At 71.5% G+C, this 56,549-nt stretch carries 55 protein-coding genes and 1 riboswitch (2 of these 56 running past the window's edge); of the genes, 39 read left to right on the top strand and 16 right to left on the bottom strand.

Translation table 11 applies throughout. The features are described 5' to 3' along the window. The 10 genes from ACFY2B_RS19490 to ACFY2B_RS19445 all read left to right on the top strand — a co-directional run. Positions 1-803, top strand: the 3' portion of a protein-coding gene (locus ACFY2B_RS19490) for a hypothetical protein (RefSeq protein WP_390764327.1). It extends 40 nt beyond the left edge of the window; 803 of the gene's 843 nt are visible here — the last part of the coding sequence; the start codon falls outside the window, past its left edge; its stop codon occupies positions 801-803. Then, complete coding sequence (locus ACFY2B_RS19485; protein ID WP_390764326.1) at positions 800-1,240, top strand: holo-ACP synthase; 441 nt, start codon at positions 800-802, stop codon at positions 1,238-1,240. Before ACFY2B_RS19490 ends, ACFY2B_RS19485 begins: the two co-directional genes overlap by 4 nt. Positions 1,241-1,250: 10 nt before the next feature. After that, complete coding sequence (locus ACFY2B_RS19480; RefSeq protein WP_389025383.1) at positions 1,251-1,484, top strand: acyl carrier protein; 234 nt, start codon at positions 1,251-1,253, stop codon at positions 1,482-1,484. Positions 1,485-1,504: 20 nt separating this feature from the next. After that, positions 1,505-2,326, top strand: a complete 822-nt coding sequence (locus tag ACFY2B_RS19475) for a class I SAM-dependent methyltransferase (RefSeq protein ID WP_390764325.1) — start codon at positions 1,505-1,507, stop codon at positions 2,324-2,326. Beyond that, positions 2,326-3,285 carry a 3-oxoacyl-[acyl-carrier-protein] synthase III C-terminal domain-containing protein gene (locus ACFY2B_RS19470; RefSeq protein ID WP_390764324.1) on the top strand — a complete coding sequence of 320 codons (960 nt, stop codon included), beginning with the start codon at positions 2,326-2,328 and terminating at the stop codon, positions 3,283-3,285. Before ACFY2B_RS19475 ends, ACFY2B_RS19470 begins: the two co-directional genes overlap by 1 nt. Beyond that, positions 3,282-3,551: a phosphopantetheine-binding protein gene (locus tag ACFY2B_RS19465; RefSeq protein ID WP_390764323.1), complete on the top strand. Its 270-nt coding sequence runs from the start codon at positions 3,282-3,284 to the stop codon at positions 3,549-3,551. Before ACFY2B_RS19470 ends, ACFY2B_RS19465 begins: the two co-directional genes overlap by 4 nt. Continuing rightward, a complete protein-coding gene (locus ACFY2B_RS19460) occupies positions 3,548-4,402 on the top strand; it encodes a hypothetical protein (RefSeq protein ID WP_390764322.1) in 855 nt (284 codons plus the stop codon). The genes ACFY2B_RS19465 and ACFY2B_RS19460 overlap by 4 nt, the downstream gene beginning before the upstream one ends. Before the next feature lie 3 nt (positions 4,403-4,405). Then, complete coding sequence (locus ACFY2B_RS19455; protein WP_390764321.1) at positions 4,406-4,837, top strand: holo-ACP synthase; 432 nt, start codon at positions 4,406-4,408, stop codon at positions 4,835-4,837. A gap of 137 nt (positions 4,838-4,974) precedes the next feature. Beyond that, complete coding sequence (locus ACFY2B_RS19450) at positions 4,975-5,736, top strand: COG4280 domain-containing protein (RefSeq protein WP_390764320.1); 762 nt, start codon at positions 4,975-4,977, stop codon at positions 5,734-5,736. Next, positions 5,733-5,933, top strand: a complete 201-nt coding sequence (locus ACFY2B_RS19445; RefSeq protein WP_390764319.1) for a hypothetical protein — start codon at positions 5,733-5,735, stop codon at positions 5,931-5,933. Before ACFY2B_RS19450 ends, ACFY2B_RS19445 begins: the two co-directional genes overlap by 4 nt. 24 nt (positions 5,934-5,957) lie before the next feature. Here ACFY2B_RS19445 and ACFY2B_RS19440 read toward each other — a convergent pair whose 3' ends face one another. The 8 genes from ACFY2B_RS19440 to gcvT form a co-directional block, all read right to left on the bottom strand. After that, entirely contained in the window at positions 5,958-6,548 is a 591-nt protein-coding gene (locus ACFY2B_RS19440; RefSeq protein ID WP_390764318.1) for a Chromate resistance protein ChrB, read from the bottom strand. Positions 6,549-7,094: 546 nt separating this feature from the next. Then, a complete protein-coding gene (locus ACFY2B_RS19435) occupies positions 7,095-7,349 on the bottom strand; it encodes a hypothetical protein (RefSeq protein WP_390764317.1) in 255 nt (84 codons plus the stop codon). Between the two features lie 363 nt (positions 7,350-7,712). Further along, entirely contained in the window at positions 7,713-9,659 is a 1,947-nt protein-coding gene (locus ACFY2B_RS19430) for an ATP-binding cassette domain-containing protein (protein WP_390764316.1), read from the bottom strand. A gap of 65 nt (positions 9,660-9,724) precedes the next feature. Next, on the bottom strand, positions 9,725-10,660 hold the full coding sequence (locus ACFY2B_RS19425; protein ID WP_390764315.1) for an extracellular solute-binding protein: 936 nt from the start codon (positions 10,658-10,660) through the stop codon (positions 9,725-9,727). 428 nt (positions 10,661-11,088) lie between these two features. Next, positions 11,089-12,456: an L-serine ammonia-lyase gene (locus ACFY2B_RS19420; RefSeq protein ID WP_390764314.1), complete on the bottom strand. Its 1,368-nt coding sequence runs from the start codon at positions 12,454-12,456 to the stop codon at positions 11,089-11,091. 80 nt (positions 12,457-12,536) lie between these two features. Continuing rightward, complete coding sequence (gene glyA, locus ACFY2B_RS19415; RefSeq protein ID WP_390764313.1) at positions 12,537-13,799, bottom strand: serine hydroxymethyltransferase; 1,263 nt, start codon at positions 13,797-13,799, stop codon at positions 12,537-12,539. 14 nt (positions 13,800-13,813) lie between these two features. After that, positions 13,814-14,191, bottom strand: a complete 378-nt coding sequence (gene gcvH, locus ACFY2B_RS19410; protein WP_390764312.1) for a glycine cleavage system protein GcvH — start codon at positions 14,189-14,191, stop codon at positions 13,814-13,816. Between the two features lie 107 nt (positions 14,192-14,298). Beyond that, the gene (gene gcvT / locus ACFY2B_RS19405) at positions 14,299-15,426 is read right to left on the bottom strand and encodes a glycine cleavage system aminomethyltransferase GcvT (RefSeq protein WP_390764311.1); all 1,128 of its coding nucleotides are present in this window, start codon (positions 15,424-15,426) and stop codon (positions 14,299-14,301) included. A 198-nt stretch (positions 15,427-15,624) separates the two neighbouring features. Beyond that, positions 15,625-15,730, bottom strand: a riboswitch (glycine riboswitch). A gap of 177 nt (positions 15,731-15,907) precedes the next feature. On the opposite strand from gcvT, the gene ACFY2B_RS19400 reads away from it, so the two are divergent. The 9 genes from ACFY2B_RS19400 (at position 15,908) to ACFY2B_RS19360 (ending at position 26,275) form a co-directional block, all read left to right on the top strand. After that, positions 15,908-16,585: an AAA family ATPase gene (locus tag ACFY2B_RS19400; RefSeq protein WP_390764310.1), complete on the top strand. Its 678-nt coding sequence runs from the start codon at positions 15,908-15,910 to the stop codon at positions 16,583-16,585. 66 nt (positions 16,586-16,651) lie between these two features. Further along, complete coding sequence (locus ACFY2B_RS19395; RefSeq protein ID WP_390764309.1) at positions 16,652-17,443, top strand: enhanced serine sensitivity protein SseB; 792 nt, start codon at positions 16,652-16,654, stop codon at positions 17,441-17,443. 400 nt (positions 17,444-17,843) lie between these two features. Beyond that, positions 17,844-18,632: an enhanced serine sensitivity protein SseB C-terminal domain-containing protein gene (locus ACFY2B_RS19390; protein WP_390764308.1), complete on the top strand. Its 789-nt coding sequence runs from the start codon at positions 17,844-17,846 to the stop codon at positions 18,630-18,632. A gap of 372 nt (positions 18,633-19,004) precedes the next feature. Then, positions 19,005-20,012, top strand: a complete 1,008-nt coding sequence (locus ACFY2B_RS19385; protein ID WP_376532829.1) for an ABC transporter permease — start codon at positions 19,005-19,007, stop codon at positions 20,010-20,012. Positions 20,013-20,081: 69 nt separating this feature from the next. Further along, positions 20,082-21,872: an ABC transporter substrate-binding protein gene (locus ACFY2B_RS19380; protein WP_390764307.1), complete on the top strand. Its 1,791-nt coding sequence runs from the start codon at positions 20,082-20,084 to the stop codon at positions 21,870-21,872. A 136-nt stretch (positions 21,873-22,008) separates the two neighbouring features. Further along, the gene (locus tag ACFY2B_RS19375; RefSeq protein WP_390764306.1) at positions 22,009-23,007 is read left to right on the top strand and encodes an ABC transporter permease; all 999 of its coding nucleotides are present in this window, start codon (positions 22,009-22,011) and stop codon (positions 23,005-23,007) included. After that, entirely contained in the window at positions 23,004-24,101 is a 1,098-nt protein-coding gene (locus ACFY2B_RS19370) for an ABC transporter ATP-binding protein (RefSeq protein WP_390764305.1), read from the top strand. The genes ACFY2B_RS19375 and ACFY2B_RS19370 overlap by 4 nt, the downstream gene beginning before the upstream one ends. Positions 24,102-24,124: 23 nt before the next feature. Beyond that, positions 24,125-25,480, top strand: a complete 1,356-nt coding sequence (locus ACFY2B_RS19365) for an ABC transporter ATP-binding protein (RefSeq protein WP_390764304.1) — start codon at positions 24,125-24,127, stop codon at positions 25,478-25,480. 138 nt (positions 25,481-25,618) lie between these two features. After that, positions 25,619-26,275, top strand: a complete 657-nt coding sequence (locus ACFY2B_RS19360) for a trimeric intracellular cation channel family protein (protein WP_390764303.1) — start codon at positions 25,619-25,621, stop codon at positions 26,273-26,275. On the opposite strand, the gene ACFY2B_RS19355 is transcribed toward ACFY2B_RS19360, so the two are convergent. After that, positions 26,184-27,413 (bottom strand): alpha/beta hydrolase, encoded by a 1,230-nt coding sequence (locus ACFY2B_RS19355; protein ID WP_390764302.1) that lies wholly within the window; start codon positions 27,411-27,413, stop codon positions 26,184-26,186. The two genes, ACFY2B_RS19360 and ACFY2B_RS19355, sit on opposite strands and share 92 nt — an antisense overlap. Positions 27,414-27,623: 210 nt before the next feature. Here ACFY2B_RS19355 and ACFY2B_RS19350 point away from each other — a divergent pair, with 210 nt between their 5' ends. After that, complete coding sequence (locus tag ACFY2B_RS19350; RefSeq protein ID WP_390764301.1) at positions 27,624-28,487, top strand: thioesterase family protein; 864 nt, start codon at positions 27,624-27,626, stop codon at positions 28,485-28,487. Between the two features lie 262 nt (positions 28,488-28,749). On the opposite strand, the gene ACFY2B_RS19345 is transcribed toward ACFY2B_RS19350, so the two are convergent. After that, positions 28,750-29,385, bottom strand: a complete 636-nt coding sequence (locus tag ACFY2B_RS19345; protein ID WP_390764300.1) for a TetR family transcriptional regulator — start codon at positions 29,383-29,385, stop codon at positions 28,750-28,752. Between the two features lie 136 nt (positions 29,386-29,521). Here ACFY2B_RS19345 and ACFY2B_RS19340 point away from each other — a divergent pair, with 136 nt between their 5' ends. The 3 genes from ACFY2B_RS19340 (at position 29,522) to ACFY2B_RS19330 (ending at position 31,338) form a co-directional block, all read left to right on the top strand. Then, positions 29,522-29,689, top strand: a complete 168-nt coding sequence (locus ACFY2B_RS19340) for a hypothetical protein (protein ID WP_390764299.1) — start codon at positions 29,522-29,524, stop codon at positions 29,687-29,689. 110 nt (positions 29,690-29,799) lie between these two features. Next, positions 29,800-30,066 carry a DUF4190 domain-containing protein gene (locus tag ACFY2B_RS19335; protein WP_390764298.1) on the top strand — a complete coding sequence of 89 codons (267 nt, stop codon included), beginning with the start codon at positions 29,800-29,802 and terminating at the stop codon, positions 30,064-30,066. A gap of 108 nt (positions 30,067-30,174) precedes the next feature. After that, a complete protein-coding gene (locus tag ACFY2B_RS19330; protein WP_390764297.1) occupies positions 30,175-31,338 on the top strand; it encodes a cysteine desulfurase family protein in 1,164 nt (387 codons plus the stop codon). Between the two features lie 110 nt (positions 31,339-31,448). Here the strand turns inward: ACFY2B_RS19330 and ACFY2B_RS19325 are convergent, their stop codons facing one another. Then, entirely contained in the window at positions 31,449-32,408 is a 960-nt protein-coding gene (locus tag ACFY2B_RS19325) for an asparaginase (protein WP_390764296.1), read from the bottom strand. A gap of 232 nt (positions 32,409-32,640) precedes the next feature. Next, positions 32,641-33,327 (bottom strand): N-acetylmuramoyl-L-alanine amidase, encoded by a 687-nt coding sequence (locus ACFY2B_RS19320; RefSeq protein ID WP_390764295.1) that lies wholly within the window; start codon positions 33,325-33,327, stop codon positions 32,641-32,643. Between the two features lie 60 nt (positions 33,328-33,387). Here ACFY2B_RS19320 and mnmA point away from each other — a divergent pair, with 60 nt between their 5' ends. Continuing rightward, on the top strand, positions 33,388-34,518 hold the full coding sequence (gene mnmA, locus ACFY2B_RS19315) for a tRNA 2-thiouridine(34) synthase MnmA (RefSeq protein ID WP_390764294.1): 1,131 nt from the start codon (positions 33,388-33,390) through the stop codon (positions 34,516-34,518). A 153-nt stretch (positions 34,519-34,671) separates the two neighbouring features. On the opposite strand, the gene ACFY2B_RS19310 is transcribed toward mnmA, so the two are convergent. Together ACFY2B_RS19310 and ACFY2B_RS19305 are read right to left on the bottom strand one after the other, a co-directional pair. Further along, a complete protein-coding gene (locus ACFY2B_RS19310; RefSeq protein ID WP_390764293.1) occupies positions 34,672-35,448 on the bottom strand; it encodes an alpha/beta fold hydrolase in 777 nt (258 codons plus the stop codon). Between the two features lie 53 nt (positions 35,449-35,501). Continuing rightward, positions 35,502-35,840, bottom strand: a complete 339-nt coding sequence (locus tag ACFY2B_RS19305; RefSeq protein WP_376532799.1) for a DUF427 domain-containing protein — start codon at positions 35,838-35,840, stop codon at positions 35,502-35,504. Positions 35,841-35,891: 51 nt separating this feature from the next. Here ACFY2B_RS19305 and ACFY2B_RS19300 point away from each other — a divergent pair, with 51 nt between their 5' ends. From ACFY2B_RS19300 to gatB, 10 genes are all read left to right on the top strand, one after another. Further along, positions 35,892-36,431 (top strand): TIGR00730 family Rossman fold protein, encoded by a 540-nt coding sequence (locus ACFY2B_RS19300; protein ID WP_390764292.1) that lies wholly within the window; start codon positions 35,892-35,894, stop codon positions 36,429-36,431. Between the two features lie 27 nt (positions 36,432-36,458). Then, a complete protein-coding gene (locus tag ACFY2B_RS19295; protein ID WP_390764291.1) occupies positions 36,459-37,148 on the top strand; it encodes an SDR family oxidoreductase in 690 nt (229 codons plus the stop codon). A 162-nt stretch (positions 37,149-37,310) separates the two neighbouring features. Next, positions 37,311-38,318, top strand: a complete 1,008-nt coding sequence (locus ACFY2B_RS19290) for a methionine synthase (protein ID WP_390764290.1) — start codon at positions 37,311-37,313, stop codon at positions 38,316-38,318. Between the two features lie 15 nt (positions 38,319-38,333). After that, positions 38,334-40,526, top strand: a complete 2,193-nt coding sequence (gene ligA, locus ACFY2B_RS19285; protein ID WP_390764289.1) for an NAD-dependent DNA ligase LigA — start codon at positions 38,334-38,336, stop codon at positions 40,524-40,526. Between the two features lie 260 nt (positions 40,527-40,786). Continuing rightward, positions 40,787-43,036: a putative bifunctional diguanylate cyclase/phosphodiesterase gene (locus ACFY2B_RS19280; protein WP_390764288.1), complete on the top strand. Its 2,250-nt coding sequence runs from the start codon at positions 40,787-40,789 to the stop codon at positions 43,034-43,036. A 362-nt stretch (positions 43,037-43,398) separates the two neighbouring features. Continuing rightward, positions 43,399-43,890, top strand: a complete 492-nt coding sequence (locus ACFY2B_RS19275; protein ID WP_390764287.1) for a cupin domain-containing protein — start codon at positions 43,399-43,401, stop codon at positions 43,888-43,890. A gap of 133 nt (positions 43,891-44,023) precedes the next feature. Then, entirely contained in the window at positions 44,024-44,320 is a 297-nt protein-coding gene (gene gatC, locus ACFY2B_RS19270) for an Asp-tRNA(Asn)/Glu-tRNA(Gln) amidotransferase subunit GatC (RefSeq protein ID WP_360958720.1), read from the top strand. 2 nt (positions 44,321-44,322) lie between these two features. Beyond that, positions 44,323-45,816, top strand: coding sequence for an Asp-tRNA(Asn)/Glu-tRNA(Gln) amidotransferase subunit GatA (gatA, locus tag ACFY2B_RS19265; RefSeq protein WP_390764286.1), 1,494 nt, complete (start codon positions 44,323-44,325; stop codon positions 45,814-45,816). After that, a complete protein-coding gene (locus ACFY2B_RS19260; RefSeq protein ID WP_376532782.1) occupies positions 45,813-46,055 on the top strand; it encodes a hypothetical protein in 243 nt (80 codons plus the stop codon). Before gatA ends, ACFY2B_RS19260 begins: the two co-directional genes overlap by 4 nt. A 15-nt stretch (positions 46,056-46,070) precedes the next feature. Then, positions 46,071-47,585 (top strand): Asp-tRNA(Asn)/Glu-tRNA(Gln) amidotransferase subunit GatB, encoded by a 1,515-nt coding sequence (gene gatB / locus ACFY2B_RS19255; protein ID WP_390764285.1) that lies wholly within the window; start codon positions 46,071-46,073, stop codon positions 47,583-47,585. Positions 47,586-47,921: 336 nt separating this feature from the next. Here gatB and ACFY2B_RS19250 read toward each other — a convergent pair whose 3' ends face one another. Continuing rightward, positions 47,922-48,146, bottom strand: coding sequence for a hypothetical protein (locus tag ACFY2B_RS19250; protein WP_390764284.1), 225 nt, complete (start codon positions 48,144-48,146; stop codon positions 47,922-47,924). Between the two features lie 384 nt (positions 48,147-48,530). On the opposite strand from ACFY2B_RS19250, the gene ACFY2B_RS19245 reads away from it, so the two are divergent. The 5 genes from ACFY2B_RS19245 to ACFY2B_RS19225 all read left to right on the top strand — a co-directional run bounded on the left by ACFY2B_RS19245 (position 48,531) and on the right by ACFY2B_RS19225 (position 55,454). Then, complete coding sequence (locus tag ACFY2B_RS19245) at positions 48,531-50,753, top strand: MMPL family transporter (protein WP_390764283.1); 2,223 nt, start codon at positions 48,531-48,533, stop codon at positions 50,751-50,753. A gap of 121 nt (positions 50,754-50,874) precedes the next feature. Continuing rightward, positions 50,875-51,534: a hypothetical protein gene (locus ACFY2B_RS19240; protein WP_390764282.1), complete on the top strand. Its 660-nt coding sequence runs from the start codon at positions 50,875-50,877 to the stop codon at positions 51,532-51,534. Between the two features lie 193 nt (positions 51,535-51,727). Continuing rightward, a complete protein-coding gene (locus ACFY2B_RS19235; protein WP_390764281.1) occupies positions 51,728-51,949 on the top strand; it encodes a hypothetical protein in 222 nt (73 codons plus the stop codon). A 171-nt stretch (positions 51,950-52,120) separates the two neighbouring features. Further along, positions 52,121-55,192: an AAA family ATPase gene (locus tag ACFY2B_RS19230; RefSeq protein WP_390764280.1), complete on the top strand. Its 3,072-nt coding sequence runs from the start codon at positions 52,121-52,123 to the stop codon at positions 55,190-55,192. Between the two features lie 49 nt (positions 55,193-55,241). Continuing rightward, positions 55,242-55,454, top strand: a complete 213-nt coding sequence (locus tag ACFY2B_RS19225) for a DUF6191 domain-containing protein (protein ID WP_390764279.1) — start codon at positions 55,242-55,244, stop codon at positions 55,452-55,454. A gap of 36 nt (positions 55,455-55,490) precedes the next feature. Here the strand turns inward: ACFY2B_RS19225 and ACFY2B_RS19220 are convergent, their stop codons facing one another. Continuing rightward, on the bottom strand, positions 55,491-56,549 hold the 3' portion of the coding sequence (locus ACFY2B_RS19220) for a PQQ-dependent sugar dehydrogenase (protein ID WP_390764278.1). It continues 147 nt past the right edge of the window; only the last 1,059 of its 1,206 coding nucleotides appear in the window; the start codon falls outside the window, past its right edge; the stop codon is at positions 55,491-55,493.

Genomic DNA, 56,549 nt, shown 5'->3' with positions numbered 1-56,549 from the left:
CCATCCTCGGCCCGGACGAGACCCGGCTGATCAGGGAACTCGACGCCGTCTTCGCCGGCTGGGGACAGGCGGCGGGCGCCGACGAGATCAGCCCGCCGCCGCTGTTCCCGGTGAGCGACCTGGAGAAGTTCGACGTCTACACGAACTTCCCGCACCTCGCCTGGGTCGCCGGCAACCTCGACCTGAGCGGCGGTCAGATCAAACCGCAGGACGGCGCGTTCGGCCCGTCCGACGTCACCGGGGCCCGCTACGGCCTGCCGCACGCCACCTGCTACGGCGCCTACCTGTACCACGAGGGCGACCAGGTCCCGGACGACACCCTCGTCACCCTGGTCAACCGCTGCTTCCGCAACGAGGACCACTACGGCGGGCTGCGCCGGCTGGCCAGCTTCCAGATGCGCGAGATCGTCGCCCTCGGCTCCTACGAGCACACCCAGGACGTGCTCGCCCGCTTCACCGACCGCATCCTGGTCTTCGCCGACGCGCTCGACCTCGGACTGGACAAGACCGCGGCGTCCGACCCGTTCTTCCAGAACGACGGTGCCCGCGCGTTCATGCAGAAGCTCAGCCCGGTCAAGTACGAGTTCCAGCGGGGCGACCTGGCCATCGCCTCGGTCAACACCCACCGCAACTTCTTCGGTGAGCGCTGCGGGATCCGTCTCGCGAGCGGCGAGCACGCCTTCACCTCCTGTGTCGCCTTCGGCCTGGAGCGCTGGCTCGCCGTGCTGACCGAGCGCTACGAGGACGACCCGGTGGCCGCACTCGCGGCCGTCCGCGCCGCGGCCGGGAAAACCGCGGCATGAGCCTGCCGAGCGGCACCGTGACGCCCCGGATCGGTATCGACCTCGTACCGCTCGCGCGCGTCGCGGAACTGCTGAACCCGGACACCGGACCGGCCCTGCACCGGATGCTCTCGCCCGGAGAGCTGGCGGCCTCCCGCACTCCGGACGGCGCGGCCGACCCGGAGAGCATCGCCGGCCGGCTCGCCGCCAAGGAGGCGGTGTTCAAGGTGTTCTCCGCCGCCGGCCAGACCCTGCCCTGGCTCGGCATCGAGATCCTGCCCGGTCCGGGTGGCCGTCCGGACCTCAGGCTCAGCGGCCGGGCCGCCGAGCTTGCCGAGCGGGTCGGACTCGGTCCGATCGACGTGAGCATCAGCCACAGCGGAGGCTTCGCCGTCGCCGTGGCCGCCGCGGCGGTCGCCGGCCTGCCGGACCCAGCCCCCGCACCACGCCACCCCTGAAGGGAATCCCATGAGTTCCACAGGAATCGAGAAGGTCCGGGACTGGATCCTCGGACGCCACGCCGACCGCACCGAACTCGCGGCCGACGTCAACATCATCGAGAACCGGCTGGTCGACTCGCTGTCCTTCGTCGAACTCGTCTATGTGATCGAGGACGCCAGCGGCGCCGAGATCGACTTCGACAACATCGACATCGAGGACTTCCAGTCGCTGGCGACCATCGAGAAGGCGTTCTTCGCCTGACGCCGAGAGAGGCCCGAACCATGCACGCAGTCTCGTACACGGCCCAGTGGATGGCCGCCGCCCGCGCCCTGGAGTCCGAGCGGGAGGACGCGCTCTACATCGACCCGCTCGCTCGCGAACTGGCGGCCCCCAAGGGCTTCGAACTGATCGACCGCTACGAGGGCGGCGGCCTGCTGCCGTTCATCTCGATCCGCACCAGATTCCTGGACGACGCCATCACCTCCGTGCTCGCCGACACCGAGGTCCGGCAGGTGGTGCTGATCGCCGCGGGCATGGACACCCGTGCCTTCCGCCTCGACTGGCCCGAGGACACCGCGGTCTTCGAGGTGGACCACGGGCCGCTGATCGAGGAGAAGCGCCGCCGCCTCGACCGGCTCGGCGCCCGGTCGGGAGCCGACCGGCGCGAGGTCTCCGCGGACCTCACCGGGGAGTGGCTGCCCGACCTGGAGCGGGCCGGGTTCGACCGCACGCGGCCCACCCTGTGGATCGCCGAGGCGCTGACCTTCTTCCTCACCGAGGAGCAGACGGCCGGACTGCTCCGGCTGCTGGCCTCGGCCTCGGCGCCCGGCAGCAGGCTCGCCTTCGACATCCTCGGCCGGGCCCTGCTGCGCAGCCCCTTCTCGAAGCCGTTCCTGGACAAGCTGGCCGCCGACGGCACGCCGTGGATCTTCGGCAGCGACGAGCCGGAGGAGTTCGTCCAGGCCCACGGCTGGAAGGTCACGGACCTCAAGGAACCCGGCCAGCCGGGCGTGGGCGAGGGCCGCTGGCCGTACGAGGTCCAGCCGAGGAACCGGCGGGGGGCCAACCGCCTCTGGCTGATCCAGGCCGAGGTCGCCGGCTGATGGGCGGACACACCACGCTGGAACGCATCGAGTCGTACCTGCCCGAGCGCAGCATCCGCATCGAGGAACTGGGCGACCACCTGGGGCTGCGCCGCGCGGAGCTGGGGGTCTTCCGCAAGTTCTACGGCCTCGACACGCTGCGCTTCGACCCGGACACCCACCTGTTCGACCTGCTGCGGCCGGCCGCCCGCCGGGCGCTCTCGGCACTGCCCGAGGGCGCCCGGGTGGCGTACCTGGTCTACGCCCACACCACGCAGGCGGTGGCGCCCGCCGACGTCGACGTGGCCCAGGTGGTCCGGGACGACCTCGGGCTGCCGGACACGGAGGCGTTCGGCCTCAGCCACCAGGCGTGTGTGAGCAGTCTGGGCGGGATCGACGTGGTCGGCGAGCTGCTGCGCGCGGAGGCCGAGGAAGGCGCGTACGCCCTGATGGTCACCGGTGAGCGCGCGTACTCGCCGATCGTCCAGCACGTGCCCAACACCGCGATCATGGCCGACGCGGCGGCGGCCTGTCTCGTCACCCTGGACGGCGCGGGGGACCGGGTGCGTTCCTTCGTCACGCGCACCCTGGGCGAGTACGCGAAGTGGCTGGAGCTCACGCCGGAGCAGAACACCGAGTTCGGCGAGCGCTACGGGGCCCGGATCGCCGAGGTCATCCACGAGGCCGTGGACCAGGCGGGCCTGACGTTCGAGGACATCGAGCTGGTCATCCCGCACAACGTCAACATGCTGGCGTGGCGGCAGACCATCAAGGTGCTCGACGTCCCGCGCGAGAAGGTCTTCCTGGACAACGTGCCCCGCTACAGCCACACCTTCGCCTCGGACGTCTTCGTCAACTACACGACGCTGCGCGACGAGGACCGGCTGGTCGACGGCGCGCACTACGTCATGGTCTCGGTCGGTCTCGGGGCCACCTTCGGGGCCATGGTGATCACCCACCGGAAGAGGGCGACTGCATGACGGACCGTCAGGTAGTCGTACGGGCCATCGAGAAGGCCCTGGGCGAGGTGCTGGAACGGGAGATCGCCGAACTGACCGAGGACACCCGGCTCTTCGACGACCTGCGCCTCGACTCCTCCTCCGTCCTCGAACTGCTCCTGCTGGTCGAGGACTCCACCGAGATCGCCGTCGATCCCGAGGATCTCGACATCGACCACCTGCGTACGGTGCGCTCCTTCGCCGACTACGTGGAATCCCTGCTGGAGCGGGGGGAGGCAGACGCATGACGGGCCTTGTCGTCCAGGCCGCCGCGGCGGTCCGCGCACCGAAGGGGCGCGAGCCCGCCGACGACCCGGCCGTGCTGGGCTACTTCCAGGACCTGCTGAGGCCCTTCGGGGCCGAGCCGGACAAGGAACTGCTCCAGCGCGGCGCCCAGGTCCACCACCAGGACCTGGCCGATCTGCTGGCCGAGGCGGACGGCGTACGCGAGAGCCGCCCGCAGCTGCTCGTCGTCGCCCACGCCCTGCCGGACGTCGTACCGTTCACCGCGGTCGCGCCCTACCTCACGTCACGGCTGGGCGGCGAGGCCACCTGCTTCGCCATCGGGCAGCAGGGTCTGGCCGCGCCGTTCACCGCGCTGCGGATCGCCTCGGCGTACCGACGTGCCGGACGGGTGCGCGAGGTGGTGCTGGCGATCCTGGAGCAGACCACCTTGCCGACGTCGTTCCCGCTGGTGGAGGACGTGCCGCTGGCGGACTCGGCGGCGGCGCTGGTGCTCGGCGCCGGACCGGCGGACGGAGCCGGTCCGGCGCTGGCCGGGGTGGCGGCGGGCGTCCCGCTGGACACGCTGCTGACCGCCGGGCCCGGGCACCCCGGGCCGTCGGGCACCACGGACACGCTCGTGGTACTGGGCTCCTGGGCGACCCAGGACCCGCCGCAGGACGTGGCCGTGCACCGGGCGGCGCCCGGCAGTTACTGCACCGGTGTCTGGCTGGAACTGGCCGAGAACTGGGTGGACTGGCGGGAGCGGTACGGGCGGATCGTGCTCAGCGACACGGATCCCCGCACGGGCCGGAGCCATCACGCGGTGTTCACCACCGGGCTCGCGCCGGAGCCCGCCGCGGACGGGGGGCGCTGACCCGTGTGGATCGGGGTGGACCTCCTGCGGGCGGGTGAGCTGGACCGGTTGCTCGGTCGGCGCTGGTTCCGTGAATTCACCTACGACCCGGCCGAGTTGGCGCAGGCGGAGGAATTCGGTCCCGAACGCGCCCGCGAGTACCTGGTCGGGCGCTTCGCCGGGAAGGAATCGGTGCTGAAGGTGCTCGGCACGGGTTTCACCTCCGGCGTGAAACCCCGGCAGGTCGCGATCCTGCGGACACCGCTGGGCGCGCCGGAGGTCCATCTCACCGGGACGGCGGCGGCGCGGGCGCGGGAGCTGGGCGTCGCCGAGATCCGGGTGTCGATCACGCACAAGTCCGATCTGGCCATGGCGGTGGCCCTGGGCCTGCCCGCGGCCCGGCCCGGATGCACCTGCGAGACGTCGGCCGGATCCTCGGTTACCATGCATTCATAACCACTGTTAGATTTGAGAAGTCCTCGTGGTTATGAACGGAAGGTGTCGGAGGTGCTGGTGGTGCTGAAGGCGCAGCGCGGGTGCTCGGTGGTGACCAGGGCCGACAGGCCGACGGCGACCAGCGGCGGCGAGACCCCATGAGCGGCACCGCGCTGCTCCTCGCCGTCTTCCTGGCCTGCGCGGTGGAAGCCGTCGAGGCGCTCACCGTCGTCCTGGCCGCGGGCGTCACCCGCGGCTGGCGCTCACCCCTGCTCGGTGTGGGTGCGGCGGTGCTCGCCCTGGCGGCCGTGGTGGCCCTGCTCGGGCCGGCCGTCGGGCGGATCCCGCTCGGCGCGATGCAGTTGGTGATCGGCGCGCTGCTGCTCGTGTTCGGGCTTCAGTGGCTGCGCAAGGCGATCCTGCGGGCGTCGGGATTCAAGGCGCGGCACGACGAGGACAGGATCTACCGGGAGCAGGTCACGGCCGCCGCGACCGCCTCCCACGAGAGCCGGGCCTTCGTCACCGACTGGTACGGCTTCACCCTGGCCTTCAAGGGCGTGCTCCTGGAGGGCCTGGAGGTGGCGTTCATCGTGGTCACCTTCGGCTCCGTGCAGGGCCGGATCGGCCTGGCCTCGCTCGGGGCGGCGGCCGCCGTGGTGCTGGTGGTCGCGGTCGGCCTGCTGGTGAGGGCGCCGCTGGCCAGGGTGCCCGAGAACACCATGAAGTTCGCGGTGGGCGTGCTGCTGACCGCCTTCGGCACCTTCTGGGGCGCGGAGGGCGCGGGCGCCGAATGGCCGGGCGCCGATGCGGCGTTGCTGGTCCTCGTGCCCGGCATCCTCGCCGTGTCCCTCGCCTACGTCGCCCTGTTGCGCCGCACCGGCGCCGCGGCCCGCTCGGACCATGCCGAGGTGGCCTCATGAACCCGGTCCTGCGATTCCTGCGCTTCTGGTACGACTTCGTGGTCGGCGACGACTGGACCGTCGCGGTCGGCGTGGTCCTGGCGCTCGCCGTCACCGCGCTGCTGGTCACCGGGCATGTCCCCGCCTGGTGGCTGGTCCCCGTCGCGGTGGTGGCGCTGCTGGGCGGGTCGCTGTGGCGGGCGGCCCGCGGCGCGTAGCGGCCGGCCGGAGTAGCGCGGCGGTCAGCGAGTCTCGCCCTCCTCCAGATAGACCCGGGCCGCGTAGTCCTCCAGCACCTGCTCGCACCGCTTCAACGCCGCCTCCACCTCCGCGCGGCCGGACGCCGACAGCAGGTCACGCTTGCGTACCTTGGCGAACCAGTTCCTGAGCTTGGTGAGGTCCTCGTCGTTCTCCTCCAGCTCGGCATAGGTGAAGTGGTCGGCCCGGTACTCCTTCTCGACCTGCTGGAGGAAGTCCTGGCACCGGTCGACGATCTCCTCGTACTCGTCGTCCCGGGCGGCGTTGAACGCGGTGACCACGTCGCTCTCCCCGGCCAGCGCCTCCGTCGCGAACAGCTGGGCCGTGCCGCCCATGTCGATGATCTCCTTGCGCAGCACGCGCAGCGCACGCTCGGCGGCGACGGTCCGGGGGAAGGTCGCCACCGAGTTCTGCAGGTAGATGGCGCCCAGGCCCTTGATGCGGCGCCACACCGCCGCCCGCAGCCGGGTCGGCTCGCTCGGCACCCGGTAGACCAGCATCAGCCACTGCCGCAGCCGGCCGTCCCCTTCGCCGCCGACGGGTTCCCCTTCCTGCGCCGAAGCCGTCGACTCCACCGTGCACCTCCCGCTCTGCCCGCTCGACGCAGCCACCCTACGGGGACCGCGCAGGCGCCGCCGCACGCGGACCTTCCGGCCGGTCGGCGAGCCGCCCGGCCTCGGGTGATCGGCGCGGCACCCGGCGGCGGAGGCCGGCCGTGTGCGGCCCGGAACGCCGCCCGAGGTGCCGGTCCCGCAGGGCCGGGCTAGGCTGGGGATCGAGCCGCAAAACAGGGCACGCCCCAGGCCGTTGAAGTTCCCGTGACGAGGAATTCCGGCCGTAGTTCCGGGCCATGTGCAACCGAGTGGCCCGACCTGGCGGCGTCGGTTCCGAGACGTGCTTTGTCACATTCAAAGCGGTGAAGCCAGAGACCGCCCCGTACGTTCTTGTTCTGCGGTGGCGGCCATCCACTCGCCCCCCGCACGGGTGGGCGAGACGATGGAGAGAAAGGCATTCCCATGCGAGCACAACGCGCGAGGCGTCTCCTCGCGGTCTCCGCTGCCGGTGTTCTGATGGCCGGTGGCGCCGCGTTCGGCGCGGCGGGCACCGCCTCGGCGGCCCCGTCACACGTCGGTTCCGGATACTCGCACTCCCAGAGCGGATTCGGCGACCACGGCGGTGGTGGCGGCGGCGGCCACGGTGGCGGCGGCGGTCACGGTGGCGGCGGCCACGGCGGCGGCGGCCACGGTGGTGGCGGTCACGGTGGTGGCGGTCACGGCGGCGGCGGTCATGGCGGTGGCGGTCACGGTGGCGGCGGTCATGGCGGCGGCGGCCACGGTGGTGGCGGCGGACGCTGACCGGACGCAGACACCGGACACACACAATGGTGCGATGTGCGGCTCCGTCAGCGGGGCCGCACGTCGCGACTCGACGGGACCGGCCGATCAGGCCGGTCCCGTCAGCAGTCGATGATGTTCACCGCCGGCCCGCCCGGCGCTGTCTCCCTCTCCGTATCCGTGAACCGCAGTGACCGCGCTGCGGTTTCTGCGCGGTGCGGCCGGGACAGCGGTCCGGATCGGCGACCGGAACACCGCCCCGGCCGCAGCGACTTCGAGCTTGACGGACTTGAACCCTTTGCACCCGGACTTCGGTGACCGGGGCCGCCTGTCGCGGCTCGTCGGAGTCACCGGTCCGTCCGTCGGCTGTGCTGAGCCAGGCTCGTTGCCGACGGGTCGGCAGGCTCAGGGCGGGCTGCCGGGGCCGCACCGCGGGGTCGTGCCGGTGGCGCCTTCGGCCGGCTGCCGCCGGCTGGTGCGGGAGGCGAGTGGGTGCTGGACGGAGTCGGCAGGCGCGGGCCAGACGGTGATGGCCTCGGGGGGCAGGTGGATCCGGCAGCCGTCGGTGGTCGCGGAGATGTCCTGCGGGGTGACGGTGATGCTCATCTCGTGTCCGTTGGCCAGCAGGGCGCGGATCTCGGTGACGGGGCCCAGGTGCACGGTGTCGATGATGGTCGCGGGGTGGCCGCCGGTGGCGGTGAGTTGGATGTCCTCGGGGCGGATGCACCAGGCGACGGGTGTGCCGGCGGGGAGGCCGGTGGCGGTCACGGTGAGGTGGGCGCCGTCCACGTCGAGGGTGTGGGGGCCGGTGAGGCGGCCCGTGTGGAGGTTGCGGATGCCGAGCAGGCGTGCGGCCTCCGGGGTGGCGGGGTGGGCGAAGACCTCGCGCTGGTCCCCGGCCTGAAGGAGCCGGCCGTGGGCCAGGATGAGGATGTCCTCGGCGAGGAGGGCCGCGTCCTGGGGGTCGTGGGTGATGATCACAGTGGTGGGTGCGATGCCTTGCTGGAGGCGGCGCAGTGCCCAGCGCAGTTCGTCGCGGACGAGGGTGTCCAGGCCGGTGAACGGCTCGTCGAGCAGCAGAAGGCGGGGGTCGCGGGCGAGGGCGCGGGCGAGGGCGACGCGTCGGCGCTGGCCGCCGGAGAGCTGGTGGGGCAGGCGGTGCTGGAGACCGTCGAGGTCGAGCCTGCGCAGCCAGTAGGCGGCCAGGGCGGGGTCGGTGTCGACGCCGAAGGTGATCTGCTGCCAGACCGCCAGGTGCGGGATGAGGCTGACGTCCTGGGGAACGTAGCCGACGCCCCGGCGCTCCGGAGGCAGTGCCGTGAGGTCGTCGTCGTCGAGTCGGACGTATCCCTCGTCGGGGCGGATGAGACCGGCCACCAGACGCAGGGTCAGCGACTTGCCGGCGCCGGAGGGACCCAGGATGGCCAGGTGGCGCCCGCGGGCCGTGTGGGCGACCCGCAGGTGGAAGCTGCCCGACCGGGCGCGCAGGTCGAAGGCGAGGCGGGGGCTGGTCCGGGCGCGTGGGGCGCGGGGCGCGGGTGGTGCGGTGCGGCGGCGGTGGGGCAGCCGCAGGTGTGCGGTGCAGTGATTGACGGCGAGGACGGCCACGGCGGCGGCGAGGCTCACGGCGACGGGCAGCAACGTGGCGGCCAGCCCGGTACTGCCGAACTGGACGTAGGTGTAGACCGGCAGCGAGTAGGGGTGGTACGCGAGGACCACGGTGGCGCCGAACTCGCCGAAGGCACGCAGCCATGCCAGGAGCAGGCCGGCCTGGATGCCGGGGGCGGCACCGGGCAGGGCGACGCGGACGAAGCGGGACAGCCGTCCGTGGCCCAGGGTGGCGGAGACGTCGGCCAGATCGGGGTCGAGGGCGGCGAAGGCCGAACGGGCGGCGATGATGAGGAAGGGGGCCGCCACGAAGACCTGGGCCAGCACGATCCCCGCCGCGTGATCGGTGAGCCGACCGCCGAACAGCCGTCCGAGCGGGGCGTACGGACCGACGATGTACAGCATCAGGATGCCGCTCATCAGCGGTGGCAGGGCCAAGGGGAGCTGCACCGCCATCCCCAGCAGGGCGGCGGTACGGCCGTGGGCCTGGGCGAGGAGATAGGCCAGGGGCACACCGAGGACGGTGATGACCGCGGTGGCGATCGTCGCCGTCTCCAAGGAGACGATCAGCGCGTCCCCGACACCGGGCGCGGTCAGCGCACCACGCGGAGCACCCGCCGCCCACGCGACGAAGGCGCCCAGCGGGGCCAGCAGGTACAGCAGGAGGAGAGCGGCGAGCCAGGGCAGCGGCGTGCCCAGGAAGCGGACACGACCGCGACCCTGCTCCACCGGTCGCGGACTCACCCCGTCTCCTTCCTCGGGCGCCTCAGCCGTTCGTGGTCGGCTTCTCCTTCCTCGGGCGTTCGCCGTCAGCCGGCCGGCTTCGCCGAAAGGTCGGAACGCAGCTCCGCGGGGACGGCCGCGGCGTTGCCGGAGACGGTGGGCGCAGAGAGGGTCACGTTGTGCGCGGTGAGGCCGGCCTTGCCCTGGTCACCCAGCAGGTAGTGCACGAAGGCGGTGGCCCCCGCCGGGTTGGCCGCGCGGTTGAGGACCGTGACCGTGAAGTGGGCGGCGACCTTCACCGCGCCGAGGTCGACGGTGGGCAGGTGCTGCTCGGTCGCCTCGTTGCTGTAGTAGAAGGCGGCGTCCAGCTGCCCCGACTGCAACCGCCCGTCGAGTTCCTGTTCCGGGAAGACCTGGGAGGACTTCTCGACCGAGGAGACCAGGCCGGGCTCCTTGTGGATACGGGACGCCTGCTGGAGGGCCTGTACGGACAGCTCTCCCTTGGGGTCGAGCTTGGGATCGGTCCGGCCCAGCCGGAAGCCCGGCTCGGTGATCACCTGGTACCAGGGTTTCGTCTTCAGCTCGTTCGCGAACGAGCTGTGCGGGTTGTAGGCGATCTTCACCGGCGCACTGCCGAACGTGGCGTACCACGACACCCAGTCACCGCCTGCCGCGCCTTCCAGGGAGTTGTTGACCTTGGGGTCGGCGCTGACGAAGACGTCGGCCTGGCGCACCTTGCTCTTGATCTGGTGGGCGAGTTCGGTGGAGCCCCCGCCGACTCCCCGGTACTGGTAGCCCGTGGCAGCACTGAACTTCGGGCCGAGATCATGCTCCATGAGGTTCTGCAGCGAACCGCAGTACAGCACCTGTACGGTGCCGTGCCCCCCGCCGGCGGTGGTCGCCCCCCGCGCGGCTGCCGTGGCGTCGGCTCCGCTGCCACCGGCGACCAGGGCCGCGGCTGCTGCCAGCGCGCCCAGCACCTGCACCCGCGTCCGACGGCGAGTCGACCTTGTCGTATGCATGTGCGTTCACCCTTCCGCTCACTGCGGAGCACGGGTAAGCACCAGCCGCCACCTGCACGGATCAAGCCAACCGGGAATCCTGGCGGCACTCGCGTGCCGCTGCGCCGCCCCACGGCCACGGATCACGCCAGGTACGCGCTCGTGCACTGATCCGGGACCGGCTGCCGACGCCGCGGCCCGCGCCGCCCCGGGCATCTTCACGTGAGAAGTGCCTTGCCCCCTGCGGCCCCAGAACGAGAGAACGGGCCATACAGGGACAAAACAACATAAAAGCATCCTAACCGGCCGGACCGCCGCGGTGCGTGCCGGTGCCCGTGACGTGCGGGGCGGGAACCACCGCGACTCACGGCACGACTACTCGGACGGTGCCCATGCGGGACCGGCTGTAGCCGGGAAGGAAACGAACGCGCTGATCAGGGCCCATCCCCCTAGCACTCGATGATGTTCACCGCGAGCCCGCCCCGGGCCGTTTCCTTGTACTTCACGGACATGTCCGCGCCGGTGTCCTTCATGGTCTTGATGACCTTGTCGAGGGAGACCAGGTGGGAGCCGTCGCCGCGCATCGCCATGCGGGCCGCGGTGACCGCCTTGACGGCGGCCATGCCGTTGCGTTCGATGCAGGGGATCTGGACCAGGCCGCCGACCGGGTCGCAGGTGAGGCCGAGGTTGTGCTCCATGCCGATCTCGGCGGCGTTCTCGACCTGTTCGGGGCTGCCGCCCAGTACCTCCGCGAGGGCGCCCGCCGCCATGGCGCAGGCGGAGCCGACCTCGCCCTGGCAGCCGACCTCGGCACCGGAGATGGAGGCGTTCTCCTTGAACAGCATGCCGATCGCGCCGGCCGCGAGCAGGAAGCGGACCACGCCGTCCTCGTCGGCGCCCGGCACGAAGTCGAGGTAGTAGCGCAGCACCGCCGGGATGATGCCGGCCGCGCCGTTGGTCGGGGCGGTCACCACCCGCCCGCCGGCCGCGTTCTCCTCGTTCACCGCCATCGCGTAGAGCGTGATCCACTCCATCGCGTGCGCGAGCGGGTCGCCCTCGGCCCGCAGTTGACGGGCCGACACGGCGGCCCTGCGCCGCACCTTCAGGCCGCCCGGCAGGATCCCCTCACGGGACAGACCGCGCGCCACGCACTCGCGCATCACCTGCCAGATCTCCAGCAGGCCCGCGCGGATCTCCTCCTCGGTGCGCCAGGCGCGCTCGTTCTCCAGCATCAGGGAGGAGATGGACAGGCCCGTCTCCTTCGTCAGGCGCAGCAGTTCGTCGCCCGTGCGGAAGGGGTACTTGAGGATCGTGTCGTCCAGCTTGATCCGGTCGGCGCCGACCGCGTCCTCGTCGACGACGAAGCCGCCGCCCACCGAGTAGTAGGTCTTGGTGAGCACGTCGCCGCCCTGCCCGTCGTACGCCCACAGGGTCATGCCGTTGGCGTGGTACGGCAGGGCCTTGCGGCGGTGCAGGACCAGGTCCGCGTCGGCGTCGAACGCGATCTCGTGCTCGCCGAGCAGCAGCAGCCGGCCCGACTCCCGGATGTCCGCCACCCGCTGGTCGGCGCCGGACACGTCCACCGTCCGGGGCGCGGCGCCCTCCAGCCCGAGCAGCACCGCCTTCGGCGTGCCGTGGCCGTGGCCCGTGGCGCCCAGCGAGCCGTACAGCTCGGCGCGTACGGACGCCACGGAGTCCAGCACACCTTCGTTGCGCAGGCGCGCGGCGAACATGCGGGCCGCGCGCATCGGGCCGACCGTGTGGGAGCTGGACGGGCCGATGCCGATCGAGAACAGGTCGAAGACGGAGATGGCCACGGTGACTCCTCCATGCGGGGTGGTGCGTGACGGGGTGCCGCGGTGCGGGACGCGCGTGCGCGGCACCCCGTGCGGCGGGACTACTTGCCCAGGCCGGGGTAGAGCGGGTGCTTCTCGGCCAGGGCCTGCACGCGTGCCGCCAGGGCGGACGCGTCGTACGACGGCTTCAGCGCCAGGGCGATGACGTCCGCGACCTCGGTGAAGTCCTCGGCCGTGAAGCCGCGGGTGGCGAGGGCGGGCGTGCCGATGCGCAGGCCCGAGGTGACCATCGGCGGGCGAGGGTCGTTCGGGACGGCGTTGCGGTTGACCGTGATGCCGATCTCGTGGAGGCGGTCCTCCGCCTGCTGCCCGTCCAGTTCGGACGCGCGCAGGTCGACCAGGATCAGATGGACGTCCGTGCCGCCGGACAGCACGTTCACGCCGGCCTCACGGGCGTCCGGCGCGGTCAGCCGCTCGGCGAGGATCCGGGCGCCGTCCACCGTACGGCGCTGGCGCTCCTTGAACCCGTCCGAGGCCGCGATCTTGAAGGAGACCGCCTTGGCCGCGATCACATGCTCCAGCGGGCCGCCCTGGAAGCCCGGGAACACCGACGAGTTCAGCTTCTTCGCGAAGTCCTGCTTCGCGAGGATGATGCCGCCGCGCGGGCCGCCCAGCGTCTTGTGGGTGGTGGAGGTGACGACATCGGCGTACGGCACCGGGTTGGGGTGCAGGCCCGCGGCGACCAGCCCGGCGAAGTGGGCCATGTCCACCCACAGGTACGCCTCGACCTCGTCGGCGATCCGCCGGAACTCCGCGAAGTCCAGCTGCCGCGGGTACGCGGACCAGCCCGCGATGATCACCTTCGGGCGGTGCTCCTTGGCCAGCCGCTCCACCTCGGCCATGTCGACCAGACCGGCCTCGTCGACGTGGTAGGCGACCACGTCGAACTGCTTGCCGGAGAAGTTCAGCCGCATGCCGTGGGTGAGGTGGCCGCCGTGCGCCAGGTCCAGGCCGAGGATCGTGTCGCCGGGCTGGGCCAGCGCGAACAGCGCGGCCTGGTTGGCGGAGGCGCCCGAGTGGGGCTGCACATTGGCGTACTCGGCGCCGAACAGCTCCTTGACCCGGTCGATGGCGATCTGCTCGGTCACGTCGACGTGCTCGCAGCCGCCGTAGTAGCGGCGGCCCGGGTAGCCCTCGGCGTACTTGTTGGTGAGGACCGAGCCCTGCGCCTCCATCACCGCGAGGGGCGCGAAGTTCTCGGAGGCGATCATTTCGAGGGTGGACTGCTGGCGGTGCAGCTCGGCGTCGACCGCGGCGGCCACGTCCGGGTCCAGCTCGTGCAGGGGTGTGTTCATCAGCGACATGGGGCCAGGACTCCTCAGCCGGTGGTGAAGGCGACGTACTCGGCGGCGGAGAGCAGGTCGGCCGGCTCCTCGGCGACGCGCACCCGGAACAGCCAGCCGCCCTCGAAGGGGGCCGAGTTCACCAGTGACGGGTCGTCGACGACGTCCTGGTTGATCTCGGTGACCTCGCCGGTGACGGGGGAGTACAGGTCGGACACCGACTTGGTCGACTCCAGTTCGCCGCAGGTCTCGCCCGCGGTCACAGCGTCGCCGACCTCCGGGAGCTGGACGAACACCACATCACCGAGCGAGTTCGCCGCGAACTCCGTGATGCCGACCGTCGAGACGCCGTCCGCGGCGGCCGACAGCCACTCGTGCTCCTTGCTGTAGCGCAGTTGCTGGGGGTTGCTCATGGCTTGAATTCTCCTGTACGCGGGGGAGTGCTGATGACGGGGGGAAGGGGGAAGGCGCAGGTGGACGGGGCAGTGTGCCCGGCATCACAGCGGACCGGGGCCAGTCTCTACTTCTGCCGCCGGTAGAAGGGGAGCGCCACAACCTCGTACGGCTCGTGGGTGCCGCGGATGTCCACGCCGACGCCCGCCGTGCCCGGCGCCGCGTGCACCGCGTCGACGTACGCCATGGCGATGGGCCGGCCCAGGGTGGGGGAGGGGGCACCGGAGGTGACCTCGCCGATCACCGCGCCGCCCGCGACCACCGGGTACCCGGCGCGCGGCACCCGGCGGCCCTCGGCGACCAGACCGACCAGCACCCGCGGCGGGTTCTGCTCGGCCCGCCCGGCGGCCGTCAGCAGCGCCTCGCGCCCGACGAAGTCGCCCTCCTTGCCGAACTTCACCACCCGGCCGAGTCCGGCGTCGAACGGCGTGAGCGAGGTCGACAGCTCGTGCCCGTACAGCGGCATGCCCGCCTCGAGGCGCAGCGTGTCCCGGCAGGACAGCCCGCACGGAACCAGTCCGGCCGGGGCGCCCGCCTCGGTCAGCGCCTGCCAGAGCTTCTCCGCGTCGCCCGGCGCCACGAACAGCTCGAAGCCGTCCTCACCGGTGTAGCCGGTACGGGCGATCAGCGCGGGCACACCCGCGACGGTGCCGGGCAGGCCCGCGTAGTACTTCAGGCCGTCCAGGTCGGCATCGGTCAGGGAAGCCAGGATGCCGGGGGACTCGGGGCCCTGGACGGCGATCAGGGCGTAGGCGTCGCGGTCGTCACGGACCTGCGCGTCGAAGCCCGCGGACCGTTCCACCAGCGCGTCGAGCACCACCTGGGCGTTGCCGGCGTTCGCGACGACCAGGTACTCGCGCTCGGCCAGCCGGTAGACGATCAGGTCGTCCAGGATGCCGCCGTCGGCCCGGCAGATCATGGTGTACCGGGCCCGGCCGGTTTTGACGGCGCCGATGTCGCCGACCAGCGCGTGATCCAGCAGCGCGGCGGCCTGCGGGCCGGTCACGGTGATCTCACCCATGTGCGAGAGGTCGAAAAGCCCCGCCCGGGTCCGCACGGCGAGGTGCTCGTCGCGCTCGGAGCCGTAGCGCAGCGGCATGTCCCAGCCGGCGAAGTCGGTCATCGTCGCACCGAGCGAGCGGTGCAGGGCGTCCAGCGCGGTACGCCGTGGACGAGGGGATTCGGTGCTGCTCATCGGTCGGTCGTCTCCCAGGGCGATGGGGGTCGCCCGCGCGGGCGGGGCCGAACGCGGGCAGGGCGGGGAAGGTCCTCCCCATCTGTCATCGGAACCTGAGAGGTTCGCCATGACCGGCGGCGTACGCAACGTCGTACGGCGGTCACGGCTTGCACCTTGGGTGGAGCCACCGGACAGCGGCCCGCTTTTCAGATGTGCCTCGCCCGCGCGGTGACGGTGCCTGAGAGATTCAAGGGAGGGACTTGCTCCTTCGGCGTCCCAGCAGGACTAGCAGGACTGCTGGGAACTCTCCCGCGCGGATTCAAGCGGCCGGTATGCAGTTGGCGGGCTCATCATTGCACGCCTCGCCGCCGCACGGCAGACCGGATCCGTGACCGGTCTGTGGCAGAACGCGCACGGCACGGTGAGGCATCGCGCATTACCTTCTCTTTACACTTGACGGGGATGGGGATGTCCAGACCCCAAGGGGAGGACGATCACGGTGAACAGGACCACGTCGTACGCCACGACCACGGGTCTCGCGCTGCCCGAGAAGCCCGCGGGCCGGGCCGTCGGACGGTGCGCGGGGCGACCCGCGCCGGTCGTCCGCGACCTGCGCGAACGGTCCGGCCGCAGCCCACGCGCCCTGCACTTCGGCCGCCACGACCTGGCCGTGGTCACGGGCCTGCCCGGCAGCGGCAAGTCGACCCTGATGGATCGGACGGTCCAGGGCGGCGGAGCCGTCAGGGTCGACTCCCAGGACACCCGGGACCGCTGGGAGGCCCGGCTCCCGCGCTTCCTCCCGTACACGCTCTACCGCCCCCTGGTCCGCCTCGCCCACTACGCCGCGCTGCGCCGCGCCCTGCGCACCGGCGGGGGCGTCGTGGTGCACGACTGCGGCACCCAGTCCTGGGTGCGCGGCTGGCTGGCCCGCGAGGCCCGGCGACGCGGCGGCACGCTGCACCTGATCCTGCTCGACGTCCCGCCCGCCACGGCCCGCGACGGCCAGCGCGACCGCGGCCGGGGCGTCTCCCGCTACGCCTTCCTGCGCCACCGCAGGGCGGCCGCCCGGCTGCTGCGCGCGGTGGAGCGGGGCGAGCCGCCCGCGGGCTGCGGTTCGGCGGTGCTGCTCGACCGGGACGCCGCGGACGTGCTGCACCGGATCGGCTTCGCGGGGTGAGGGCCTGTCACCGGTACCCGTTAGCCTTTCCAGCCACAGCAGTGTTTTCCAGCAGGCGGTAGGCAGATGGACTTCCCGGCGGACTTCCCAGCGGATTTTCCGGCACAGGCACACCCCCACCCGCACGGCGGATGGCCAGGCAACGAACTGGAGGAGGTGCTCTCCGCCTCCCTCGGCGTCCCGTCGGCAGGCGGCCGGATCGTCGAGGTCCTGGGCCGCAGCTTCTTCTGGATCCCGCTGCCGGAGGGCGGCGGCCCGGACAGCGGCCCCCTCGACCTGCCGACGGTGGACATCGAGGGCCAGGCGTACGTCCCGGTCTTCAGCTCCGAGGAACAGTTCCGTCAGGTGGTCGGCGCCCACCTGGCGTACACCATCGCGCCCGCCGTGGAGTTCGCCCGCGGCCTGCCCCCGCAGGTCGGCATCGCCGTCAACGCGGGCGGGGTGGTCGGCCTTCCGCTCCCGCCGGAAGCGGTGGCCGAACTGTGCCGTGCGGACCACACCGCGCTGGACGGCCCGACGAGCGGCGGCCGGGTCCGGCTGTTCGAACCGGACTGGCAGGACGACCCGGTCGACTTCCTGTCCGCCGCCTCCGCCGAGTTCGCGGCGACCGGCGTGATCCGCACGGCCCGCCGCTGCCTCGCGGCCGTCGAGACGGCGGACCCGGTGCTGTTCGTCGGCGTCGAACTCGCCCAGTGGGAGGGCGATCTGCGGGAACTGCCGCTGGCCGCCCTGGGCCGGGCGCTGGCGCAGGTCCCGGTGCGGTGGCCGGTCAACCTGGTCCTGCTGGACGTCGCCGAGGACCCGGTGGGTGACTGGCTCAGGGGCCACGTGCGGCCCTTCTACCAGCACGGCCAGTAGGCGGCGCCGCGCCGGCCGGGCGGGGACGTCCGCAGGTGGGGCGTGTCGCCGGTCGGGCGCACCGCGGGTTGCCGGGGCGCCGGTCGCCGGTCGTCGGCCGCTCCGGCGCCCGACACCGGGCCTCGGCCGGTCGCCCGCGGCGGCGCCGGACACCGGCCGGTCACCGGGCGGCCGCGGCGACGCCGTGGCCGGGCGCGCCCGCGAGGCGGGGCCGCACACACGCCCGCGCGCCGGAGCCGCACACCGGCACCGCCCCGCGCCCCTCGGGAGCGCTGCCCGGCCTGCCACGCACCGACCACACACCCACCACGCACCCGCCCGCGAACAAGGAGCCCCGGGCCACCGGACGCTTAAGCTGTCTCCCGAACGCGGGGTAGTCGAAGAAGAGGCGGTAAGTCAGGTGAGCGCGAGCCTCAGCGGCAGCGTCGAGCACACGCTGCGCCAGGTCACGCCCGGGCGTTACGACGCCTACGAGGCGCTCCTGCGCGCGCTCGCGACACCCGGTTCCGGCCAGGTCTGGATGCTCCTGTGGCACGGTCAGGCGGGCTCCCCCGACGCCCAGTACGGAACCATGGAGGTCGACGGCTACGGCTACGCCCCGTGCGTCACCTCCGCCCAGGAGCTGTCCGCCAGTGGCTGGAACCGCTCGTACGAGGTGGTCGACGGGCTCGACGTGGCCCGCACCCTCTATCCGGACCACTACGGCATCTGGCTCAACCCGCACGCTCCGGGCGGCGGCGTCGGCATCCCCTGGCTCGATCTGCGCCGCATCGCCACGGGCCTGGACCGCCAGCCGGCCGGCCCGCTCCGGCTGTCGGAACCCGGCATCGAGATCCCGCAGTTCTACGCCCTGCTCGCCCAGAACGCCCACCGCACCCCGGTGGTCCGCTCGCTGCGCCGCGCCTGGGTGCAGCCGGCCCTCGGCGCGCCCTACCTGGCCATCGGGCTGGACGTGTACGACACTTCGCCGCCCGCGGTGGACTCGGTGCGGGCGATGATGCAGCAGTCGATCGGCGCCGTACCGGACGGGCTGCCGGTGTCGACCGTGGCGATGACCGACGAGCACGATCCGGTCGTCATGTGGATGCGGGCCGGCGCCCGCCCCTTCTACGACCGTGAGGCGCACGCCGCCCCGCCGCAGGCCCCCGCGGGCGGGTACGGCTATCCACCGGTCCAGGGCAGGTACTGACCGGATACCGCCGCGCGGCGGACGTGATCGGCGGCGGACCTGAGCCGGTGACGGACAGTATGCACGAAGATCGCTGACAAGACGTCAGTAAGAGATCTTCGCGTGTAGAGCGGACCGGAAAGACAACAACTGTCCGTTTAGTGCAACTTCTCCTCGTCCGACCCCCGTTACCCACCGTCCGGATAACGGAACCTCGCAGACAGCATCACGTTTGCGCATCCTTTCGCCGCCAAGTCTGGCAACGGATCGCCGATGCGTTGAAGACTCCGGCACCAAGGGGCCTGCCGCCCCTATGTGTACGACGGACTGGATCATGCCGCCACCGCGGCAAGTGCGGCCCGGCTACCGCCGGTTGAGAGGGGTCCCTGCCAGATGACGGCACCATTGCACGAGCCGACCGCGGAAGCGGCCCCTAGTGCGGCCGAGGAAGCGGCGGTTGTCAGCGCTGACGCGAAGGCCGTACAGGGGCGCTCTTTGGGGCGGATCGCCTGGGAACGCCTGAAGCGGGACAAGCTCGCCCTGACGGGCGGCATCGTTGTCCTCGCGCTCATCGTGATCGCCCTGCTCGCGCCCGTGATCTCGAATCTCGTCGGGCAGGACCCCGACGTCTACCACGAGAACCTGATCGACCCTCTGTTCGGCACGCCCACCGGTTCGTTGGGCGGCATCAGCGGGGACCACCTGCTGGGCGTCGAGCCGGTCAACGGCCGCGACATCTTCGCCCGCATCCTCTACGGCGCCCGGATCTCGCTGCTGGTCGGCTTCCTGTCGGCGGTCGTGGCCGTGATCCTCGGTACCGTCCTGGGCATCCTCGCGGGCTTCTTCGGCGGCTGGGTCGACTCCGTCATCAGCCGGGTCATGGACGGCCTGCTGGCCTTCCCGCAGCTGCTGTTCATCATCGCCCTCGTCTCCGTCATGCCGAACAACATGCTGGGACTGACCGGCACGAGCGTGCGCGTGTTCGTGATGATCCTGGTCATCGGCTTCTTCGGCTGGCCCTACATCGGACGCGTGGTGCGCGGCCAGACGCTGTCCCTGCGCGAGCGGGAGTACGTCGAGGCCGCCCGATCGCTGGGCGCCGGGCGGCTGTACATCCTCTTCAAGGAGCTGCTGCCCAACCTCGTCGCGCCCATCATCGTGTACACGACGATGATGATCCCCACCAACATCCTCACCGAGGCGGCACTCAGCTTCCTGGGCGTGGGCGTCAAGCCGCCCACGGCTTCCTGGGGGCAGATGCTTTCGAGCGCGATCGACTACTACGACTCGGACCCCATGTACATGGTGGTTCCGGGTGTGGCGATCTTCATCACCGTTCTTGCCTTCAACCTCTTCGGCGACGGCGTGCGTGACGCGCTGGACCCGAAGGGCTCCCGCTGAACTGCCGTACCCCAAGCGACCCGTGGCTCCAACACGGGATCTCTCATCAAATCCGGAGGATCCGAGATCGTGACTACCCAACGCGCCTCAGGGCGGCGCAAGCAGGCACTGGCCGCCGTCGCCGCGGTCGCCGCGCTGCTGACCACGGCGGCGTGCGGCGGCGGCAGCGGTGACAAAGGCTCGAAGGACGGCGCCGCGGGCTTCGACGCCGCGAACAACAAGATCGCCCAGGCTTCCCTGGCCAAGAAGGGCGGCACGCTGAAGTTCGGTGCCGCCCAGGACGCCGACTCCTGGGACACCACCCGCGGCTACTACGGCTTCATGTGGGACTTCTCCCGCTACTACAGCCGTCAGCTCGTCACGAACGCGCCGGCCGCGGGCAAGGAAGGCGCCAAGCTGGCCCCGGACCTCGCCACCGGTCTCGCCAAGATCAGCGATGACGGCAAGACCTACACGTACACCCTGCGCGACGGCAGCACGTGGGAAGACGGCAAGCCGATCACCTCGAAGGACGTCAAGTACGGCATCGAGCGCGTGTGGGCACAGGACGTGCTCTCCGGCGGCCCGACGTACCTCCAGGAGGTGCTCGACCCCAAGGGTGAGTACAAGGGTCCCTACAAGGACAAGTCCGCGGACAAGCTGGGCCTGAAGGCGATAGACACGCCGGACGACAAGACCATCGTCTTCCACCTGCCGAAGGCCAACTCGGACTTCGAGGAGATGCTGGCCCTGACGTCGGCCTCCCCGGTCAGGCAGGACAAGGACACCAAGTCCAAGTACGCCCTGCACCCGTTCTCCTCGGGCCCGTACAAGTTCGCGTCCTACAACCCCGGCAAGGACCTCACCCTGGTCCGCAACACCGAGTGGAAGCAGGCGTCGGACCCGGTCCGCAAGGCGTACCCGGACAAGATCACGGTTCAGTTCTTCTCCAACGCCAACGACCTCGACCAGCGCCTGATCAGCGGTGACCTGGATCTGGACCTGAACCAGACCGGCATGTCGCCGCAGGGTCGCACCGAGGCCCTGAAGCAGCACAAGGAGAACCTGGACAACCCGGTCTCCGGCTACATCCGCTACGCGGCCTTCCCGCAGAGCGTGAAGCCGTTCGACAACATCCACTGCCGCATGGCCGTCATCTACGGCGCCGACCACGTGTCGCTGCAGACCGCCCGTGGCGGCCCGGTCGCCGGTGGCGACATCGGCACCAACATGCTGCCCCCGTCGGTGGCCGGCGCCGAGGGACAGAAGTACGACCCGTACGGCCTGTCCGGTGCCAACAAGACCGGCAACGCCGCCAAGGCCAAGGAAGAGCTGAAGGCCTGCGGCAAGCCGAACGGCTTCAAGACCACCATGGCCGTCCGCAACAACAAGCCGGTCGAGGTGGCCACCGCCCAGTCCCTGCAGGCGTCGCTGAAGAAGATCGGCATCGACGTCGAGATCGACCAGTTCGACGGCTCGCAGACCACCGGCATCATCGGCAGCCCCTCGAACGTGCAGAAGAAGGGCTACGGCATCATCATCATGGGCTGGGGCCCGGACTTCCCGTCCGTGCAGGGCTTCGGTCTGCCGCTGTGGGACAGCAGCTACATCCACGAGAGCGGCAACAACAACTACGCCCTGATCGACGACAAGTCCATCGACGGTCTGTTCGACCAGTACACGACCACGCTGGACGACGCGGGCAAGGCCCAGATCTCCACGCAGATCAACCACAAGGTCATGGAGGGCGCCTACTACCTGCCCTTCACCTTCGAGAAGTTCATCAACTGGCGCTCCAGCAACCTGGCGAACGTCTACACCACCGACGGCTACAGCGGCATGTACGACTTCGTCAACCTCGGTCTGAAGAACCCGAAGTAACCCGGCACACCCGCCGAACGGCACGAAAGGCAGGTGAAGGCCGGCGACGCGTGATCGCGGGCCGCCCGGGACACCTCTTCCGCCCATAAGGCGGTGAGGCCCCGGGTGGTTCGCGGCCCGCGGCGGGCCGAGAGCTGTGCTCGCTTACCTCATCAGGCGGTTGTTCGCCGCCGCAGTGATGCTCGTGGTCATCATCATGGTGGTCTTCGGCATCTTCTTCCTCGTCCCCAAGTGGGCGGGCGTCGACATCGCCACGAGTTTCGTGGGCAAGCAGGCCGACCCAGCGGCCGTCGAGGCCGTGCGGGTGAAGCTGGGCCTGAACGACCCGATCTACTCCCAGGTCTGGGAGTTCTTCAAGGGCATCTTCGCGGGCCGTACCTACTCGGCCGGCGGCGACGTCACCCACTGCTCGGCGCCGTGCTTCGGCTACTCCTTCCGCAGCGAGCAGGCCATCTGGCCGGTGCTCACCGACCGCTTCCCGGTGACCCTGGAACTCGCGCTCGGTGCCGCCGTGCTGTGGCTGGTCTTCGGTGTCTCGGCGGGCGTGCTCTCCGCGCTCAAGCGGGGCAGCGTCTGGGACCGCGGCGCGATGGTCGTCGCGCTGACGGGCGTCTCGCTGCCCATCTACTTCACCGGCATGCTGGTCCTGTCGATCTTCACCTACGGGCTCCACTGGATCGACGCGCAGTACGTGTCGATCTCGGACAGCTTCACCGGCTGGTTCGGCGGCATGATCCTGCCCTGGGTCAGCCTCGCCTTCCTCTACGCGGCGATGTACGCCCGTATCACCCGGGCCACCATGATGGAGATCCTCGGCGAGGACTACATCCGCACGGCCCGCGCCAAGGGCCTGCGGGAGCAGACCGTCATCGGCAAGCACGCCATGCGCTCCACGATGACGCCCATCCTGACCATGCTCGGCATGGACCTCGGAGCCCTCATCGGCGGCGCGATCCTCACCGAGACCACGTTCAACCTGCCCGGCCTCGGCCAGGCCGTGCTGAACGCGATCAAGAACCAGGACCTGCCCGTCATCCTGGGCGTCGTCCTGATCACCTCGCTCGCCGTGCTCATCGCCAACCTGGTCGTGGACATCCTCTACGCCGTGATCGACCCCCGAGTGAGGCTCGCATGACCGAACTCAGCAAGACCGGATCGGCCGTGGGCGAGCCCACCAGCGACTCGCCCGCGCCGACCGCCTTCCTCGAAGTACGCGATCTGAAGGTGCACTTCCCGACCGACGACGGCCTGGTCAAGTCGGTCGACGGACTCAGCTTCAAGCTGGAGAAGGGCAAGACCCTCGGCATCGTGGGCGAGTCCGGCTCCGGCAAGTCGGTGACCTCGCTCGGCATCATGGGCCTGCACACCGCCGGCCAGTACGGCAGGCGCAAGGCCCAGATCTCCGGCGAGATCTGGCTGGACGGCACCGAACTGCTCTCCGCCGACCCCGACCACGTCCGCAAGCTGCGCGGCCGGCAGATGGCGATGATCTTCCAGGATCCGCTGTCCGCGCTGCACCCGTACTACACGATCGGCCAGCAGATCGTGGAGGCGTACCGGGTCCACCACGGTGTCGACAAGAAGACCGCCAAGCGGCGTGCGGTCGAGATGCTCGACCGGGTGGGCATCCCGCAGCCGGACAAGCGGGTCGACAGCTACCCGCACGAGTTCTCCGGCGGTATGCGCCAGCGCGCGATGATCGCGATGTCGCTGGTCAACAACCCCGAACTGCTGATCGCGGACGAGCCGACCACCGCCCTCGACGTGACCGTCCAGGCGCAGATCCTCGACCTGATCCGCGACCTCCAGAAGGAGTTCGGCTCCGCGGTCATCATCATCACCCACGACCTGGGCGTCGTCGCCGAACTGGCCGACGACATCCTGGTGATGTACGGCGGTCGCTGCGTGGAGCGCGGACCGGCCGAGAAGGTGTTCTACGAGCCCCGCCACCCCTACACCTGGGGCCTGCTCGGTTCGATGCCGCGGCTCGACCGCGAGCAGCAGGAGCGCCTGGTCCCGGTCAAGGGTTCCCCGCCCTCCCTGATCAACGTCCCGTCCGGCTGCGCCTTCAACCCGCGCTGCCCGTACGCCGACCTCCCGAAGGACAACGTCACCCGCACGGTCCGCCCCGAGCTGACCGAGATCGACAGCCGGCACTGGGCCGCCTGCCATCTGTCGCAGGAGCAGCGGGAGCGGATCTGGACCGAAGAGATTGCGCCGAAGCTGTGAGTGAGAACGCAGAGGACAACGCAGTGAGCATCCCTGCACAGAGCGACGGCGCCGCGGCGAAGGCCGCGGGGACGGCGACCCTGAACAAGGGCGCCGCTCCCGGCGAGGTCCTGCTGAAGGTGACCGGGCTCCAGAAGCACTTCCCGATCCGCAAGGGCCTGCTCCAGCGGCAGGTCGGCGCGGTGCGCGCGGTCGACGGCCTCGACTTCGAGGTGCGGTCCGGGGAGACCCTCGGCGTGGTCGGCGAGTCGGGCTGCGGCAAGTCGACCATGGGCCGGCTGATCACCCGGCTGCTCGAACCGACCGCAGGCACGGTGGAGTTCGAGGGCAAGGACATCACGCACCTCGGTGTCGGCGGGATGCGCCCGCTGCGCCGCGACGTGCAGATGATCTTCCAGGACCCGTACTCGTCGCTGAACCCGCGGCACACCATCGGCACCATCATCGGCGCTCCCTTCCGGCTCCAGGGCGTCACGCCCGAGGGCGGCATCAAGAAGGAAGTGCAGCGGCTGCTGTCGGTCGTGGGTCTCAACCCCGAGCACTACAACCGCTATCCGCACGAGTTCTCCGGCGGTCAGCGCCAGCGCATCGGCATTGCCCGTGCGCTCGCGCTCAACCCGAAGCTGGTCGTGGCGGACGAGCCGGTGTCGGCCCTCGACGTGTCGATCCAGGCGCAGGTCGTCAACCTCCTTGACGACCTCCAGCAGGAGCTGGGCCTGACGTACGTGATCATTGCGCACGACCTCTCCGTGGTCCGGCACGTCTCGGACCGGATCGCCGTGATGTACCTCGGCAAGATCGTGGAGCTGGCCGACCGCGAGTCGCTGTACAAGGCGCCGATGCACCCGTACACCAAGGCGCTGATGTCGGCGGTCCCGATCCCGGACCCGAGGCGGAAGAACGCCAAGAGCGAGCGCATCCTGCTGAAGGGCGACGTCCCCTCGCCGATCGCGCCGCCGTCCGGCTGCCGTTTCCACACGCGCTGCTGGAAGGCGACGGAGATCTGCCGGACGACCGAGCCGCAGCTCCTGGAGTTGCAGCCCGGCCAGCGGGTCGCCTGCCACCACCCGGAGAACTTCGCCGACCAGGCGCCGCAGGACACGGTCCTGCTGTCCGCGGCGAAGGAGGCCGGGGAACTGGTTCCGGACGCCGTCCTCGAGGAGTCGGCGGAGACGTCGGCCGCGGTGGCGGCGGCGGTGTCGGCCGACGGTACGGAGGAGGCCGGCGAGGCGGCCGGCGGGAGCGCGGCGGAGACCGCGGAGCCGGCGGTGGAGGCCGCCGCGGACGCCTCCGCGTCCGGTGACGCGGCCCAGGACGCCGCCGCCGAAGCCTTTGACGAGGGCGCGGCGGACGGCACGCCGAGGCCGAAGGACTCCTAGCGGAGGCGGCGGGCGAGGCCGTCCACGGCTGCGAACGGGAGAGTGCGCGGGGCGCGCTCTCCCGTTCTGTCTGTACCGGGACGGGCCGACCACCTTGGTTTGCAAGGTGCATGCCGTTCTCTAGGTGAGAATGGCAGGGTGTTCCAGCAATTCTTCAGCCCTTCCGTCCAGCACGCCATCGATGTCGCCGGCATCTTCGTCTTCGCGATCTCCGGTGCGCTGCTGGCCGTCCGCAAGAACTTCGACGTCTTCGGCATCGCCGTGCTCGCCGAGGTCACCGCGCTGGGCGGCGGACTGTTCCGTGACGTGGTCATCGGAGCGGTGCCGCCGGCCGCCTTCACCGACCTGGGCTACTTCACCACCCCGTTGCTCGCCGCCCTGCTGGTCGTCTTCCTGCACCCGCAGGTGGAACGCATCCAGGTCGCGGTCAACGTCTTCGACGCGGCGGGCCTCGGCCTGTTCTGCGTGGCCGGGACGACGAAGGCGTACGCCTACGGGCTCGGCCTGACCGCGTCCGCGGCCCTGGGCGTCGCCACCGCGGTCGGCGGCGGCGTGCTGCGCGACGTACTCGCCAACGAGGTCCCCTCCCTGCTGCGCTGGGACCGCGATCTGTACGCGGTCCCAGCGATCGTTGGCGCCGCCCTGGTGGCGCTGTGTCTGCACTACTCCGCGCTGACCTCGCTCACCAGCGCCCTCGCGGCCGTCACCGCCTTCGTCCTACGCCTGCTCGCGATGCGTTTTCACTGGCGAGCGCCGCGTGCGTGGAACCGGCGGTCGACGGTGGCGGAGGAGTAGTGCCGCCGCCGACGCGGTGCCGGCCCATCTGCACCGTCAGCCAGCGGAACGCCTCCGGCACCTGGGGCCGCCACAGTGCCATGGTGTGGCCGCCCGCACTGCGCGGCAGATACACCACGTGCACGGTCGTCGGAGCTTTGGCCACCGCTTCGAGGGCCACGCCCGCCTGGTAGCCGTCGCCGGACTCGCCGGAGAGGTAGAGCGCGATCCGCGGCGGCACCGGGGCCTGCTTCAGCAGCAGGTAGGGGTTGTTCTCGGCGCGTACGGTCGGGTTCTGGGACGCCAGCGAATTCCGTTCACCGATCGGGTCGTTGTAGCCGGACAGGCTCACCGCGGCCCGGTAGCGGTCGGGGTGGGCCACGGCCAGCTTCACCGCGCAGTGGGCGCCCGCCGAGTACCCGGCGGCCGCCCAGCCCGACGGCGCGGTCTCGGCGCGGAAGTTGTCCATGACCATCCTGGGCACGTCGATGCTCAGCCAGCTGTCGGCGTTCACCGTGCCCGGGATGTTCGCGCAGCCCGTGTCCACCCCGGCCAGCAGGTTGGTGCGCGGCGCCACCAGGATGAACGGCGCGACCTGGCCGCTCTCCATCAGCGGCAGCAACTGCTCGTGCGCCTTCATCGAGCCGAACCACGCCTTCGCCGAGCCGGGGTAGCCCGGCAGCAGCTCCACCACGGGGAACTTCCGGTTCCGGTAGGCGGGCTGGCCGTACTGGGGCGGCAGCCAGACGTAGACCTCGGCGTTCACTCCGGACACCCGGCCCTTGAGCTGGGTGACACGCACCCCGCCGGCCGCGTGCATGCCGGGTCCGTCGGCCGCCTGGAACGCCTGCTTCACCCGGGGCAGCCGCGCCAGCGCCATTCCACCGGTGCCGTCCCGGCCGAGGTTCGCGGCCTGCTGCACGTGGTTGCCGGTGCCGAACAGGTCGGCCCAGTTGTCGTACAGGTTGTTGGAGTTGTTGACCAGGACGAAGACCAGGGTCACGGCGGTGCCCTGGGCGAACAGCAGCATCAGCACCCGGGCGGCGACGCGCAGGGCCTTGGGCCCCCGCATCCGCGACCACAGGGCGAGCGGCAGGATGAGGGCGACGACACTCAGCACGAGGGTCGTGTAGAGGAACGCAGTCCCGGTGAGGCTCATGTCCCGATAGAGGGGGGAGCGGGCCCCCGGGTTTCGGGCGTGTCCGGACACTTACCGAGATATTGCCGGAACCTCACTCAGCGGACCGATCGTCGGTTGATCGGATTACCTCGATCTGAGCACCCCGATCGGATCACTCCGGACCGGATCTGCGGCTGGGCGCCTCTTCAAAAGCTACCGCTTAGTAGTTTTATGTTCTATGGTTCGGGTATGCGAGACGTGACCACCGCTTCCGACCGCCGGGCCGTGTCCGACGGCAGTGAGTTCGACCGTGACACGGCCGTCACCCGGCGCACGCCCGGCGTCTACGACATCGGCCTCTCGGCGGGCTGGACGATCGCCGGCGCGGTCAACGGCGGCTACCTGCTGGCCGTCCTCGGCCGTGCCCTCGCCGACACCCTGCCGCATCCGGACCCCTTCACGATCTCCGCGCACTACCTGACCGCGTCCCGGCCCGGTCCGGCCGTCGTCCGCACCGAGACCGTGCGCACCGGCCGCACCCTCTCCACCGGCCAGGCGTCCCTCTTCCAGCGCGACGACCGCGGCGACGAGGTCGAACGCATCCGCGTCCTCGCCTCCTACGGCGATCTCGACGCGCTCCCGGACGACGTCCGTACGGCCGCGACGCCGCCCTCGATGCCGCCCATGGATCAGTGCTTCGGCCCCGAGGACGGCCCGGCCGCCGGCGGGAGCGCGGGGCCGGCCATCACCGACCGGCTCATGCTGAGGCTCGACCCGGCCACGGTCGGCTGGGCGGTGGGCGCGCCCTCCGGAAAGGGGGAGATGCGCTCCTGGTTCGCCCTCGCGGACGGCCGGGACGCCGACCCGCTCTCGCTGCTGCTCGCGGTGGACGCCCTGCCGCCCACCGCCTTCGAACTCGGCCTGTCGGGCTGGGTCCCCACGGTCGAGCTGACTGTGCACGTGCGCCACCGTCCGGCGCCGGGCCCGCTGCGGGTGTCGATCACCACGCGCAATCTGGCGGGCGGCTTCCTGGAGGAGGACGCCGAGGTCTGGGACGGCGCGGACCGGCTGGTTGCCCAGTCCCGGCAGCTGGCCCGGGTCAGGCTCGGCTGATCCGGGCCCGATCGGGTCCGACCCGGCTGATCCGGGCCCGGTTGAGCCTGATCGGGCTGATCCGGGTCGGGCTGGGCCTGATCCGGCTGATCCGGGCTCGGTTGAGCCCGGCCGGGGCCGAGCCGGCCCTCGGTTGAAGTGTGTCCCGGCGGAGCCGAGTCTCGGCCGAGGTGTGTCCCGGCGGAGCCGAGTCTCGGCCGAGGTGTGTCCCGGCGGAGCCGGGTCTCGGCCGAGGTGTGTCCCGGCCGGGCCGGGGTTCGGCTCAGTCCCGCCAGTGCCGGCACCCCAGGCTGATCAGCCGGAGTCGGCGGACCGCGACCTGTGCGACGCGTTCGCGCTCCGCCTCCGACGCGTCCGGCTCCTCCAGGGCCTCCAGGAACAGCGAGGCGGTGGCGATCATCTGGTCGACGTAGAGATGGGCCAGCATCAGCAGGTCGTCGTCGTCCCAGCCCGCTGTCTCCGGGTCCTTGGACAGTGCGGTCCGTACCTCCGCGGCGAACAGCGCCAACTGGTCCCGGATCGCCGTGCGCACCGGCTGCACCCCGCCGTGCCGCTCGCGGGCGATGAAGCGGATGTGTGCGGGGTGTGCCCGCACATGATGTTCGATCAACTGCACGGCGCGCGCGATGCGTTCGTCGCTGCCGCCGGCCGCGGACACCGTCGGGCCCACCATCGGGTGCAGGCTGCCGAGGGCCTCGTCGACCAGCGCCACCCCCAGGTCCGCGGTCGAGTGGAAGTGCCGGTAGAAGGCGGTCGGGGCGACTCCGACGACCCGGGCGACCTCGCGCAGGCCCAGGCTGCTCAGGCTCTGTTCCTCCAGCAGTTCCAGCGCCGCGTCCAGGAACGCCTGCCGGGTCTTCTGCTTCTGGGCCTGGCGGACGCCGACGGTGTGACTCATGTCATCCAGTTAACAGATGTTCTCCGGAATTGGGAAGCGGATCCCGGCGCTAGACTCCATAGTCAGTGAACAACTGTTACTACAGTCGTTCACCGATGTTGTCGCACGCGAGTTCTTCCGGAGGGGAACGCATCCCATGCTGTTCATCGTCGCCGCACTCCTGCTGCTGGGCGTCGTGATGGGCACCGTCGCCCACGCGCCGCTGCACCTCACCGCCACCGCGGCCGTCGTCATCGCCGTCTGGCTCGGAGTCTTCGCGCTCCGCGAGCGCCACGCCCGCCGTCACACATCCTCGGCCGACTGACCCCGGCGCCCGGCGCCCGGCGCACGGCGCCGCGCTCCCCGACCGACACCATCGCCCCTGCCCGCCGCCCGCGGCGCACCGCCGACCCCGACCCTCGGGAGCTGACCATCATGCACCTCACCGCACCGGCCATCCGCCGCCCCGGTACGCGCGACGCCGACGGCATGGCCGTCGCGTCCTTCATCCTCGGCCTGCTCGGCCTCCTCGTCCTCAACCTCGTGCTCGGCCCCATGGCCATCGTGCTGGCCGGTGTCGCCCTGTGGCGCGGCACCGCCCGCCGGGGCCGCGCCCTGCTCGGCCTCACGCTGGGCATCGCCGACCTGCTGGTCCTGCTCACGTTCGTACAAGCGGACGGCACGGTGTCCTGGAGCTTCTGAGGCCCCGCGGCTTCCTGCCTGGGGTTTCCGCGGTCCTGAAGTCGCCGGCCGGTCGACGCCAGCACCCCCTGAGTCCGCCCGGAAGGGCCCCGTAGAATCGGCCTCACCATGGCATACCTCGACCACGCCGCGACCACTCCGATGCTGCCGCAGGCGGCGGAGGCACTCACCGCCCACCTGAGCATCACCGGCAACGCCTCCGCGCTGCACGCCTCCGGCCGAAAGGCCCGCCGTACGGTCGAGGAGTCCCGCGAATCCCTCGCGGACGCGCTGGGCGCCCGCCCGAGCGAGGTCGTCTTCACCGCCGGCGGCACCGAGGCCGACAACCTCGCGGTCAAGGGCCTGTACTGGGCACGCAACGCCGCCGACCCGCGTCGCACCCGCGTGCTGTCCAGCCCCGTCGAGCACCACGCGGTCCTCGACGCCGTCCACTGGCTCGGCGAACACGAGGGCGCCACCGTCGAGTACCTCCCCGTCGACCGGTACGGCCGGGTCCATCCGCAGGCGCTGCGCGAGGCCATCGCCCGCAACCCCGACGATGTCGCCCTGGCCACGGTCATGTGGGCCAACAACGAGATCGGCACCGTCCTGCCGGTCCGTGAACTGGCCGAAGCGGCAGGGGAGTTCGATGTCCCGCTGCATGCCGACGCGGTGCAGGCGTTCGGTCAGGTCCCGGTCGACTTCGCCGCCTCCGGGCTCGCCGCGATGACCGTGTCCGGCCACAAGATCGGCGGCCCGTACGGCGTCGGAGCGCTGCTCCTCGGCCGTGAACACACCCCCGTACCCGTCCTGCACGGCGGCGGCCAGGAACGGCACGTCCGGTCCGGCACCCTGGACGTCCCGGCCATCGCCTCCTTCGCGGTCGCCGGGCGGCTGGCGGCCGGTCAGCGCGAGTGGTTCGCCCGTGAGATCGGCGCCCTGCGCGACGAACTCGTCGCGGCCGTCCGCTCGGCGGTGCCGGACGCGATCCTCGGCGGCGACCCCGTGGACCGGCTGCCGGCCAACGCCCACTTCACCTTCCCCGGCTGCGAGGGCGACTCCCTGCTGCTCCTGCTGGACGCCCAAGGCATCGAGTGCTCCACCGGCTCCGCCTGCACCGCGGGCGTCGCCCAGCCCAGCCACGTGCTGCTCGCCACCGGCACCGACCCGGACCTGGCCCGCGGCACCCTGCGCTTCTCCCTGGGGCACACCTCGACCCAGGCCGACGTGGACGCGGTCGCCAAGGCCATCGGCCCGGCGGTCGAGCGCGCCCGCGCCGCCGGTCTGGTCTAGGGCGGCCGAGGAACGACGGGTCGTCGCTGCTCGCCGACCGAGGCGATGGGCCCGGTGGCGCGGAGCCCGGTGACTCGGACCACCTCACCTCGGACCTGCGCGTGCGGGACCTACGCGTGCAGGATCTGCGCGGGGCGCACCGCGCCGACCGGTCTGCCGTGTCCGAGGACGGGTGCGGTGGCCAGTTCGGCGAGGGCCTCGTCGGCGTTCGTGTCGACCCCGAGCCGACGCAGTGCGGCGATCATCACGACGGGCCGGGCCCGGGCGGAACCGTCGGCGATCTTCAGGGCGACGGACGAGCCGTCGGGGAGCGCCAGGGCGTAGACCCCCTCCGCGCCGTCCTTGGCGACCGATCCGGGCAGCGCGCGCAGGAGCCGGGTCACGTCCCGGCCGGTTCCGCCCACGTATGCGGCATGCTCCCGCATCGCCCGGGCGACCCGCCGCTCCGCGGAACCGGCCGGACCCGTCGCCACTCTGGCGAAGGCACGCGCCAAGCCCTGGTAGCCGATGGCGAACAGCGGTGCGCCGCAGCCGTCCACACCGGTCGCGGCGATCTTCTCCCCGGCCAGGTCCTCGACGGTCTCGTGCAGCGCGCGTTGCAGGGGGTGGCGCGGATCCAGGTACGTCGCCGGGTCCCAGCCGTTGGCCACGCAGGTGGCGAGCATCGCGGCGTGCTTGCCGGAGCAGTTCATCGTCAGCGGGGTGGGCACGCCGCCGTCCGCGAGGTGGGCGCGCAGCGCGGCTTCCCCGATGGGCAGCCCGGCCGTGCACCGCAGGGCACCGGTGTCGAGCCCGACGCCCGTGAGGATCCTGCGTACGCCGTCGAGATGGAAGGCTTCGCCGGAGTGGCTGGCGCACGCCAGCGCCAGCAGTTCGCCGTCCAGGTCGAGGCCGGCGCGCAGCATGCCGAGTGCCTGGAGCGGTTTGTTGGCCGATCTCGGGAACATCGGGCGGTCCGGTTCACCGACACTCAACACGGTCTGCCCCTGCGGGCCCGCCGCGTGGACCGTTCCGTGGTGCACCGACTCCAGGAAGTCGCCGCGCCAGACCTCCGCCACCACTTCGTGCACAGCGCGCTCCTTTCTGCCCAGCCGTCTCTCCGCCAGGTCGTGTCCGCCGAGTCGTGTCTCTGTCAGGTCGTGCCTCTGCCCGGTCGTGTCTCTGTCCGGTCGTGTCTGCCATCGGCCGTCCCAGCCGGGTCTCCGTACGGACTTCTCCGCCGGATCTCCGTCCGGTCGTCTCTCGGTCGCACCGCGTCCGGTCATCTCGCGGTCGCACCGCCGAGCGCCCTCGACGCCGGTCTCACGCGGTCGGGGTCGGCGAAGGCGTCTTCTTCAGGACGGCCGACGCCTCGCGCACCAGCTTCATGTACCGGTCCCAGTCCCAGTACCGCCCCGGATCCGTGTGGTCCGTGCCGGGCACCTGCGAGTGCCCGATCACATGCGTCCGGTCGACCGGTATCCCGTACCGCCCGCATATCGCCGCCGTCAGCCGCGCGGAAGCCGCGTACATCTCGGCCGTGAGGGAGGAGGGGTCCTCCACGAACCCCTCGTGCTCGATGCCGACGCTGCGTTCGTTGTACTGCCGGTTGCCCGCGTGGAACGCCACGTCCTGCTCGCGCACCAACTGGGTCACCTGACCGTCCTGGCGCACGATGTAGTGCGACGCGGCTCCGTGCCCCGGGTCCTGGAAGACCTGCACCGCACCGCGGTAGCCGCCCTCTGTGACATGGATCACCACCCGGTCTATCCGGTAGTCGGCCGGCCGGTCCGCCTTCCGGTAGTTCGCCGTGGACGCGGCCACCCACTGCGCGCCCCGGAAGTCCACCACGCCCGCCGCCCGCGGCCGGTCCACCCCTGGTAGCCGCCACCACAGTCGGGACAACTCGTCGCGGGCCAGCGCCGCCGTGCCCACCGCCGCCGCTGCGCCGCCGATCAGCAGGGCACGCCTGCCGAGGCGCCGGTCGATGTCGTTCTCTCCTACCCCCATGTGATCGTCAACGGATACCCGCGGGCCCCGGTTCCCGCATCCCCGTACTCTGGAGGGGCTATGACTGACACCCCGCAGCGCTCCCGCCCCCTCCGCGTCCTCGCCGCCATGTCCGGCGGCGTCGACTCCGCCGTCGCCGCGGCCCGCGCGGCCGAGGCGGGCCACGACGTGACCGGCGTCCACCTCGCGCTCTCCGCGAACCCGCAGTCGTTCCGCACCGGCGCGCGCGGCTGCTGCACCATCGAGGACTCGCGTGACGCCCGCCGCGCCGCCGACGTCATCGGCATCCCGTTCTACGTCTGGGACCTCGCCGACCGCTTCCGGGAGGACGTGGTCGAGGACTTCGTCGCCGAGTACGAGGCCGGCCGCACCCCCAACCCGTGCCTGCGCTGCAACGAGAAGATCAAGTTCGCCGCGCTGCTCGACAAGGCACTGGCACTGGGCTTCGACGCGGTGTGCACCGGCCACTACGCGAAGGTCGTGACGCACGCCGACGGCAGCCGGGAGCTGCACCGCGCCTCCGACCTCGCCAAGGACCAGTCGTACGTGCTCGGCGTGCTGGACGACCGGCAGCTGGCGCACGCGATGTTCCCGCTGGGGGACACGGTGACCACCAAGGACGAGATCCGCGCCGAGGCCGAGCGCCGCGGCCTGGCCGTCGCCCGGAAGCCCGACTCGCACGACATCTGCTTCATCGCCGACGGCGACACCCAGGGCTTCCTCGCCACCCGCCTCGGCCGTGCCGAGGGCGACATCGTCGACGAGTCCGGCACCAAGGTGGGCACGCACGAGGGCGCGTACGGCTTCACCATCGGCCAGCGCAAGGGGCTGCGCATCGGCACCCCGGCTCAGGACGGCAAGCCCCGCTACGTCCTCGACATCTCCCCGGTGACCAACACCGTGACGGTCGGCCCGGCCGCCGCCCTGGACGTGACCGCGCTGACCGCGATCAAGCCCCGCTGGTGCGGCACCGCCCCGGTCGGCCCCGGCACCTACTCGGCCCAGCTGCGCGCGCACGGGGACGAGACCGAGGTGACCGCGGAACTGGTGGACGGCGCACTTCAGGTGTCGTTCGCGGCCCCGGTCCGCGGGGTCGCCCCCGGCCAGGCCGTGGTCCTGTACGACGGCACGCGCGTGGTGGGTTCGGCGACGATCGCGTCGACCACGCGCGCGAGGCCGGCGACGGTGTAGCCGGATCACGGATCGCACGCCGCACGGATCGCACGCCGCACGGCACGCACGCCGCACGGCGAAGAACTCATTCCGGGGCGAATGGCCCATATGATCCGAACGATCCGAATGGTGCCGATGCCCGCTACGGGGCGGTCGCTACAGGACGACCCGCTACAGGGCGAAGAACTCCACCAGCACCGGCGCCAGCACGTCCGGGTCCACCCGGTGCGTCTGGTCCTCCAGGGTGAGGAAGGTCCCCTTGGGGGCCGTGTCCGCCACCTCCGCGACCGCCGTCCGCAGCCGGCCGGGGCTCGCTCCGCCCGCCACCGCGAGCACCGGCACACCGATCGACGAGATCCGCTCCCGCGGCAGCAGACCGCCGCCCATCACGGCGTCGTCGTACGCCAGGGTCGGCGCGATGGCCTCCATGTCGGCCCACATCGGGGACTGCCGGGCACCCTGGATCATCTGCTCGGCCAGCCCGGTCAGCCGCAGGAACAGCTCGACCGCGTCCCCGTGTCGCCCCTCGGCCAGGGCCTCGGTGAGCCGCTCGGTGTACTCGGCGTGCTCCTTCTCCCCGCCGGGCCCGGCGAACGGCGGCTCGTACACGGCCACCTGACGGACCGGCAGCCCGCTCGCCGCGGCCTCCAGTGCCAGCGCGCCGCCCGACGAGACGCCGTAGAGCGCCGCCTCGCCGCCCACCGCCTCGATCAGGGCCGCCAGGTCCTCGATCTCGCGGACGACGGCGTACGGCGGCGTGTCGCCGCTCGCGCCGCGGCCCCGGCGGTCGTACGGGACGACGGTGAAGCGGTCCGCCAGCCGGGTGGCCAGCGGCGCCACCGTCGCACCCGTCGACATCGCGCCGCTCACGAGGACGACCGCAGGACCCCTTCCGGAGCGCTGGTACGCGATGGGCGTGCCGTCAGGCGAAATGATCTGCTTGTCCATGCCAGTGCAGACTGCCACCCGGCGGGCGCGTCATCGGTCACGACACTTCGGCGTCACGCCGTTTCGGCGGGCGACACCTCCGCCTCGTAGAAGCACAGGTGGTCCTTGATCCGGGCCACCTCGTCCTTGGGCTGCGGATAGCCCCAGACGAGGTCCGGGGCGTCCGGCAGCGACCAGTAGGACGCCGTGCCCTTGAAGGGGCAGTAGGTCTGGGTGTCGGAGGGGGTGAGGAGGTCGAGGCGCACGTCCTCGGCCGGGATGTAGTACCGCACGGGACTGCCGGTCTCGCGCAGCACCAAGGGGTGGTCGGTCTCGGCGAGCACCTGGTTCCCGTGCACCACGCGCACGTGCTGCTCGCCCTGCTCGATGGTGATGGTGTGTCCTTCGGCCATATCCGAACAGCACCCGCGGGCGCCGGGTTCTTCCCGCGTACGGTGGAGCCCATGAACATCTGCGTCTTCCTCTCCGCCGCCGACCTCGACGACCGCTACACGCGCCCCGCGCGCGACTTCGCGAGGCTGCTCGGCAAGGGCGGCCACACGCTGGTGTGGGGCGGCTCCGACGTCGGTCTGATGAAGGTGGTCGCGGACGGCGTGCAGGAGGCCGGCGGCAGGCTGCTCGGGGTCTCCGTGGAGTTCCTGGCGGCGAAGGCGCGGCCCGGCGCGGACGAGATGGTGACCGCCAAGGATCTCGGCGAGCGCAAGCGGCTGCTGCTGGAGAAGGCCGACGCGGTGGTGATCATGGTGGGCGGCACCGGGACGCTCGACGAGGCCACGGAGATCCTGGAGCTGAAGAAGCACGGGCACACCGACAAGCCGGTCGTGCTGCTCAACACCGCGGGCTTCTACGACGGCCTGAAGGAGCAGTTCCGCCGGATGGAGGCCGAGGGCTTCCTGCCCCGTCCCCTGAGCGACCTGGTGTTCTTCGCCGAGGAGCCGGTCGGTGCGCTGGCCTACCTGGAGGAGAGCCGGGGCACGGGATGACGCGTCGCTGATGCGAGCATGGCCCGTATGTCTACTCATGTGATCACCGGGGCCGGCTCCGGCATCGGCGCGGCCGTGGCGCGGCGCCTCCACGCGCGCGGGGACGACCTCGTCCTGCACGTGCGCGACGCGGGCCGTGCGAAGGACCTCGCGGCACGGTTCCCCGGGGCGCGCACGCTGGTCGGCGACCTCGCCGATCCGGACAAGCTGTCCTGGGCCTTCTCGCACCAGACGCTCCCGGACCGGGTGGACACGCTGCTGCACGTCGCGGGCGTGGTCGACCTCGGCCGGGTGGACGAGCTGACCCCCAAGTCCTGGCGGCACCAGCTCGGCGTCAACCTGCTCGCGCCCGCCGAGCTGACCCGGCACTTCCTGCCCCAGCTGCGTGCCGCCCGCGGGCACGTGGTGTTCGTCAACTCCGGGGCGGGTCTGAGCGCCCACGCCGGCTGGTCCGCGTACGCCGCTTCCAAGCACGGCCTGAAGGCGCTCGCCGACGCCCTGCGCGAGGAGGAGCACGACAACGGTGTCCGGGTCACCTCCGTCTACCCCGGCCGCACCACCAGCCCCATGCAGGCCAAGGTGCACCAGCAGGAGGGCAAGGAGTACGACCCGGCCCGGTGGATCGACCCCGAGTCGGTCGCCACGGCGGTCCTGATGGCCATGGACCTGCCCCGGGACGCGGAGGTCAACGACCTGACGGTGCGGCCGGGCCGGTGACGGTGTGGTGACGGGGTGTGACCGACGCGAGGAATCCCGCCCCCGCCCGGGCCGTCCCCGGGTGCCGCCGGCGCCGGGCCCCGAGGGGTCGGGCGGTGGGTGCGCGCGGGCCCGGGTCAGGGGGCGGAGCCCCTGGGGCCCCGTACCGCATACGCTTCCGGCGTGAGTGAGAACAGCGAGTTCAGGTTCCCGGGCGCCACCGGCGTCGGGTCCATGCCCGGAACGGACGCGCGGGAGGCGGCCAAGACCGTCACCGGCAGCTTCGAGGACTTCCCGTTTCTGCCCGAGCTGCCCGCCCGCGGGCCCGGAGCCGACATGATCGGGCGGACCGCGGGCCTGCTCGTCGAGCTGTACGCGCGCGTGGAGCCCAGCGGCTGGCGGATCGGCGACCGGCCGGGCCGGGACACCAAGCGGGCGCGGTCCTGGCTCGGGGAGGACCTCGACGCGCTGGAGGAGCTGACCCAGGGCTACGAGGGCGACCTCAAGGTGCAGGCGGTCGGGCCGTGGACCCTGGCCGCCGCCCTGGAGGTGAGGAACGGCGAGGCCGCCCTCTCCGACCCCGGCGCCTGCCGCGACCTCGCCGCCTCGCTCGCCGAAGGGCTGCGTCTGCATCTCGCCGCGGTGCGCCGCCGGGTGCCGGGCGCCAGGATCGTGCTCCAGCTCGACGAGCCGTCCCTCACCTCCGTGCTGCGTGGACAGGTCCGCACGGCCAGCGGCTACCGCACCCACCGCGCCGTGGACCGGCAGATCGTGGAGGCCGCCCTGCGGGACATCGTCGCCGTGCACGGTGACGGGCCCGTCGTGGTCCACTCCTGCGCGCCGGACGTGCCCTTCGCGCTGCTGCGCCGCGCGGGCGCCGCCGCCGTCTCCTTCGACTTCTCGCTGCTCACCGAGCGTGACGACGAGGTGATCGGGGAGGCCGTGGAGGGCGGTACGCAGCTGTTCGCCGGTGTCGTGCCGTCCGTGGACGGCCCGTTGTCAGACCCTGCCGGTAGCGTCATGGGTGTCAGGACGCTGTGGCGCAGGCTGGGGCTGCGACCTGGGCTGCTCGCGGACGCGGTCACGGTCACGCCGACGTGCGGTCTCGCGGGCGCTTCGCCCGCGTACGCCCGCGCGGCGCTCGCCCACTGCGTCCGGGCGGCGAGATCCCTCGCGGACAACCCAGAGTAACGGGAGGACAACACGGTGGCCGGCGACAAGCAAGCGGAGACGACAGTGCCCGCCGAGGCACGCGAGCAGCACGCGCGCCTCGCTGAGCAGATCGAGGAGCACCGCTTCCGGTACTACGTGAAGGACGCGCCCGTCGTCAGCGACGCGGAGTTCGACCGACTCCTGCGTTCCCTGGAGGCGCTGGAGGCGGAGTATCCGGAACTGCGCACACCCGACTCGCCGACCCAGAAGGTCTCGGGGTCGTACGCGACGGAGTTCACCGCGGTCGAGCACCGCGAGCGCATGCTCTCCCTCGACAACACCTTCAACGACGAGGAACTCGCCACCTGGGCCGACCGCATCCACCGTGAACTCGGCGACCAGGACTACCACTTCCTGTGCGAACTGAAGGTCGACGGACTCGCGGTCAACCTCACCTACGAGCGCGGCCGGCTCACCCGCGCGGCGACCCGCGGCGACGGCCGCACCGGCGAGGACATCACGCCCAACGTCCGCACGATCGCCGAGATCCCCGACCGGCTGCACGGCGAGCGGGTGCCCGACCTCGTGGAGATCCGCGGCGAGGTCTTCTTCCCGATGGAGAAGTTCCTGGAGCTCAACGAGCGCCTGGTCGCGGCCGGCGACAAGCCGTTCGCCAACCCGCGCAACGCGGCCGCCGGTTCACTGCGCCAGAAGGACCCGCGCGTCACCGCGAGCCGCCCCCTGCACATGGTCGTCCACGGCATCGGCGCCCTGGAGGGCTACTCGGGCTTCAACCGCCTCTCCCACGCCTACGACCTGCTGGGAGGCTGGGGCCTGCCCACCTCCCCGCACAACCGGGTGGTCGACGACCTCGACGGGGTGCGGGAGTTCATCGCCTACTTCGGCGAGAACCGCCACTCCGTGGCGCACGAGATCGACGGCGTGGTCGTCAAGCTCGACGAGATCCGCCTCCAGGGCCGCCTCGGCTCCACCGCCCGCGCCCCGCGCTGGGCGATCGCGTACAAGTACGCGCCGGAGGAGGTCAACACCAAGCTCGTCGACATCAAGGTGGGCGTCGGACGCACCGGCCGGGTCACGCCGTACGCCCAGGTCGAGCCGGTCAAGGTCGCGGGCTCCGAGGTCGAGTTCGCCACCCTGCACAACCAGGACGTGGTCAAGGCCAAGGGCGTCCTCATCGGTGACACGGTGGTGCTCCGCAAGGCCGGTGACGTCATCCCGGAGATCCTCGGCCCGGTCGTCGACCTGCGCGACGGCAGCGAGCGGGAGTTCGTGATGCCCACCGAGTGCCCGGAGTGCGGCACGCCGCTGCGCCCCATGAAGGAGGGCGACATCGACCTCCGCTGCCCCAACGCGCGCGCGTGCCCGGCCCAGTTGCGGGAGCGCGTCTCCTACCTCGCCGGCCGGGAATGCCTGGACATCGAGCACTTCGGCGAAGTGGCGGCGGCGGCGCTCACCCGCCCGCTGGAGCCCGCCGAGCCACCGCTGAAGGACGAGGGAGACCTGTTCGACCTCACGGTGGACAAGCTGCTGCCCATCACGGCGTACGTCCTCGACCCGGACAGCGGCCTGCCCAAGCGGGACCCCAAGACCGGCCAGGAGAAGGTCGTCACGGTCTTCGCCAACCAGAAGGGCGAGCCGAAGAAGAACACCCTCGCGCTGCTGGAGAACATCGAGGCGGCCAAGGCCCGCCCGCTCGCCCGCTTCCTGAACGGGCTCTCCATCCGGCACGTCGGACCGGTTGCCGCCCAGGCACTGGCCCGCTCGTTCCGTTCCGTGGACCGCATCGAGCAGGCGTCCGAGGAGGAACTGGCGAACATCGAGGGTGTCGGCCCGATCATCGCCGCGGCGGTCAAGGAATGGTTCACCGAGGACTGGCACCGCGAGATCGTCCGCAAGTGGAAGGCGGCCGGAGTCCCGCTGGAGGACGAGGCGTCGGGCGAGGAGGAGGGCCCGCGTCCCCTGGAGGGCCTCACCGTCGTCGTGACCGGCACCCTGGAGAACTTCACCCGGGACGGCGCCAAGGACGCGCTACAGAGCCGTGGGGCCAAGGTGACCGGATCGGTGTCGAAGAAGACCGCGTTCGTCGTCGTGGGTGACAACCCGGGTTCGAAGTACGACAAGGCCATGCAGCTGAAGGTGCCGGTTCTGAACGAGGACGGCTTCGGCGTCCTGTTGGAACAGGGGCCGGAGGCGGCGGCCGAAGTCGCCCTTCCGACCGCGGAGTAGCGGTTGAAGGCCACCCGATCGGCGCATATCAGATGCATACGGGTGGCCGGGGCGCATTCGGGCAACCGTCGACGACCGCTGCCCGTGAAAGCCTTCTGCGGCCTACTGTTGAGATGTGCGCCTGCCGTGCCCAGCTGCGGTCGGGGCATCCGCGTGCCCTCGAACGGCACGGGGACGGGTTGTTCCAACGCGGAGCCGTCGACGGATCTCGGGCGTCGGGCCGCGTGGCGTGGGCACCGCCGGCTGTGAGAGGGACGGGAATGGAACCGACCGAGAGCGCCGCCCCGGACTTGCGGCTGTGGCTGCGCAGAGCGGTCGCGTGGCGGGGGAGCCGGTGGCCGGGACAGGCCGCGGAGCGCGCGGGCGCCGTCGCACGCGCCGCCGCACCGCACATGGTGCCTCGGGCAGGCACCGTTCCCCTGGTCGTCGGCGCACCAGGCGCACCCGGGCCGGCCGGCTCCGACCACGAACGCCAGCCGGCCTGGCCCGCACTGCCCGCCGCAGTCGTCGCGGCGGCCGCGTTCCTGCTGGGCGCCGGGTTCTACCGGGCGTTCACCGACAACCACGCCCTCTTCCCGTCCGGCACCGTCGGCTGGTCACTGGCGGTACTCACCGGCATCATCGTCGGCCACCTCGTCATGCTCGGCCGCGCCCGCTGGTGGGGCGGCACCGGCTCCGGCGCCGCCCTCACCCTCGCCGTGCTGCTGCTCTACGGCTGGCTGCCCGCCGGCATGGTCAGCCTCACCGTCGTCGTCCTGGTCGGCATAGCCCGCCGGCACCGCTGGCGCCAGGGCGTGCTGCACGGCTCGGTCGACATCCTCGGCATCGGGGCCGCCGCCCTGCTGCTCGGCGCCTGCGGCCGGGTACCGACCGTCGAGGACCCGTGGAGCCCCGACCACTGGAGCGTCACCGCCGTCCCCGAGGTGGTGCTCGTCGCGGCGGCCTACCTGGCCGTCACCCGCGTCCTGCTGTGGTATCTGAGCGCCCCGCGCGGCGGCGGTCTGCCCACCGTCGCCCGCACCGCCCTGGTCAGACAGGGCCTGGTCGCGGTCGCGCTGCTCGGCATCGCTCCGCTGATCTGTGTGGTGGCGGTCGCCCGGCCGGTGCTGCTCCCGCTGTTCGCCATCCCGCTGATCGCCCTCGACTCCACCCTGTGGATCGCCCGTGCCCGGGCCGAGGAACAGCTGCGCGACCCGCTGACCGGACTGCCCAACCGGCAGTGGCTCCTGGAACGGATCTGGACGGCCCTCGACGACGCCGAACGCATCGGTGCCCGGTCCGCCCTCATGCTGATCGACCTCGACCGGTTCCGGTCGGTGAACGACACCCTCGGGCACCTCGCCGGAGACCGGCTGCTGCTCCAGATAGCCGAACGGCTGCGCCTCGCGCTGCCGCGCGGCGCGGAGGCCGCACGCCTCGGCGGCGACGAGTTCGCCGTCCTGCTGCCGGTCGCCGACTCCACGACGTCCGCGACCCGGGTCGCCCGCAACCTCGTCACCGCGCTCAGCTCGCCGCTCGACCTCGACGGGCTCACCCTCGTCCTGGAGGCCAGTGCGGGCGTCGCCGTCTTCCCGGACCACGCGCTGGACGCCGAAGGCCTGCTGCGCCGCGCGGACGTGGCGATGTACCAGGCGAAGCGGGACCGCACCGGCGTCGAGGTCTACGAGTCCAAGCGGGACTCCAACACCCCGGACCGGCTCGGGCTGCTCGGCGATCTGCGCCGGGCCCTGGACGCGCACGAGGTCCAGCTGCACTACCAGCCCAAGGTCCGCTTCGACGGGCAGGTCGCCGGGCTGGAGGCGCTGGTGCGCTGGGTGCACCCGGAACGCGGGAAGGTACCGCCGGACGAGTTCATAGCGATCGCCGAGTCCTCCGGGCTGATGCCCCTGCTGACGGAGTACGTGCTGGAGACCGCGCTCGGGCAGGTCGCCAAGTGGCGGGCCCAGGGGCTGCGGGTGCCGGTGGCCGTGAACGTCTCCCCCCGGGACGTCCACACGCCCGGCTTCGCCGGCTCGGTCGCCGCCCGGCTGGCCCGGCACGGAGTGCCCGCGGGAGCGCTCCAGCTGGAGATCACCGAGCACGTCCTGCTGGAGGACCCGCAGCGCGCCGCGGACACGCTGGCAGGGCTGACCGGGCACGGCGTGAAGATGTCCCTGGACGACTTCGGCACCGGGTACTCCTCGCTGGTGCATCTGCGCCGGCTGCCGGTCAGCGAGCTGAAGATCGACCGGTCCTTCGTGGCACGGCTGGCCGTCGACACCGAGGACGCGGAGATCGTGCGCTGCACCGTCGACCTGGCGCACTCGCTGGGCCTGCTGGTGGTCGCCGAGGGCGTGGAGGACGACGAGACCTGGGAGCGGCTGCGGGACCTCGGCTGCGACGCGGTGCAGGGATGGCTGGTCGCCGCGGCGATGCCGCCCGACGAGACCACGGCCTGGCTGCTGGCGCGCGGATCACGGGGATGGCAGCGGCCCCGGGCCGCGCTGCCGGCGGCAGCGGCCGACGACTGAGCCCTCCACCGGGGGTTCCGCCCTGGGCCGCTGTTCGTCCGGGGTCCGGGGCTCGGTCTTGGGTCGTTGTTCGTCCGGGGCTCGGTCCTGGATCGTTGGTGGTCCGGGGCTCGGTCCTGGGCCGATGGTGGTCCGGGGACGCTCGGTCCTGGATCGTTGGTCGTCCGAGGCTCTGCTCTGGGTCCCTGTTCGTCCGCGTTGCGCCGTGGCCGGCCGCTCCCCCCCCAGTTCCCGGCTTCGCCCGAACAGCGGAACCCTCGGTTCCGCTGTTCGGGCAGCGGAACCCTCGGTTCCGCGCGCATCTTCGGGGTCGGCGGCCCGGTACCGGAAGACCCCGCCCCTCACCGACGGAGGATGCACGGATGTCACTGTTCGTTCCCAGGTTCGACGACTCGGTGGTCGTGCGCGACGCCGCCGCCGAGGTCGTCGACGGCGATCCCGTCGCCGTACGACTGCTGGCCGACAGCAGTGCCGTCGGCGGCGCGCTGTCCACCGTACGGGTCACCCTGGCGCGCGGCGCCGACGGCGCCCGGCCGCACCTGCACCACAACTCCGCCGAGATGTTCTACGTCCTCGACGGCGCCGCCGAACTGCTCTCCGGCGACGACATCGTCACCGCCGGACGCGGCGACCTGGTCGTCGTCCCACCGGACAAGCCGCACGCCTTCGCCGCCGTCCCCGGGAGCACCGCGGACATCCTCATCGTGATCACCCCGGGCGTCGAACGCTTCGAGTACTTCCGCCAGCTCCGGCGCATCCGGCTCGGCGAGGCCACCCCGGAGAGCCTGCTGGAGGTGCAGGAACTGTACGACAACCACTTCCGGCGGAGCGCGGCCTGGGACGGCCGCCGCTGAACCCGCCGCCCGGCCCGGCCGGCACCGAGCCCGGGACCGGGGAGCCCGGCCCGGGAAACCGTTTCACAGTCAGTGCGGCGGGCCCCATAGGATTGACCCCAAAACACACACACTCACCCCAGAGGATCGCTGCATGCCTGGCATCACGCGCGAGGAGGTCGCCCACCTCGCCCGGCTGGCGCGTCTGGAGCTGAAACCCGAAGAACTCGATCACTTCGCGGGCCAGCTCGACGACATCATCGGCGCGGTCGCCCGCGTCAGCGAGGTCGCCGACCAAGACGTACCGCCGACCTCGCACCCGCTCCCGCTGACGAACGTCATGCGCGCGGACGAGGTCCGTCCCTCGCTCACCCCCGCGCAGGCGCTCTCCGGCGCCCCGGCCCAGGAGCAGCAGCGTTTCAAGGTGCCGCAGATCCTGGGGGAGGAGTGACCATGACGGACATCATCAAGCTCACGGCCGCCGAGACCGCCGCGAAGATCGCCTCCGGCGAGCTGACCGCGGTCCAGGTCACCGAGGCCCACCTCGCCCGGATCGACGCCGTGGACGAGAAGGTGCACGCCTTCCTGCACGTCGACCGCGAGGGCGCCCTGGCCCAGGCCCGGGCCGTCGACGCGAAGCGGGAGCGCGGCGAGAAGCTGGGCCCGCTGGCCGGCGTCCCCCTCGCCCTCAAGGACATCTTCACCACCGAGGGCGTCCCGACGACCGTCGGATCGAAGATCCTCGAAGGCTGGATCCCGCCGTACGACGCGACGCTCACCAAGCGGCTGAAGGCCGCCGACGTCGTCATCCTCGGCAAGACCAACATGGACGAGTTCGCCATGGGGTCCTCCACCGAGAACAGCGCCTACGGCCCGACCGGCAACCCCTGGGACCTCACCAGGATCCCCGGCGGCTCCGGCGGCGGCTCCAGCGCCGCGCTCGCCTCCTACCAGGCCCCGCTCGCCATCGGCACCGACACCGGCGGCTCCATCCGCCAGCCGGCCTCCGTCACCGGCACGGTCGGCGTGAAACCGACGTACGGCGCGGTCTCCCGGTACGGCATGGTCGCCTTCTCCTCCTCCCTCGACCAGGGCGGCCCCTGCGCCCGTACGGTCCTGGACGCGGCCCTGCTGCACGAGGTCATCGCCGGGCACGACCCGATGGACTCCACCTCCATCGACGCCCCCGTGCCGCCGGTCGTCGAGGCCGCGCGCAACGGCAGCGTCGCGGGCATGCGCATCGGCGTGGTCAAGCAGTTCCGCGGCGAGGGCTACCAGGCCGGTGTCGTCCAGCGCTTCGAGGAGTCCGTCGAACTGCTGAAGGAGCTGGGCGCCGAGATCGTCGAGCTGGACTGCCCGTCCTTCGACCTCGCCCTGTCGGCGTACTACCTGATCGCGCCGTCCGAGTGCTCCTCCAACCTGGCCCGCTTCGACGGCCTGCGCTACGGCCGCAGGACCGGCGACGACGGCGGCCACTCGGCCGAGGAGGTCACCTCCCTCACCCGTGAGGCGGGTTTCGGCGCCGAGGTCAAGCGTCGCATCATGCTCGGCACGTACGCCCTGTCGAGCGGCTACTACGACGCGTACTACGGCTCCGCGCAGAAGGTCCGCACGCTCATCACGCGCGACTTCGAGAAGGCGTTCGAGCAGGTCGAGGTGATCGTCTCACCGACGACCCCGACCACCGCCTTCCCGATCGGCGAGCGCGCCGACGACCCGATGGCCATGTACCTCGCCGACCTGTGCACCATCCCGACCAACATGGCGGGCAACGCGGCCATGTCGCTGCCCTGTGGCCTCGCCCCCGAGGACAACCTCCCCGTCGGCCTGCAGATCATCGCCCCGGCGCTGAAGGACGACAGGCTGTACAAGGTCGGCGCCGCCGTCGAGGCCGCCTTCGTGGAAAAGTGGGGGCACCCGCTGCTGGAGGAGGCTCCGTCGCTATGAGCAAGGCACTGTCCAAGGCCAAGGGCTTCAAGAACACCAAGCCCGGTACGTACATGTCCATGGCCACCACCGCGTTCGGTGCGGTCGGCGTCGCCAAGCAGATCAAGAAGGCCCGTGCCGAGCACGACACGCTGCGCCTGATCGACGCCACCGTGTCCGCCGTCGCGATCGTCACCGGCCTCGCCCTCCTCTACCGCGAGCTGAAGCGGCTGGGCGACGACGACGTCCTGCTGGGCTGAGAGGGAAGTTTCACCGTGACCATCACGACCGACCTGGTGTCGTACGAGGACGCGCTGGCGTCGTACGACCCCGTCATGGGCCTCGAAGTCCATGTCGAACTCGGCACCAAGACCAAGATGTTCTGCGGGTGCTCCACCGAGCTGGGCGCCGAACCCAACTCGCAGACCTGCCCCACCTGCCTCGGCCTGCCCGGCGCGCTCCCGGTCGTCAACGAGACCGGCGTCGAGTCCGCGATCAAGATCGGTCTCGCGCTGAACTGCTCGATCGCCGACTGGTGCCGCTTCGCCCGGAAGAACTACTTCTATCCGGACATGCCGAAGAACTTCCAGACCTCCCAGTACGACGAGCCGATCGCCTACGACGGCTACCTCGACGTACAGCTGGAGGACGGCGAGACCTTCCGGGTGGAGATCGAACGCGCCCACATGGAGGAGGACACCGGCAAGTCGACGCACGTCGGCGGCGCCACGGGCCGTATCCACGGCGCGTCCCACTCTCTGCTGGACTACAACCGCGCGGGCATCCCGCTCATCGAGATCGTCACCAAGCCGATCGTCGGGGCGGGCGAGCGCGCCCCCGAGGTCGCCCGGGCGTACGTCCGTGAGCTGCGCGAGGTCATCAGGGCGCTCGGCGTCTCCGAGGCCCGCATGGAGATGGGCCAGATGCGCTGCGACGTCAACCTGTCGCTGATGCCCAAGGACGCCGACAAGTTCGGCACCCGCTCCGAGACGAAGAACGTCAACTCGCTCAGGTCCGTCGAGCGCGCCGCCCGGTTCGAGATCCAGCGGCACGCGGCCGTGCTGTCGTCCGGCGGCACGATCGTGCAGGAGACCCGGCACTTCCACGAGGACACCGGGTCGACGACCTCGGGCCGGGTGAAGGAGGAGGCCGAGGACTACCGGTACTTCCCGGAGCCCGACCTGGTCCCGGTGGCCCCCGCGCGTGAGTGGGTCGAGGAGATCCGCACCGCGCTGCCCGAGCTGCCGCTGGTCCGCCGCACCCGTCTCCTCGCGGAGTGGGGCATCTCGGTCACCGACATGCAGGCGATCCTCAACGCGGGTGCGCTGGACCCGATCGTCGCCACCATCGACGCGGGTGCCGACGCCGCCTCCGCCCGCAAGTGGTGGATGGGCGAGCTGGCGCGCAGCGCCAACGAGTCCGGGGCCGCCCTCGACGAGCTGGCCATCACGCCCGAGCAGGTCGCCCGCGTCACCCAGCTGGTCGCCTCCGGCGATCTGAACGACAAGCTGGCCCGCCAGGTCATCGAGGGCGTCCTCGCGGGCGAGGGCACCCCGGACGAGGTCGTCGACAAGCGCGGCCTGAAGGTCGTCTCCGACGACTCGGCGCTCGGCACGGCCGTCGACGAGGCCATCGCCGGCAACCAGGCCATCGCGGACAAGATCCGTGGCGGCAAGGTGGCCGCGGCGGGGGCCCTGGTCGGCGCGGTCATGAAGGCCACCCGGGGCCAGGCCGACGCGGCCCGCGTCAAGGAACTGATCCTGGAGAAACTGGGCGTCAGCGAAGCCTGATCCCCACCACGCACCACCGCCCCGGGGGACGCACCACCCCACCCCATCCCCCGGGGCACCCCCCAATAGCAACGCGGCAAACTGCACGTGACCGACCCCTGTTTCAGGGGCGCGGGGAACTGCGCGACTGGCCCCTGTTTTTTTGGGGGGCGCGGGGAACTGCGCGAAGGACCCGCATGCACCCGCACTCGCATTCGACTCCCCGGGTCGCACGGCGGGTGGGCGCCTGCTCGGGCAGCGCCTTTCCGTCGCGAGTTGGGGCGGCGGGCCCCTGTTTTTTGGGGGCGCGGGGAACTGCGCGAAGGACCCGCACGCACCCGCACCCGCAATCGCTCCTCAGGTCGCACGGCGAACCGCCGCGGGGAACGGCCCCCTACACCCCGCCTGGCAGCAAGCCACCACCGGCCCCGACGGGCCAGACCTCGGCCGAGCGTGCGAGCCCATCTGGTTCTCGACGATCCAGCGGACGTCGTAGCGGTTGCTGCGCGAGTGACGCGGATGGGTCGGACGCTCACTCAGATCGCCGGACGAGTTCTGAGTGGTGATGTTGATGTCGGACACCGGTGAACGGGCTCCTCGTGCCGTAAGGACGGTAATTCATCCGGGAATTGGATGCGGAGAAGCTCGGTCGGACCGTCAAACAATGCGCCTGCAATGCGCCTGCTTGGATCTACGGCGATGAGCCGGCTGCCCTGTTGGAACCAACGCCCGGGACGGTAGCGGTCGCCCCGGCTCGCCGCATTCGGATTCCGTGCGTGCGGCATGTGGATTGCGTGCGAAAGTTCCCGGTTTCCGTCTCTTGTGAGTAAGCCCACGAACCCGACAAAGGATCACTTTCAACTGCCAGAGTGTCCCTCGATTGCTCAGGTTTTCTTTCCTGGCTGTTCATCTTATCGAGGATTTATCCCGGTCAAAGATGCTGAAATACCTCCTGGGAGCAGACACGTGGCTGCACTTGCGCGTTGGTGTGTCCGGCACCGTCTGGTAGCCGTCCTGCTCTGGCTGTCCGCCTTCGGCGGTGTCACCGCCGCCGCCGCGGTCACCGGCTCCGCGTACACCGACGACTACACGGTCCCCGGCACCGAATCGGGCCGCGCCACCCAACTGTTGGCCAAGGGGTTCCCGGGCCTGGGCGGCGACAGCGACACCGTTGTCTGGGAGGCGTCCGGCGGCGTCCGCGCGGCCGCCGTGGAGCAGACGATGAACGACACCCTCCACAAGATCGCGGACCTGCCCGGGGTGTCCTCCGTGACCAGCCCCTACGACGGCCAGGGCAACGGCCAGATCAGCCGGGACGGCCGGATCGCGTACGCCGCCGTCACCTTCGCCCAACCGGTCGAGAAGATCGGCAAGGCCGAGGCCGAGGCGGTCGTCCGCACCGCCAAGTCGGCCGACGCGGACGGACTGCGGGTCGAGTTGGGCGGCAGCGCCATCGGGCTCACCGAGTCGTCGGACGAGCACTACGCCGAGGCGGTCGGCGTGGCCGTCGCCGCCGTCGTACTGTTCCTCGCCTTCGGCTCGCCGGCCGCCTCCCTGCTGCCCATCGCCACCGCCCTGGTCGGCGTGGGCACCGCGTACGCCGCCATCGGACTGCTCGGCCACGCCATGACCGTCGCCGCGTTCGCCCCGATGCTCGGCATGCTCATCGGGCTCGGCGTCGGCATCGACTACGCGCTGTTCATCGTCACCCGGCACCGGCGCGGACTGAAACGCGGCCTCACCGTCACCGAGGCCGCCACCAACGCCGTCACCACCACCGGACGCGCGGTCCTGTTCGCGGGCGCCACCGTGTGCATCGCCCTGCTGGGCCTGCTGAGCCTGCGGCTGAATTTCCTCAACGGCGTCGCCGTCGCGGCCTCGATGACGGTCGTCCTCACCGTCGCGGCATCCGTGACCCTGCTCCCCGCCCTGCTGTCCTTCATCGGCGACCGCGCGCTGAGCCGCCGCGAGCGGCAGCGGCTGGCCGAACAAGGCCCGCAACCGGAACTGCCCACCGGCCTCGCCGCCCGCTGGTCCGTGTTCGTCGAACGCCATCCCAGACTGCTCGGCTCGATCGCGCTGGCCGTCATCGCCCTGGTCGCACTGCCCACCCTCGCCCTCCACCTCGGCACCTCCGACCAGGGGAACGACCCCAGATCCTCGACCACCCGGCAGGCGTACGACCTGCTCGCCGAGGGCTTCGGACCCGGCGTCAACGGACCGCTGACCCTGGTGGCCCACGTCGACAGCGCCGAGGACAAGCTCGCGCTCGACAACCTCGACACCACCCTGCGCACCACCCCGGGCGTCGCCTCCGCGACTCCGGCGCGCTACGACACCGGCGGCGACACCGCGTACCTCACCGTCGTACCCGACTCCGCGCCGCAGTCGCGCCAGACCAGCGATCTCGTCGACCGGCTGCGCGACGACGTCCTCCCGCGCGCGGAGACGGGCACCTCGCTCGATGTGTACGTCGGCGGGGTGACCGCGAGCTACGACGACTTCGCCAACGTGATCGTCGGCAAGCTGCCGCTGTTCGTCGGTGTCGTCATCGGGCTGGGCTTCGTGCTGCTGATGCTCGCCTTCCGGTCGGTCGGCATTCCGCTGAAGGCGGCCGTGATGAACATCGCCGCCGTCGCGGGTGCCTTCGGCGTCGTCGTCGCGGTCTTCCAGTGGGGCTGGGGCAGCGAACCGCTCGGGCTCGGCCGGGCCGGACCGATCGAACCCTTCCTCCCCGTGATCATGGTGTCGGTGCTGTTCGGGCTCTCCATGGACTACCAGGTCTTCCTGGTCAGCCGGATCTACGAGGAGTGGCTGGAGACGGGCGACAACCGGCGTGCCGTCCGGGTCGGCCTCGCCGAGACCAGCCGCGTGATCAATTCCGCGGCCGTCATCATGATCTCCGTGTTCCTCGCGTTCGTGCTCAGCGGTGACCGGGTGATCGCCATGTGCGGCCTCGGGCTGGCCGCCGCCGTCGCGCTCGACGCGTTCGTCGTGCGGACCCTGCTGGTACCGGCCCTGATGCACCTCCTCGGCGACGCCAACTGGTGGCTGCCGCGCTGGCTCGACCGGCGCCTGCCCCGGATCAGCATCGAACCGCCCGAGTGCCGCGCCGCTCACGACCGGCTCCGCGACGTCGTGGTGGAACTGGCGGAGCACCGACAGGATGTACGTGACAACCCTGGGTGAGCACGGCCCCGAGCCGCGGCCTCCGGGAACCCGGTGTACCGGGGCACGGCGCCGCACGCGCGCGTACCGTTCGGGACGATCTTTAAGGAACTTCTCAGACAGCGTCCGTAGCGTGCGGGGCATGGGAACGAAGACAGGCGACGAGGCCGCGGTCGACACCGAGGCCAAGCACGACGAGGCCAAGAAGGACCAGGCCGAGAACCAGGAAGGGAAGGACACCGGGGCCGCTGCGGCTGACCGGGCCGAGGAGACGGCCGGTGGGACCTCCGCGGAGGAGGCCGGGCCGGCTGCGGGCGAAGCGCCGGAGGACGCGGCGGACACGGCTGACGACGACGCCGATGACGCTGCCGACGGGCTGGTCGAGGAGACGGCACAGGACGGCGGTCCGTCCGGTGTCGGCCAGGGCGCCGGAGCCATCGTCTCCGCCGTACTGGGCATCGTCTCGCTGACCGGCGGCTGGATCGGCACCGTGGCCTCCGCCCGCGAGACACTGGTCGGCCAGTTGCAGACCTCGTCGTCCGCGAGTGTCGCCACACAGATCAAGGAGGTCTACGGCGACGCCTGGCAGACCACCGCCCTGTGGGCCGGCGCGTTCGCGCTGGCCGCGCTGATCGTCGGCGTCGTCGTGCTGGCCCGGCCCGCGTTCGGCGCCCCGGGCAAGCCCCAGGTCGGCTGGATCAAGTCGGTCGCCTGGGCCGGTGTCTCGCTCGGCGTCATCGGACTGCTGCTGGCCGTCCTCAAGTACTCCGACGTGATACTCGGACTGCCCTCGACCAGCTGAACCGCCTCATCCGGCAGGGGCCTTGGGAAACCCGTAAGCATCGCACGGGACGCCTAAGGCCCCTTACGCGCGTCCGGCGCCCGCCACCCGCCGCGAGATGCGGAACCCTCCCGATGCGGCGCACCCCCCTGGCAGCCGAGTGTGGAGGCATCGCCACGAGCGATCCCGACACCCGACTTCCGAAGGACGCGTCATGATCCAGTACGAACTCCAGCTGCTCCGCTCCACCGAACTGCGCCGCCGGGCCGCGGACGCACGCCTCGCCCGCGCGGTGCTGGACCAACGACGCGCAGCCCGCCGGGAGGCCACGGCCTGCCGCCGCGGCGACGGCCGCGAGGCCCCTTCCGATACGCATACGGATACGGATACGGATACGGAGAGCCCACGCCGCCACCGGCTTCCCCGCGCCGCGTGAACGCCCCGGCGGGGAGGGCGGCCGGAGCACCGGCGCCGGCCGCCCGCTCCCCGGCCGCCCAATCCCCGGCCCTGGCCCCCTTTCCTTCCCTCTCCTGCCCACAGGGATTTCCTCCCCGCAGGGATTTCCTCTCCGCAGAAACCGGATCCCGTGCTGTCAGACCGCCGTGCGATGCTCGAACCCGTGGAGACCAGGTCCGTCAGCCCCGTCTTCGTCGGGCGCGCAGAAGAACTCCAGACGTTGAACGACGCCCTCGCCCGTGCCGCCGCGGGCGAGCCGCAGGCGCTGCTGGTCGGCGGCGAGGCGGGGGTCGGCAAGACCCGGCTGATCGAGGAGTTCGCCGCCGCCGCGGGCCGCCGGGGCGCCGTCGTCGCGCTCGGCGGCTGCGTGGAGATCGGCGCCGACGGACTGCCGTTCGCCGCGTTCTCCACCGCGCTGCGCGCCCTGCGCCGCGCCCTGCCGGGCGAACTGGACGAGGCCGCCGCGGGCCGCGAGGAGGACCTGGCCCGGCTCCTGCCCGAACTGGGCGAGACCGCCCCGGCCCGGGCCACCGGACGGCCCGACGAGGAGGGCCTGGCCCGCCTCTTCGAACTCACCGCCCGCCTGCTGGAACGGCTCGCCGCCGACCGCACGGTCGTCCTCGTCCTGGAGGACCTGCACTGGGCCGACGCCTCCACCCGCCATCTGCTGTCCTACCTGCTGCGCACCCTGCGCGCCGGCCGGCTCGTCGTCCTCGCCACCTACCGCAGCGACGACATCCACCGCCGCCACCCGCTGCGCCCCCTGCTCGCCGAACTCGACCGGCTGCGCACCCTCCGCCGCATCGAACTCGACCGTTTCAACCGCGAGGAGGTCGGCCGTCAGATCGCCGGTATCCTCGCCGCCCAGCCGGACCCCGCCCGCGTCGACGAGATCTTCGAACGCTCCGACGGCAACGCCTTCTTCGTCGAGGAACTCGCGGTCGCCGCCCGCTCGGGCTGCCGCACCGGCCTCACCGACTCCCTGCGCGACCTGCTCCTGGTCCGCGTGGAGGCGCTGCCCGAGACCGCCCAGCGGGTGGTGCGGATGGCCGCCGAGGGCCGCTCCACGGTCGCGTACCCGCTCCTCGCCGCCGCCACCGGACTCGCCGAGGACGATCTCATCGAGGCTCTGCGCGCCGCTGTGAACGCCGGCATCCTGCTCGCCGCCCCCGGCGGCGACGGCTTCCGCTTCCGCCACTCCCTGGTCCACGAAGCCGTCGCCGACGACCTGCTGCCCGGCGAGCGCTCCCGACTCAACCGGCGCTATGCCGAGACCATCGAGAGTGACCCGGCGCTCGTCCCCGCCGACGAGCGCGTCATGCTGCTGGCCAGCCACTGGTACCACGCCCATGACCCCGCCAAGGCCCTGCCCGCCGTCCTGGACGCCTCCGTCACCGCCCGCCGCCGGTACGCCTACAGCGAGCAACTGCGGCTCCTGGAGCGGGCGATGGAACTCTGGGAGACCGCTCCCCACCCGGTCCGGGCCGCGCTGCGCCCCGTGGACTGCGTGGCGGTCTACCCGTCCTGCGACCCCGGCACTCCGCTGCGCTACCTCGACCTGATGGCGGAGGCCGTCCTCGCCGGACGGATGTGCGGGGAGCGCGAGCGCGCCCTGAAGATCACCAGACGGGCGCTGCACCTCCTGGAGGACGAGGACGACCCGCTGCGCGCCGCCTGGTTCTGGACCCAGCGCTCCACCCTCGCCCAGGCACTGGGACGCGGCGACGGACGGCACGAACTCGCCGCCGCCCAGGAGTTGGTGCGCGGGCTGCCGCCCTCGGAGGTGCATGCCGATGTGCTGGCCGGCGTCGCCAACTGGTGGATGATGCACGAACCGGGCCCACAGGCCCTCGCCGCCGCCGAACGGGCCGTCGAGTACGCCCGCATGCTCGACGCCCGCGAGATCGAACTGGACGCGCGCGTCACCCTCGGCGTCCTCAGGGTCGACGCGGGAGACGTCGAGGCGGGCCTCGTCGAGATGCACCGGGTCAAGGACCAGTCCGTCCAGGAGGACTACACCCATGTCGCGGCCCGGGCGTATGTGAACCTCCCCGCCGAACTCGAGGCGGTCGGCCGCTCCCGGGAGGCCGCCCCCCTCCTGGAGGAGGGGAGCGACTACACCCGGAAGTTCGGCCTGCTCGGCTCCGAAGCCCGGGTGTGGGCCAACCTCGCCGAAACCCTGTACTCCCTCGGCAACTGGCCCGAGTCGGCCACCGCCGCCGAGAACGCCACCCGTCGCGGCCCCGGCACCAAGCCCCTGGGCTCGGCCGCCCTGTCCCTGGCCCGTCTCGCCCTGGGCCGCGGCGACCTGGCCGAGGCGGCCGGCCGCCTCGCCGCCGCCCGCGGCCACTTCGGCAGCCACGACATCCCGCCGCAGCACTGGCTGCCGCTGGCCCATGTCGCCGTCGGCGTCGCCGCCGCGGAAGGCCGTCTGCTCGACGCCCGCGACGAACTGCGCGGGGCCCTGGACGCCGGAGTTCCACCGGGCACCCAGCGCCATGCCTGGCCGCTGCTCCAGGCCGCCGCCACCGCGGAGGCCGACGCCTGCACCCTGCCCGCGGCGCAGCCCGGCCGGGCCGATGCGCTCGACCGCATCGCCGCCGCGGCCAAGAAGCTCACCACCGGCGCACCCGTCTGGCTCGCCCACGCGTCATGGGTCCGTGCCGAACTACGGCGTGCCGCGGGCAAGGACACCCCCGACCTCTGGTCCGAGGCGGTCACCGCCTTCGAGTCCCTGGACCGCCCCTACGACCTGGCCCGCGTCCGCCACCGGCTCGCCGCCGCCCTGCTGTCCTGCGGCAACGGACGCCCGGGAGACACCACCGCGGGCGGTGCCGACGAGCGGGACCGCGCCACGGAACTGCTCCGGCTGGCCGGAGCCGTCGCCGACCACCTCGGCGCCCGCCCGCTCGCCGACTCGGTCGCACTCCTCGCCCAGCGCGCCCGTCTCACCCTGACTTGCGCCCCGCAGCGAACGCCGGCCGATCCGGTCGAGGCACTCGGCCTCACCAGCCGGGAACGCGACGTGCTCCGCCTGGTCGCCGCCGGCCGCACCAACCGGCAGATAGCCGAGGAGCTTTTCATCTCCCCGAAGACCGCGAGCGTCCACGTCTCCAACATTCTGGGAAAGCTCGGTGTCTCGGGCCGTGGGGAGGCCGCGGCGGTGGCACATCGGCTCGGCCTGTTCCGCACCGAGACGCTCACTGCCGGACCGGGAAGCTGAGATCTACGCTGGAGAAAAGCCGTACGGGGGAGAAAGCGGGGGAAAGATCATGTTCAACGCCTTCGAGGAACTGTTCGCGCCCGGCCGCAATCACACCCGGGACGAAGAGAACCGGCTTGAACTGACCCGCGAGGACGTCGGTGACAACGATCCCGGACGGGGCCCCATCGATCTGTCGTCCGGAAAGGCGGTCATACGCCTGCCGGCGACAGCGCCGGCCCCCGCGCAGGACGAGGCCAAGCCGCCCGTCGACGACGTATGACACCGCTGACACCTCCGCTCACCTGACCTCCAGCGCTCACCTGACCTCCAGCTCCAGGATCCGGTCGTCCCCCGACTTCGGCGTCCCTCTGCCGTCCGTGTTGCTCGTGACCAGCCACAGTTTGTCGCCGCCGGCCGCGACCACCGTGCGCAGGCGGCCGTGGGTTCCGGTGAGGAATGCCGCGGGCTTCGCCGCCGCCTCGGTGCCCTTCAGCGGGATGCGCCACAGGCGCTCGCCTTTGAGTCCGGCCATCCAGATGACGCCGTTCACATAGGCGATGCCGCTGGGGGAGGCGACGTCCGTGTGCCACTGGGCTATGGGGTTGTGGAACCGCTTGTCGGACGATGTGCCCTCGGCATCCGGCCAGCCGTAGTTGTCACCGGGCTTGATCGCGTTCAGCTCGTCCCAGGTGTCCTGGCCGAACTCCGAGGCGAACAGGCGCTGTTCGTCGTCCCAGGCGAGGCCCTGCACATTGCGGTGGCCGTAGGTGTACACGACGGAGTCCGGGAACGGGTTGCCCGGGGCCGGCTCGCCCTCCGGGGTCATGCGCAGGATCTTGCCGCCCAGGGACTTCTTGTCCTGGGACAGGCCCTTCGTGCCGCTCTCGCCCGTGCCCGCGTAGAGCATGCCGTCGGGGCCGAAGGCGATACGGCCGCCGTTGTGGATGAAGCCCTTGGGGATGGCTTTGAAGACCGTGTCCGGCGCGCCGAGTTGTTCACCGGCCGGCTTGCCCGCGTCGTAGAGCATGCGGACGATCCGGTTGTCCGAGGCCGAGGTGAAGTATGCGTAGACCATGTGGTCGGCGGCGTAGTCGGGGGAGAGGGCGATGCCCAGGAGGCCGCCCTCACCGTCCGGGGAGACGCCGGAGACCTTGCCCAGCTGGGTCTGTTTGCCCGTCTTCTCGTCGACTCTGGTGATCGTCCCCTCGTCCCGCGAGGAGACGAGCAGCCCGCCGTCGGGCAGGGGCGCCAGGCCCCACGGCGACTTCAGCCCCTCCGTGACGGTCCGCACCACCTTCACCGAGCCCTTCGCGGGCGGCGCCGACTCGGTCGAGGACGCGGACGGGGCGGCGCTGGAGGCCGTCCCCCGCGCCGT

Source organism: Streptomyces sp. NPDC001270, from assembly GCF_042896695.1.
GTDB lineage: Bacteria > Actinomycetota > Actinomycetes > Streptomycetales > Streptomycetaceae > Streptomyces.
This window is presented reverse-complemented; position numbering and strand designations above follow the sequence as displayed.

Coding starts and splice junctions, on each gene's coding strand:
- ACFY2B_RS19465 (WP_390764323.1), top strand. CDS start 3,282: ATGACGGACCGTCAGGTAGTCGTACGGGCCATCGAGAAGGCCCTGGGC.
- ACFY2B_RS19470 (WP_390764324.1), top strand. CDS start 2,326: ATGGGCGGACACACCACGCTGGAACGCATCGAGTCGTACCTGCCCGAG.
- gcvT (WP_390764311.1), bottom strand. CDS start 15,426: ATGAGCAGCACCGAATCCCCTCGTCCACGGCGTACCGCGCTGGACGCC.
- ACFY2B_RS19320 (WP_390764295.1), bottom strand. CDS start 33,327: ATGGGGGTAGGAGAGAACGACATCGACCGGCGCCTCGGCAGGCGTGCC.
- ACFY2B_RS19350 (WP_390764301.1), top strand. CDS start 27,624: ATGCGAGACGTGACCACCGCTTCCGACCGCCGGGCCGTGTCCGACGGC.
- ACFY2B_RS19240 (WP_390764282.1), top strand. CDS start 50,875: ATGGGAACGAAGACAGGCGACGAGGCCGCGGTCGACACCGAGGCCAAG.
- ACFY2B_RS19280 (WP_390764288.1), top strand. CDS start 40,787: ATGGAACCGACCGAGAGCGCCGCCCCGGACTTGCGGCTGTGGCTGCGC.
- ACFY2B_RS19370 (WP_390764305.1), top strand. CDS start 23,004: ATGACCGAACTCAGCAAGACCGGATCGGCCGTGGGCGAGCCCACCAGC.
- ACFY2B_RS19385 (WP_376532829.1), top strand. CDS start 19,005: ATGACGGCACCATTGCACGAGCCGACCGCGGAAGCGGCCCCTAGTGCG.
- ACFY2B_RS19450 (WP_390764320.1), top strand. CDS start 4,975: ATGAGCGGCACCGCGCTGCTCCTCGCCGTCTTCCTGGCCTGCGCGGTG.
- gatC (WP_360958720.1), top strand. CDS start 44,024: ATGCCTGGCATCACGCGCGAGGAGGTCGCCCACCTCGCCCGGCTGGCG.
- ACFY2B_RS19335 (WP_390764298.1), top strand. CDS start 29,800: ATGCACCTCACCGCACCGGCCATCCGCCGCCCCGGTACGCGCGACGCC.
- ACFY2B_RS19340 (WP_390764299.1), top strand. CDS start 29,522: ATGCTGTTCATCGTCGCCGCACTCCTGCTGCTGGGCGTCGTGATGGGC.
- ACFY2B_RS19305 (WP_376532799.1), bottom strand. CDS start 35,840: ATGGCCGAAGGACACACCATCACCATCGAGCAGGGCGAGCAGCACGTG.
- ACFY2B_RS19475 (WP_390764325.1), top strand. CDS start 1,505: ATGCACGCAGTCTCGTACACGGCCCAGTGGATGGCCGCCGCCCGCGCC.
- ACFY2B_RS19445 (WP_390764319.1), top strand. CDS start 5,733: ATGAACCCGGTCCTGCGATTCCTGCGCTTCTGGTACGACTTCGTGGTC.
- ACFY2B_RS19425 (WP_390764315.1), bottom strand. CDS start 10,660: ATGCATACGACAAGGTCGACTCGCCGTCGGACGCGGGTGCAGGTGCTG.
- ACFY2B_RS19355 (WP_390764302.1), bottom strand. CDS start 27,413: ATGAGCCTCACCGGGACTGCGTTCCTCTACACGACCCTCGTGCTGAGT.
- ACFY2B_RS19485 (WP_390764326.1), top strand. CDS start 800: ATGAGCCTGCCGAGCGGCACCGTGACGCCCCGGATCGGTATCGACCTC.
- ACFY2B_RS19275 (WP_390764287.1), top strand. CDS start 43,399: ATGTCACTGTTCGTTCCCAGGTTCGACGACTCGGTGGTCGTGCGCGAC.
- ACFY2B_RS19310 (WP_390764293.1), bottom strand. CDS start 35,448: ATGGACAAGCAGATCATTTCGCCTGACGGCACGCCCATCGCGTACCAG.
- gatA (WP_390764286.1), top strand. CDS start 44,323: ATGACGGACATCATCAAGCTCACGGCCGCCGAGACCGCCGCGAAGATC.
- ACFY2B_RS19480 (WP_389025383.1), top strand. CDS start 1,251: ATGAGTTCCACAGGAATCGAGAAGGTCCGGGACTGGATCCTCGGACGC.
- gcvH (WP_390764312.1), bottom strand. CDS start 14,191: ATGAGCAACCCCCAGCAACTGCGCTACAGCAAGGAGCACGAGTGGCTG.
- ACFY2B_RS19225 (WP_390764279.1), top strand. CDS start 55,242: ATGTTCAACGCCTTCGAGGAACTGTTCGCGCCCGGCCGCAATCACACC.
- ACFY2B_RS19300 (WP_390764292.1), top strand. CDS start 35,892: ATGAACATCTGCGTCTTCCTCTCCGCCGCCGACCTCGACGACCGCTAC.
- ACFY2B_RS19295 (WP_390764291.1), top strand. CDS start 36,459: ATGTCTACTCATGTGATCACCGGGGCCGGCTCCGGCATCGGCGCGGCC.
- ACFY2B_RS19330 (WP_390764297.1), top strand. CDS start 30,175: ATGGCATACCTCGACCACGCCGCGACCACTCCGATGCTGCCGCAGGCG.
- ACFY2B_RS19395 (WP_390764309.1), top strand. CDS start 16,652: ATGGACTTCCCGGCGGACTTCCCAGCGGATTTTCCGGCACAGGCACAC.
- mnmA (WP_390764294.1), top strand. CDS start 33,388: ATGACTGACACCCCGCAGCGCTCCCGCCCCCTCCGCGTCCTCGCCGCC.
- ACFY2B_RS19230 (WP_390764280.1), top strand. CDS start 52,121: ATGCTCGAACCCGTGGAGACCAGGTCCGTCAGCCCCGTCTTCGTCGGG.
- ACFY2B_RS19460 (WP_390764322.1), top strand. CDS start 3,548: ATGACGGGCCTTGTCGTCCAGGCCGCCGCGGCGGTCCGCGCACCGAAG.
- ACFY2B_RS19260 (WP_376532782.1), top strand. CDS start 45,813: ATGAGCAAGGCACTGTCCAAGGCCAAGGGCTTCAAGAACACCAAGCCC.
- ACFY2B_RS19345 (WP_390764300.1), bottom strand. CDS start 29,385: ATGAGTCACACCGTCGGCGTCCGCCAGGCCCAGAAGCAGAAGACCCGG.
- ACFY2B_RS19235 (WP_390764281.1), top strand. CDS start 51,728: ATGATCCAGTACGAACTCCAGCTGCTCCGCTCCACCGAACTGCGCCGC.
- glyA (WP_390764313.1), bottom strand. CDS start 13,799: ATGTCGCTGATGAACACACCCCTGCACGAGCTGGACCCGGACGTGGCC.